Annotated in this window: 35 protein-coding genes; 18 read left to right on the top strand and 17 right to left on the bottom strand. The window is 70.0% G+C overall.

What is annotated here, in order from left to right; translation table 11 throughout:
• From ACFV6V_RS26380 to ACFV6V_RS26365, 4 genes are all read right to left on the bottom strand, one after another.
• The coding region (locus tag ACFV6V_RS26380) for an FG-GAP-like repeat-containing protein (protein WP_385569576.1) at nt 1-1645 on the bottom strand (1645 nt) is incomplete at its 3' end.
• An 804-nt stretch (nt 1646-2449) separates the two neighbouring features.
• Nucleotides 2450-2830: a hypothetical protein gene (locus ACFV6V_RS26375; protein ID WP_385569573.1), complete on the bottom strand. Its 381-nt coding sequence runs from the start codon at nt 2828-2830 to the stop codon at nt 2450-2452.
• Nucleotides 2831-2898: 68 nt separating this feature from the next.
• A complete protein-coding gene (locus ACFV6V_RS26370) occupies nt 2899-3333 on the bottom strand; it encodes a hypothetical protein (protein ID WP_385569571.1) in 435 nt (144 codons plus the stop codon).
• A gap of 314 nt (nt 3334-3647) precedes the next feature.
• Nucleotides 3648-3938 carry a DUF6415 family natural product biosynthesis protein gene (locus ACFV6V_RS26365; protein WP_385569568.1) on the bottom strand — a complete coding sequence of 97 codons (291 nt, stop codon included), beginning with the start codon at nt 3936-3938 and terminating at the stop codon, nt 3648-3650.
• 221 nt (nt 3939-4159) lie between these two features.
• Here ACFV6V_RS26365 and ACFV6V_RS26360 point away from each other — a divergent pair, with 221 nt between their 5' ends.
• Complete coding sequence (locus ACFV6V_RS26360; RefSeq protein ID WP_385569566.1) at nt 4160-5266, top strand: helix-turn-helix domain-containing protein; 1107 nt, start codon at nt 4160-4162, stop codon at nt 5264-5266.
• 13 nt (nt 5267-5279) lie between these two features.
• Nucleotides 5280-5864 carry an HD family hydrolase gene (locus ACFV6V_RS26355; protein WP_385569563.1) on the top strand — a complete coding sequence of 195 codons (585 nt, stop codon included), beginning with the start codon at nt 5280-5282 and terminating at the stop codon, nt 5862-5864.
• A gap of 402 nt (nt 5865-6266) precedes the next feature.
• Here ACFV6V_RS26355 and ACFV6V_RS26350 read toward each other — a convergent pair whose 3' ends face one another.
• The 3 genes from ACFV6V_RS26350 to ACFV6V_RS26340 all read right to left on the bottom strand — a co-directional run bounded on the left by ACFV6V_RS26350 (nt 6267) and on the right by ACFV6V_RS26340 (nt 11898).
• The gene (locus ACFV6V_RS26350) at nt 6267-8045 is read right to left on the bottom strand and encodes a lysyl oxidase family protein (protein WP_385569561.1); all 1779 of its coding nucleotides are present in this window, start codon (nt 8043-8045) and stop codon (nt 6267-6269) included.
• 511 nt (nt 8046-8556) lie between these two features.
• Nucleotides 8557-10995, bottom strand: a complete 2439-nt coding sequence (locus ACFV6V_RS26345) for a hypothetical protein (protein ID WP_385569558.1) — start codon at nt 10993-10995, stop codon at nt 8557-8559.
• Nucleotides 10996-11172: 177 nt separating this feature from the next.
• Nucleotides 11173-11898, bottom strand: coding sequence for a DUF6333 family protein (locus tag ACFV6V_RS26340; protein ID WP_385569556.1), 726 nt, complete (start codon nt 11896-11898; stop codon nt 11173-11175).
• Nucleotides 11899-11995: 97 nt separating this feature from the next.
• Between ACFV6V_RS26340 and ACFV6V_RS26335 the strand changes: the two genes are divergently transcribed.
• The 3 genes from ACFV6V_RS26335 (at nt 11996) to ACFV6V_RS26325 (ending at nt 14924) form a co-directional block, all read left to right on the top strand.
• Entirely contained in the window at nt 11996-12403 is a 408-nt protein-coding gene (locus ACFV6V_RS26335; protein ID WP_385569594.1) for a hypothetical protein, read from the top strand.
• 145 nt (nt 12404-12548) lie between these two features.
• Nucleotides 12549-12992 carry a hypothetical protein gene (locus tag ACFV6V_RS26330; RefSeq protein ID WP_385569554.1) on the top strand — a complete coding sequence of 148 codons (444 nt, stop codon included), beginning with the start codon at nt 12549-12551 and terminating at the stop codon, nt 12990-12992.
• 321 nt (nt 12993-13313) lie between these two features.
• A complete protein-coding gene (locus tag ACFV6V_RS26325) occupies nt 13314-14924 on the top strand; it encodes a serine/threonine-protein kinase (RefSeq protein ID WP_385569551.1) in 1611 nt (536 codons plus the stop codon).
• A 40-nt stretch (nt 14925-14964) separates the two neighbouring features.
• Here ACFV6V_RS26325 and ACFV6V_RS26320 read toward each other — a convergent pair whose 3' ends face one another.
• From ACFV6V_RS26320 to ACFV6V_RS26280, 9 genes are all read right to left on the bottom strand, one after another.
• Entirely contained in the window at nt 14965-15303 is a 339-nt protein-coding gene (locus ACFV6V_RS26320; protein WP_385569548.1) for a DUF6191 domain-containing protein, read from the bottom strand.
• A gap of 102 nt (nt 15304-15405) precedes the next feature.
• Nucleotides 15406-16386: a DNA-3-methyladenine glycosylase family protein gene (locus tag ACFV6V_RS26315; protein ID WP_385569546.1), complete on the bottom strand. Its 981-nt coding sequence runs from the start codon at nt 16384-16386 to the stop codon at nt 15406-15408.
• 1 nt (nt 16387) lies between these two features.
• Nucleotides 16388-17422 (bottom strand): helix-turn-helix transcriptional regulator, encoded by a 1035-nt coding sequence (locus tag ACFV6V_RS26310; RefSeq protein WP_385569543.1) that lies wholly within the window; start codon nt 17420-17422, stop codon nt 16388-16390.
• Complete coding sequence (locus ACFV6V_RS26305) at nt 17419-18153, bottom strand: SDR family NAD(P)-dependent oxidoreductase (protein WP_385569541.1); 735 nt, start codon at nt 18151-18153, stop codon at nt 17419-17421. Before ACFV6V_RS26305 ends, ACFV6V_RS26310 begins: the two co-directional genes overlap by 4 nt.
• Complete coding sequence (locus ACFV6V_RS26300) at nt 18150-18566, bottom strand: hypothetical protein (protein ID WP_385569539.1); 417 nt, start codon at nt 18564-18566, stop codon at nt 18150-18152. The genes ACFV6V_RS26305 and ACFV6V_RS26300 overlap by 4 nt, the downstream gene beginning before the upstream one ends.
• A 59-nt stretch (nt 18567-18625) precedes the next feature.
• The gene (locus ACFV6V_RS26295) at nt 18626-19633 is read right to left on the bottom strand and encodes an amino acid--tRNA ligase-related protein (protein ID WP_385569536.1); all 1008 of its coding nucleotides are present in this window, start codon (nt 19631-19633) and stop codon (nt 18626-18628) included.
• A complete protein-coding gene (locus ACFV6V_RS26290; protein ID WP_385569534.1) occupies nt 19630-20592 on the bottom strand; it encodes an LD-carboxypeptidase in 963 nt (320 codons plus the stop codon). The genes ACFV6V_RS26295 and ACFV6V_RS26290 overlap by 4 nt, the downstream gene beginning before the upstream one ends.
• Nucleotides 20593-20676: 84 nt before the next feature.
• Nucleotides 20677-22068: a B12-binding domain-containing radical SAM protein gene (locus tag ACFV6V_RS26285; RefSeq protein ID WP_385569531.1), complete on the bottom strand. Its 1392-nt coding sequence runs from the start codon at nt 22066-22068 to the stop codon at nt 20677-20679.
• Nucleotides 22065-23096 carry a radical SAM protein gene (locus ACFV6V_RS26280; RefSeq protein ID WP_385569529.1) on the bottom strand — a complete coding sequence of 344 codons (1032 nt, stop codon included), beginning with the start codon at nt 23094-23096 and terminating at the stop codon, nt 22065-22067. The genes ACFV6V_RS26285 and ACFV6V_RS26280 overlap by 4 nt, the downstream gene beginning before the upstream one ends.
• Nucleotides 23097-23422: 326 nt before the next feature.
• On the opposite strand from ACFV6V_RS26280, the gene ACFV6V_RS26275 reads away from it, so the two are divergent.
• The 3 genes from ACFV6V_RS26275 to ACFV6V_RS26265 all read left to right on the top strand — a co-directional run bounded on the left by ACFV6V_RS26275 (nt 23423) and on the right by ACFV6V_RS26265 (nt 27270).
• Nucleotides 23423-24307, top strand: a complete 885-nt coding sequence (locus tag ACFV6V_RS26275) for a GNAT family N-acetyltransferase (protein ID WP_385569528.1) — start codon at nt 23423-23425, stop codon at nt 24305-24307.
• Nucleotides 24308-24667: 360 nt separating this feature from the next.
• Nucleotides 24668-25615 carry a hypothetical protein gene (locus tag ACFV6V_RS26270; RefSeq protein WP_385569526.1) on the top strand — a complete coding sequence of 316 codons (948 nt, stop codon included), beginning with the start codon at nt 24668-24670 and terminating at the stop codon, nt 25613-25615.
• A 125-nt stretch (nt 25616-25740) separates the two neighbouring features.
• Entirely contained in the window at nt 25741-27270 is a 1530-nt protein-coding gene (locus tag ACFV6V_RS26265) for an amino acid permease (protein ID WP_385569524.1), read from the top strand.
• Between the two features lie 68 nt (nt 27271-27338).
• On the opposite strand, the gene ACFV6V_RS26260 is transcribed toward ACFV6V_RS26265, so the two are convergent.
• The gene (locus ACFV6V_RS26260; RefSeq protein ID WP_385569522.1) at nt 27339-28331 is read right to left on the bottom strand and encodes an AraC family transcriptional regulator; all 993 of its coding nucleotides are present in this window, start codon (nt 28329-28331) and stop codon (nt 27339-27341) included.
• A 120-nt stretch (nt 28332-28451) separates the two neighbouring features.
• Between ACFV6V_RS26260 and ACFV6V_RS26255 the strand changes: the two genes are divergently transcribed.
• The 10 genes from ACFV6V_RS26255 to trpC all read left to right on the top strand — a co-directional run.
• Complete coding sequence (locus ACFV6V_RS26255) at nt 28452-29723, top strand: FAD-dependent monooxygenase (RefSeq protein WP_385569519.1); 1272 nt, start codon at nt 28452-28454, stop codon at nt 29721-29723.
• Between the two features lie 96 nt (nt 29724-29819).
• The gene (locus ACFV6V_RS26250) at nt 29820-31319 is read left to right on the top strand and encodes a 4-hydroxyphenylacetate 3-hydroxylase family protein (protein WP_385569517.1); all 1500 of its coding nucleotides are present in this window, start codon (nt 29820-29822) and stop codon (nt 31317-31319) included.
• Complete coding sequence (locus ACFV6V_RS26245) at nt 31306-32745, top strand: MFS transporter (RefSeq protein ID WP_385569514.1); 1440 nt, start codon at nt 31306-31308, stop codon at nt 32743-32745. Before ACFV6V_RS26250 ends, ACFV6V_RS26245 begins: the two co-directional genes overlap by 14 nt.
• 129 nt (nt 32746-32874) lie before the next feature.
• Nucleotides 32875-33795 (top strand): SDR family oxidoreductase, encoded by a 921-nt coding sequence (locus tag ACFV6V_RS26240; RefSeq protein WP_385569512.1) that lies wholly within the window; start codon nt 32875-32877, stop codon nt 33793-33795.
• An 85-nt stretch (nt 33796-33880) separates the two neighbouring features.
• A complete protein-coding gene (locus ACFV6V_RS26235) occupies nt 33881-35317 on the top strand; it encodes a polyketide synthase (RefSeq protein WP_385569509.1) in 1437 nt (478 codons plus the stop codon).
• 215 nt (nt 35318-35532) lie between these two features.
• Nucleotides 35533-36663: a monodechloroaminopyrrolnitrin synthase PrnB family protein gene (locus ACFV6V_RS26230; RefSeq protein WP_385569508.1), complete on the top strand. Its 1131-nt coding sequence runs from the start codon at nt 35533-35535 to the stop codon at nt 36661-36663.
• The gene (locus tag ACFV6V_RS26225) at nt 36660-37943 is read left to right on the top strand and encodes a flavin-dependent oxidoreductase (protein ID WP_385569505.1); all 1284 of its coding nucleotides are present in this window, start codon (nt 36660-36662) and stop codon (nt 37941-37943) included. Before ACFV6V_RS26230 ends, ACFV6V_RS26225 begins: the two co-directional genes overlap by 4 nt.
• Nucleotides 37940-38596, top strand: a complete 657-nt coding sequence (locus ACFV6V_RS26220; protein ID WP_385569502.1) for a DsbA family protein — start codon at nt 37940-37942, stop codon at nt 38594-38596. The genes ACFV6V_RS26225 and ACFV6V_RS26220 overlap by 4 nt, the downstream gene beginning before the upstream one ends.
• Nucleotides 38593-40221, top strand: coding sequence for an FAD-binding oxidoreductase (locus ACFV6V_RS26215; RefSeq protein ID WP_385569499.1), 1629 nt, complete (start codon nt 38593-38595; stop codon nt 40219-40221). The genes ACFV6V_RS26220 and ACFV6V_RS26215 overlap by 4 nt, the downstream gene beginning before the upstream one ends.
• On the top strand, nt 40218-41003 hold a 786-nt coding region (gene trpC, locus ACFV6V_RS26210; RefSeq protein ID WP_385569496.1), incomplete at its 3' end, for an indole-3-glycerol phosphate synthase TrpC. The genes ACFV6V_RS26215 and trpC, both read left to right, overlap by 4 nt.

Here is a 41003-nt window from a genome sequence, read left to right as displayed (position 1 = left end):
CGTCGGTGCTGCGGCCGAATTGGTCGGTGGCTCGGGGCAGGACGGTGTGCGGCCCATCGCTCAGGGCGACAGCAGGGGCGCAGCTCCAGGTACCGTTCACGGCCACGACGGTGGAACACAACGTGGTGTTCCCTTCGAGCACGGCGACCGTGGTCCCGGGCTCACCCGTCCCGGTGAACGTCGGCGTGCTGTCGGTGAGCACGGCCCCGTTGGACGGATCGTCGATCACCGGGGCGGTGGGTGCGGTGGTGTCGATCGTGATCGTGATCGGTGTGCCGTCGGTGCTGTTGCCGATCCCGTTGGTGGCTCGGGGGAGGACCGTGTGCGGCCCGTCGCTCAGGGCGACAGCAGGGGCGCAGCTCCAGGTACCGTTCACGGCCACGACGGTGGAACACAACGTGGTGTTCCCTTCGAGCACGGCGACCGTGGTCCCGGGCTCACCGGTCCCGGTGAACGTCGGCGTGTCGTCGGTGAGGACGGCCCCGTCCGCCGGGCTGGTGATCACCGGAGCGGCGGGATTGGTGGTGTTCAGCAGCACCGACACCGTGGCTGCACCAAAGTTGGCGGTGCCCAGGTCCTGATCACCGTCGCCGTCCAGATCCGCCGCAGCCAACGCGATCGGATCGGTCCCGACGGGGAAGGGGACCGGGGGCGCGAAGACACCACTCCCGTTGTTCAGCAGCACCGAAACGGTGCTGGCTCCGTCGGCGGTGGCCAGGTCCTGGTCACCGTCATCGTCCAGATCCGCCGCCACCACCGCGGCCGGCGCGGTCCCGGTGGCGAAGGGGGTTGCCCCCGCGAAGAGCCCTCCCCCGGTGTTCAAGAGCACCGAGACCTGATCGTCGCCGGCGTCGGCGGTGATCAGATCCTGTCGGCCGTCACCGTTCAGATCCGCCGCAGTCACCGAGACCGGAAAGGTCCCGACGCCGTAGGACACTGCGGTGGCGAAGGTACCGTCCCCGTTGTTCAACAACACCGACACCGTATTGCCGATGGTGTCGGCGGTGGCCAGGTCCTGGTCGCCGTCACCGTTCAGATCGGCCGCGACCACGGAGAACGGTACGAGCCCGACACCGTAGGAGACTGCGGTGGCGAAGGTACCGTCCCCGTTGTTCAACAACACCGACACCGTGTTGGCGAGGGTGTCGGCGGTGGCCAGGTCCTGGTCGCCGTCACCGTTGAAATCCGCTACAGCAAGCGAGTTCGGGTTGGCCCCGACGCCGTAGGTGGAACCGGAGCCGAAGGTACCGTCCCCGTTGTTCAACAACACCGACACGTTGTTGTCGATGGAGTTGGCGACGGCCAGGTCCTGGTCGCCGTCGCCGTTCAGATCGCCCACCGCCACCGAGGCCGGCGCGGTCCCCACGCCGTAGGTGACCTGGGGAGCGAAGGTACCGCTTCCGGTGTTCAGCAACACCGACACATTGTTGTCACCGGAGTTGGCGACGGCCAGGTCCTGGTCGCCGTCACCGTTCAGATCCCCCGCAGCCACCGAGGCAGGCAACGTACCGACGCCGTAGTCGACTGCGGGAGCGAAGGTCACGGTGGCGGCCCAGGCCGTACCGGCAGTGGGGAACACCACCAGGGCCAGGGCCATCAGCAGAGCCGTCAGCACGGCTCGTGCGCGCCGTGGCGCTTTGGGCACCCCGGCGTCCTCATCACACGCTCTGGGCAATGCCTTCTCCCTTGTTCCGGCGGGCGGCAAGGCCCGGGGCGAGTGCTAGGCGACGTGTCGGACTCAGCCACGCCAAGGGAGGCTGTCCCGGCGGCGCCTATTCGCTGACCTGGGTAACCCACACTTCCGAGGAACGATGCCGCTCGCCCAAGCCCACTTCTGCTCAGTCGGCGTCATTCGCCCACGCGGAACCACACGCCCGGCACAGTCGCACCCAACCGGCACAGGACCAGCCCCATGGTGTCGAGACGAAGAACCGCATGCCGGGAACACCCTGCCCACGGCGCATTCCCACACCCACTCGACACTCCTCCACCCTGCACGGAGAACACCCGACAAGCCCAAGGAATGACGAGTAAGCCGATTTACCCACGACCTTGATCATCATGGAGATTCGTGGATGAAATTGCCTAGGCCGTGCTTCCGGCATCACGCGCAGCGAAACCCCGCACATCAAGGCGTTCAAGGCGCCCTCCTGGAAGGCAAAGATGCAGGTAGGAGCCGCTGGCTACAGCCCCCGTCGCTCCCCTGAAGCGGGTGTCGCAGGTTCGAATCCTGCCGGGGGCCACAGCCTGCGTAGCGGGTCGGAGAGTTGACGGACCTCGTTCTCTTCGGACAGGGACCGTCTTCGTGGTCGACTGCCGCATGGATGCCACATCCACGCAGCGGCACCCCGACCCCGTCACTTGATTGAGGGAGGATCCACTGCATCGAGTACGGCGGCAGTGATCCGAGCTCGGGCCTGCCGCTCCGGGGCGCTCACCGGGGCGGTTTCTATGCCAATAGTTCGAAGCGACCGGTGCGTAGGGTCTCGTGGTTGGCGAACAAGCCGTCGAGGTGGAAGGTCCGGTCCAATTCGGCTGACCATTCAGCGTCCGGCAGGTCCGTATAGGCGTCGCATCTCACCATGCGCGCCCGGGCGGCCTGGGTGAGGATCCACCGTGCCTGCTCCTGACTGTTCGACACCCGGCTCCACATGCTCCGGGCCAGACTCCACAGGTCGTCACCCCGAGCGGCGCCGGTGACGGCGATGATGGCGATGTCCCCGAGGCCGCGAGGGTCGCTGGACTGGGTGGTGTACGCGACAGTCAGCCCTTCGAGGGGGAAGAGGGTCACTCGGGTGCGTCCCTTGATCTGGTCGGGTTGTTGAGGCACCGCACGCTCCGTTCTTGTGGCGAGTGGGCGGGCCGCCTGGTCCTTGACGGCCCGCCCCGGTCGGGTGGTCAGCAGCAGGGGCCGTCGCCGCAGCACGTCGGCGGGTTGCACTCCGCGGCTGTGCCCCACAGGGATTCATCGACCACCAGGCCTGCCGCGCGGATCCGGCCGACGACGTCGCCCATCAGGCCCTGCGTGCGGGTCTTGCTGTTCGGCGCATGATGGAGGTAGTAGCCGAACTGCTCCTTGCACCACTGGGTGTACTCGGTGCTGTGGAGCATGAAGGTGTGCCACCCGGGATCCACCGTCGCGGACGGGGCCATGGTGTCCCCGGACCGGGTGGTGCCCATGACCCAGCACAGGGCGATGGCCTGGTCCTGGATCCGCTCGGCGACGCTCCGCTCCAGGCCGTACTCCTCAGCGCAGAAGTCGACGAGCCGGTCGAACAGGCCGGGTGCGACGAGGTCGCGTCCACGACGCAGTTCCACAGCTACAGCGGTCATGCGATGCTCCTTGGGTGTGTGCTCGGTACGAGGCCATTCCTCGCGCCGTCGTGCACATGCCGGGCTCTATGGGCCCGCTCCGTCTCGGTCGTCGTCCTGCCAGGGAGTTCCGGCCGGGACGGAGATCTACGGCCGCTCGCCGCCGCTCCCGCCGTCGGTGGGCAACGCGCGGGAATCTCAGCGGCGCGTTCGGTCAGGGCACACGCGAGGGAAGTGGACGACTCCGCCAGCGGCCGACGCGGTGTGGATGTCCCGCGTCTCGTGTGGCTGGTCCGGGCTGATCGTCTGATCGCACCTCGCGCAGATCACGACGATCACCGGTCCTGAAGGTTCTCGTAGTGGTCGCACAGCGACAGCACCGACAACGCGACCTTCCGCGCATGCCGACGAGCACCCTCCGGACCGAACCCCGGGGGCGTCGTCACCCGCAGGCATGCCCCGTCCACGGCGACCTGCGCCACCTTCGCCGACGAGTCACCGAGCGGGGCCCGGGAGATGAGCGCCTGCACCTCCGGCGCAAGCAGATCCACGAAACCGCGCATCGCGGGGACCACGTCCACCGCGGCCCCCTCGTCGGCGAGGACCTCGCGGGCGACGTCCCGCATCGTGGCGAGGTCAGGTGGCGCGGCTGCCGTAGCTCGCGGTGACGCCGACGGTGGGGGCAGCGCTGGCGTCGAACTCCGCACATTGGCCTTCACGATGGGGCTCCCTCAACTACGCTGAGTTGCTCACTGTCACTGATGATGAGCGTAGGAAGCGGTGCGCTGCGGAAGTAGTGACAGTGAGTACGGGATTCCTCCGCTGCTGAGGGCCAAGAGGTGCATCCATGGGCAGTAACAACCGGTCAACCCCGACCAACGGTCAGGGAACGGCCGCCCGCCACGGCGGCATCGTCTCCGGCTATGTACTACGACTGGTACGCGAGCAACTTGGCTACACCCAGGAGACCCTGGCTGAGCGCATGCGCGTAGCCGCCGACACCCTCGCCGGATGGGAATCCGGCCGCCGCCCCCTCACTGCCGTGCCGGTCGGACAGATGCTCGTTCATCGACATCGGCTACTTCAGCTCGGGGCTGCTCCCCCACTCCTGCTCGCCCTCGAACGAGCAATGGAGGCCGACGTGCTGCTGTCGAGTGCGCTGGGTGGGGAGAAACCAGCTGACCAAGACCCGCTCGGTGCGTGGGTCATGCAGCGCGATCTCGTGGAAGTGCTCACCTGGCCGCTGAACGGGGTGGCCCCCACCCCGCTACGAGACCTGCCTGCGCCAGCTCGCCCACGCCGGGGCCCAGTACCCAAAGGCCCAGAGCTCGCGGCGGCCGACCGACGACGGTTCTTCTCACGCATGCGGCGCATTGCCGAGAGCGCCCGAGGGGCCGAACACTTTCTGCTTCGCCGACAGGCCCTCTACCTGGCCGGGTACGACTCTGCCCCGGACACCGGCGACTGGCTCGCCCACCAGCAACGCACCGAACGTCCCGACGGCTGGCTGACCCATTGGCTCAACGCTCGCTCCGTTGCAGCTGTTGCGGCTCGGCAGGGCGACCGCGACCGCATGGCCCACTTCATCGCCGCTCTTGACGGGGATGACGCGAGCGAGGCCGCGAACCTCAACTACTGGGCATATTGGATCGGCGAGTCTCCACATGTGCAGCTGTCGGACAGCTTCATCGCCACTGAAGATCCGGGCGTCTGGGCCGGGGAGAAGCTGCTGCACCACCTCGTACGCGGGCTCAACCCCGAGCACGGATTTGTCGATCTCAACATCCACACCCTGTGGGCGCTGCTCGCGGCCCGGCCGAACCTCCTGTCCAGCGGTGCCAGCCGCGCCTTACGCGATCGACTCCCCGTGATGTTGGATAGCTGCGTGCCGTCGGCGCGAGCCCGCCGCGAGCTTGAGAACATTCGGTACGCGATCCGCCTTTCCCGGGCGTGAGAGGAGACCAGCTGTGGCTGACGACCTGACCGGAGTGGCGCACTTCCTGTACGAGGCGGGCACACTCAAGCAGACGCGCCGCACCGGCTGGTGGATGGCCGGGGTCCGCGACCCCGAGACCGTGGCTGAACACTCTTGGCGTACCTCCCTGATCGCCTCGATCATCGCGAACCTGGAAGGAGCCGATCCGGCCCGCGCTGCTTTCCTCGCCGTGTGGCACGACTCGCAGGAGACACGAACCGGCGACGTGAACCACCTCGGCAAGAAGTACTCCACGGCGGCTGACCCGCAGGCTGTGACCGCGGACCAGGTGGCCGGCATGCCGGAGCATCTGGCCGCGATGGTGCGCGATCTCGTCGCGGAGTACGAAGCCAAGGAGTCCCGGGAATCTATCTGTGCGCGGGACGCGGACAAGTTGGAGTGCATGCTCCAAGGCCTGGAGTACCGGTCGCAGGGCTACGAGAGCGCACAGCGGTGGATCGACAACAGCCGCGCCCGCATCGTCACGGAAACGGGCCAGCGGCTGGCAGACGAACTCTTGGCACAGGGGCCGTTGGACTGGCTGCGTGCCACCCTCGGCGAGTCGCCTGCGGGCTGAACAAGCGCGAAACCGCCCCCTGCCCGGCCCGCAGGCCAGACAGGGGCACGCGTCTGCGATGTCAGCCCCGCCGCTACGAGGCGAACGCCCGCGCCAGCGACCGGAGCGCCCTTCATGACTCCCCCGGCCGAGGGCAGGTGGATGCCCGCTCTCGTACAGCGGCAGAGCGGGAACGGGTGGCTCAGCGTCTCGCTGCGCCACCCGCTCTCTCAATGAAGGGCACGGCCTGCAACACGCTTCAGCGGGGAGCGGCTCATGTGCCATGCCCTTCAATCAACACGACGGTTGTGCCACAACCCTCGCGTCACTTCCTCTTCTGTCCAGGAGACCGAGGGAATCGGTCGTCCCTGGCCACATGGCGACCCAGAGACCCGCCGCCGCCGGGGTGCGCGGAGTGTGTGGTCAGTTCGCGTTCACAAGGTCGTGCGCGGGGACGGTCACGGTGCGCTTGCCGGGCTCGCCGCCGAGGACCACCTTCCGCAGGGCACTGTTGTTGTCGAGGTTGGTTTCCTTCAGCCGCTTGGCCGGGTTGGCCAGCACCTGGATGTAGTAGGTGCCGTTGGGCACGTCCGTGATGTCGAACGACTGTCCCGGCAGGTTCTGGGTGTAGGTGTCGCCGGAGCCGACGTCCAGCACCTCGCGGACGGAGATGGAGTTCTCCTGACCGCAGGCAGTGGACAAGTCGGTGTTGTACGGATGCCAGTTGGCGTTCTTCACCGTGTAGTCGACGGCGTCGGTGTTGGCCAGGCAGAAGGCTTCCTTGCCGCTGCGAACCGCTTCCTTCTTGTCGGCCTTCAGCAGCCGGTAGCTGGCGAAGTCGGTGAAGTGCCAGTGCACGTGGCCGGGACGCGGGTCCCACTCCATGGTGCCGGTCGGGGTGTAGCCGACCTGCTTGCCCTTGGCGTCGTAGAAGTACTGGAAGGCGTCCATCTTGGCCTTCCCGGGCGAGCGGAAGCCGTCCACCACGAGCTGAGCCGGGCCGGCGTTCCACACGTTGGCGCTGAAGGCCAGGTAGTCCTTGCCGGGGATGTTCTGGTCACCGTCGCTGATGGTGATGCCGTATGCCGGCAGCGACCGCAGGTCGGGCTTGGGGACGTCCGGGACGGAGGCCTTGCCGGTGGGCCGCTTGGAGAGCGGCGTGAGGGCGGGCGCCTTGCGCGAGCCGTCGGTCTGCCCGGCGGTGTCGCCGGCACGCATACCGGCGCGCGCGGCCTGCTGCTTCTTCAGCGCCCACGGCAGGGCCGGCGGCGCGGCCTTCAGCGGGCCGTGGCCCACGTTGTACGAGGGTCCCGCGCCGCTGGTCTCCGGTGCGCCGGCCTGGGCGGGCGTCGGAGCATGCCCCGGCCCGTGCCCGGCGTGACCGGCCGGAGTCTGGTGGGCAGCGCCGTGACCGGCCGGGGCCTGGTGGGCAGCGCCGTGACCGGCGTGCTCCCCAGCGGTGGCCGAACGGGCCGCCGGGGTGCCGGGGTCCTCCCAGCTGCGCTCCTCGACGGTGACGTTCACCGTCGCGGGCTTGTCGGCGATCCCGAAGAGGTCCCGGTACTTCTTGGCGACTCCGACCTTGGCCGTGTACGTGCCGGCGGCGAGCTTCACCGGCTGGGTGTAGGAACCGGCGTAGGTGTTGGCGGCCCAGCCCTTCTCGACACCCCACACGGAACCGAGGGTGAAGGCGTTGGTGGGGCAGCTCTCCGGATACTTCGATTTGGAGGGCGCATCGGGTCGGACCCGCCCGCTGGCGTTGTTCGGGCAGAAGCTCTCCGTCCGGCTGACGACCTTCTTGCCCGCCTTGTCGGTGATGGTGATCTCCGCAAAGCCGGGCAGCCCGGAGAAGTCCTTCACGGTGCCCTGGGGCAGAGTCTTGGCTCTGGCCTTGCCGCCCTCGTACACGGTCTGGGTGATGGTCACCGGGTCCTTGTAGGACTTCCGCGTCACCTTGAGCTCCAGCGGTCTTCCCTCCGCTGTCAGGTAGGTGCCCAGATCCAGGTAGACGCCCGGCTCCTCCTTCCAGGAGGTGAGCGTGACCGAGTTGGTGGCTGCGATGAGACTCAGCTTGGGCCCAGTCGCGGCCTCCGCCTTGTCCGGCGTGGCGGCCATGAAGCCGGCCGTCACGGCCATGGCGACGACGGCCGTGGTACCGGCGAGCAGCGGACGCCGCAGCCGGGTGGTGCGCGTAGTGGTCATCGTTCCCTCATCCTCCGGATGCTGTGAGAAGGAAGCGGACAGCGGGCCACGCGGCCCGACGGGACAGGACAACCGTCCGGCCGGCGCGTTGAGAGGCACTCGCTGCGCTCGTGCGGTGAGAGGAGGGGACTGGGAGCCCGGTTGTCCGGAGAGTCGAAAACGTCGGGATGTTGGCCGAATAGCGCCGCTGTGGTGGAAACACGCTGTTGCCGGCACCGGGGCACCCCCCGGGGGACGGAAGGTCGGGAGGACGTTTGACGCAGCCCGCCGCCCATCGGGCCGCTTTACGGTGATCCCGGTCCGGAATGGGCGCGGAAGCTGCCGGTCCGCGGCCACGGATCAGGCCCCGCTCTGGCTGGACGGCCGGACATGACGGCCTACGGCACACAAGACGTCCAGCGTCCCCGGCCGACTGACGCACACAACGGCGAGTGCCCCACCCCCCGTCCGGCGCATTACGACGGGGGGGTGGGGCACTTTCGGGTTCAGCGAGCGAATCGCCGCCGGCCGGCTAGCCGGTGGCGTCCTGCCGCCTGCGGCGCATCCACCACATCAGGGCCGCACCGGCGGCGGCGACCGCCGCTGCGATGCCGGAGATCAGCCCGACCGGGGTGTTGGAGCCGGTGTCGGCGAGGCCGCCGTTCGGATCCGGCCTGTTCGCCGGCGGGGTCGCCTTCCCGTCGTCGCCCGGGGTGGGCGGGTTCGACGGCGGATCGGTCGGCTTCGGGTCTTCCGTCGGGGTCGGAGTGGGGTCCGGGCCCGGGTCCTCGGCGCCGGACTCGATGTCGCCGCTGCCGCCGAGGTAGAGGGTGTCGGTGTCCCGGTAGGACACGTCATCCGACTGGAGAGAGGTCTTCGTCGTGGTGTCCAGGGTGCGGTGTTCGACGTTGAACCGGGTCTGGGTGATGTTCCGCTTCGGCTGCTTGGAGAAGTCCACACCCCCGACGCCCTGGTTGAAGACCTTGCCGCCGTACTCCAGCTCGAACCACTCGATGCCGTCGCGCAGCGACTTCATGTACCTCTGGTACACGTCTTCGCGGGTCCACTTGTCGTGTGGGGCACGCAGCGGCCACGCGGAGACGTCATCGGAGTTGATGATCTTGCGGAAGTCGGTCGGTGCCTTGGCATCCTGCTGGCGGATGTACTCGGCCGCGACACGCGAGGTGTAGACGGCGCGCAGATCGGCGTAGCGCTTGTCGTTGTTGACCCGCTCCTCCATGAGGGGAACGATGTTGGCGCGGACGCTCGCTTCCATCGACTTCTTCTGCGCGTCGGTCAGGCCCTTGCACTCGGTGCTGCCGGGCGCTTCCCACTCGATGTCGAGCCACTGGGTGGACACCTTCAGGGGCGCGTCCAGGATGTAGATTCCGCCGTCCTGCTCGCGGACCTGCGCGGTCTTGGGCTCCGCCCAGAACCGGACTCCGGGGAAGCACGGAAGGCCGTTCTGGCGGGGGGCGTTGTCCCAGTACCGCTTGCCCCCGGCGTGCTTCTTCGGGTTGAGGGCTTCGGCGAAGTCCTCCTTCATCAGGTAGTCGGCCTCGAGCAGGACCCGGCCGGCGTCGGTCTTGCCGAACTTGGCATCCATGATCTTGTCGGGCTGGTCCGGGTTGAGGTTGACCCAGAACTTCTCCGGAGTGAGCGCGAGCCAGGTGAACAGGGCGTCGGAGGAGAGCTGCATGCGCGCCTCGCCGCCGAAGCCGGGGTTCTCGTCGGGGTTGGGCATCTGGTCGGCACGCATGGAGTACTGCATGCCCTTGCCCTTGCCCAGGCCGCCGACGTACCGCAGTTCCAGGGTGGTGAAGTCGACGCCGCCCGGGCCGCCGCGCGGGAGGGTGCCCCGGGGGTCGAGCCGGCGGGCGTCGGCCTGGATCCTCCTGGCCTCTTCCAGGGTCTTCCCGGAGCCGTTGATGCGGTCGTTCAGCGGGCCGCGTGTGCCGCACGAGGACGCGGCAGCGAGCTGCATCCGGCCCTGGCCGCCCTGGCAGCCCGGGGCGAACCACCGCTGGTAGTCGGAGTATCCCCGGATGGGCTTGGTCTGCGGAACGGGGTTGTAGATCCGCTGGTTACCGCGGACCTGGTTCGTCTGACCGGGCCGTAGCCGGTTGACGTACCGGTTCAGGTTGTCGATCTTCTTGCGCTGGCCCTCGGTGAACGGCTTCGCGCCGGTGAACCGGAACTTGTGGTCCGGCATGAACCGGGCGATCTTCCGGTCCTTGCCGAGCTGCTTGTTCGTCAGCTCCGAGTTCGACTTGAACTCGTTGAACTCCTTGGTCTTCTGGTTGTAGGCGTCGTACCGGCGCGTTTCGACGACCTTGCCCTGTGCGTCGATGAGCTCGACGGTGACCTCGCAGAGCCAGTCCGGCCCGACCAGGCGGAAGTCACGGACAAGCTGGCGTTCGAACGCCGAGCCCTTGTGGTTGTTGGTCTGGTTGCGGATGAACCGGTGCTCGAACCAGTGGTCGAAGCTCAGGCCCTCCGTGTTGTGGAAGTACCGGGCGTAGATCTCGAACTTGCGGTCCTCCGGGTCACCGGACTTGTCCGCGGTCTTCTGCCACGCCTTGTAGTTCTTCTCGGTGTCGTTCGAGACCTTCGACAGGGCCTTGGTCTTCTCGGCAGCCGTCGGCGGCTTGACCCCGTCATAAGCCTTGCCGGGCAGGTCGTAGTTGAAGTTCTTCGGGTTGCCCTGCCAGGCGGAGAAGTTCGAGCCGGTGGGGTCGTTGGGGAACCCCGAGTTCGTCGGCGTGCTCTGGTACTGCTTGCCGAGGTTCTTCGTGTCGCAGCGCTTCGCGCCGGGCTTGATCCTGGCCGCGACGGCGCGCGGCGCGGCGGTGGCGCTGTCGATCTCGATGCCGGGCAGACCGGTCACGGTGACCGCCGAGGCGATCCCGAACACGGCTAGAACGCGGCCTGCCAGACGCCACCGCTCGGGTATGCGCAGTGCTCTGTTCAAGTGTGATCTTCCCTCACGTGTGGGGCCTTGAGGGGATACGGGGCGGCGCGCGAGGCCCCCGTGACATGTACGCGTCGCCCGCACCCACCCTAGACCGATCCGCCGACGGGCAAGAAGCGGATAAGGCCGCGTGTCGGCATGTCAATCCGGTTACACACAAGGAAAGTTGAAGTGCCGTCAGCCGTTGAAGTAGAGGGACTCCATGTGGCTGGTGGCGTGCTCGCTGTGCCGCACCCGCAGCAAGGAGGCCTCCAGATCGGCCCTCCCCCACGGGTCCGCGCCGGCGAGGCAGGCCGTGGCGAGGGCGCCCCAGTCGTTCTGGTTCGGTTCGTCGTCCAGGTCGAAGTACACGTCGAGGTCTTCGAGGACCTCCGTGGTGATTCCAATGGCGGACATCACCGCCTGCGGGTCGCCGGTCACGACGAACGGTTCGTCACCGGGCCAGCCGCAGGCATGGAACATGGTGCCGTCCGGCAGCCACACGAGGTCTTCGGTGTGCTCGGCTCCGCAGTGCACCTCGACCCGGCCCACGATCCGAGCGTCGGGGAAGCGCTCCCGCAGCCGAGTGGCCTCCGCCAGAAGCGGCATGCCGTTGCCGTCATCCGCGAACGCCGGATCGGAGACCGACACGAGGTTCCCCCACGCCCCGGCCCACACGAGGTCCAGATCGGCTCTCGTGGCGACCGTGATCGTGTCGCTCTGCTTACGAGGGCCGAGATCTTCGACCACGTCGTCGATCGCGTCCAGGGAGCGAGCGAACTCCGCAGCCCTTGCCGGGTTGTTGGGTGGAAGGTCCTCGATCTCGATGGTGAACGGCGGGTGCAGAACGGTCAGTTCGTAGCGGACACCGCTGCCATGGGTCATCCGGTCGGGCGAGGAGGTCCAGAAGTCGGAGTCAGACATGCCCGTCACCGTAACGGGGTTCCTTGTCCGGTGGGTGGGCGGCTGGTTCGTTCTTCGTCATGAGCGTGAGGCATGAGACCGTCTTGTCGTGGCGGAGATGACCAGTGGGTGGGAGAGGGCCTTGGCCGGGGCCTCGTCTCGTTCGTGGTCGGAACGCGTTCGCGCCGGACACGACCTCGCCTCCTTCGCTGAAGCTCCCGAGGCTTCGGCAGCGTTGGTGGAGCTCCTGCTGGACAGGGAGAACACGGCAGTGACCCGGCGGACGGCGGAAGCTCTGGTCCGGGTGGGGACGGTGGTCGCCATAAGACTCGTCGCCCTCGCGGTCGCCGGGGCCGACGACGACCAAGCCGACTGGATGCAGACCGGGGTGCATGACGCGCTCGCGGGAACAGACGGCGCGCCGGACGTCGCAGCGCTCTGCAGGCAGCTCGCCCGGGACCCGGAAGCAGCCGTCCGCCGGGGCGCATCGGAGATCTCGGCATGGGCGGAGGACGCGGGGGGCTGATGTGAGCCGAGCTGTCTACGGGCTCCTTCGTGCTGCGTTGGCCAGCAGGAACAAAGGTGGGCAGCCAGGCCGGGAAAACCGGTCGACGGCCCGGCGCTCCACGGGCGAGGATGCGGGGCTGTCGCTCACCCTGCCCGGAGGTTCCGTGGGATCCAGAGACGCCGACATCGACTTCGCTTTCACGTCCCCGACCTCCGTGTGCGCCGTTCTGGACGCTTTGGCCGGTGCGGGGTGGTCTGCGGCGACAGCGCCCGGGGGCATCTCGTACATGATCAACGACGCGGCTGACATGTACGAGTGGTACGACACCACGCCCGACGGCATCGGCGAGGCGCTGGCACTGCTGGACGAGCCGGGGAACCTGCCGTACACGGTGGCCGTCAACGTCTACCACCCGGAGGCGGGGACAGGCGGCATGCTCATGTTCCTGCCCGGCCGCACGGACGTCTCCTTCATGCCCACCATGGACCGTCGGCACATCCCAGCGGCCCCGGAATTCACCGACCTCGCCTGGTACCTGCACGCCCTCGTGCCCGCCCTTGTCACGGCCGGGCTCGAAGGGTACGAGGCCAAGGAGATCCGGTACTGACGGACCCGCACAGCCGTAAGCCCGGCAACAGATGCGGCGGCCTGCGGCGGATCCCGGACCTTGAGCGGGGAACGCCGCAGCACCGAGATCAACTCCCTTGCGCACACCGTCAGGGTGCGGTGCGGTTCCCTGTCACGCGTGAACGATCCGCCGGGGACGCGGATGCCCGGTTATGACGGGTGCTGCCGCCGAGCCGGTCCCTGTGGACAACCCCGAGCGCACCGGTTCGGTGTATTGAGGCAGAATCTGGGAGATCGAAGGCCTGACGGCAGGTACCAGACCCGGCATGGCCACGGAGCACAGCAGGCGTGGGGACGGGGAATGGCCGAACCGGAAGTCCGGGGCTTGGCCGCGGGCCGCTATCAGCTGAACGAGCTGATCGGACGCGGCGCCATGGGGGCGGTATGGGCGGCCCAGGACGTGAAGCTGCGCCGTGCGGTCGCGGTCAAGGAGATCTGGGCACGCGTCGATCTCGCCCCCGAGGAGTGGCGTCGGCGGGCGGAGCGCGCGCTGCGGGAGGCCAGGGCCGCGGCACTGGTCCAGCACCGGAACGTGGTGGAGATCCACGACGTCGTCATGGACGACGGCCGGCCGTGGATCATCATGGAGCTCGTGGCGGGACGTTCCCTCGCGGAGGAACTGGCCGTCGGTCGCGTGACGGTCGGCGACGCCGCGCGCATCGCCCGCGAGGCACTGGAAGGGCTGATCGCGGCCCATGCGAACGGCGTGGTGCACCGCGATGTGAAGCCGTCCAATCTTCTGCTGGCCCGGTCCGACGGGCGTACCGTCCTGACCGACTTCGGCATCGCCGCGGTGACCGGCGCAGACACCCTGACCGTGCCGGGCGCGATGATCGGCACACTCGACTACCTGTCGCCCGAACGCGTCCAGGGTCTGAGAGCCGTACCGGCGTGTGATCTGTGGTCCCTGGGAGCGACCCTCTACGAAATGGTCGAAGGACGTTCTCCGTTCCGCCGCAACAGCGAGTTCGCCACGCTCCAGGCCGTGCTCGACGGCACGTACGACCCACCCCGGAACGCCGGTCGCCTCGGCGAGGTCATCGAAGGCCTGCTCATCAAGGACCCGGCGCAACGGATCACGGCCTCGGTGGCCCGGTCCCTGCTGATCGCCGCCGAGCACCCCGAAGCACCGGCCGAGGCCGCCGCATCCGCTCGTGTCCCCGGCGACCGGCGGCGATCCGGGTCCGGAACCGGCATGGCCTCCGAGGAACGCCGGACCGTCGCGCGGGCAGACCGGCACAGACCCGTCCGGCCCGAAGACCCAGACCCGGCGCAGGTTCCCGGCCGCGCCTCCCGCCGCTGGATCGCCCGTGCGCTCATCGGCTCGGCGGTCATCGCCCTGGTCGCCGCAGGTATCTATGCCGTGCCTCCCCTGCTGGCCCGGAAGTCTCCGGCTCCCTCCAGCAGCCAATCCGCAGCGCCGGTTTCACCCGCAGCCGCCCGCCCTGGATTCCGCGCGATCAGCGATCCGGCCGGATTCACCATGGAGATCGGCAAGGACTGGACCGGGCCATACGCCGACAAGAGCCGCATTTTCTACTACTCGGCGAGCAAGGCCTACGGGCTCGGGGTCCATCTGAATCCGGCTGACGGAAAAGGGGACCCCTATGCCGAGCTCTCGGCACAGGACAACGGCGGCACCGGCACCTCGGCGGTCGGCGACTACCCGAAATACCGGCGGGTTCGCCTGGAGCGGCTCGAGCACAACGGTGCATCCGCCGCCATCTGGGAGTTCACCTGGTACGACGCCGCGTCCGGCGCTCGCCGTCGCTCGATCGATCTGCGGTACACGGAGAACGGGCGGACTTACGACTTCTGGGTCGCCGGACCCGACAGCGAGGTCCCCGGCATCCGGAGGTACTTCGACGTGGCTCGGGAGAGTTTCTCCCCCACGCGGACAGAACACGGATAGACATCGGGGCGCCACGCGTGGAACGCGGAGCGCCCGGTGTTCACCGCGCCGACAGCCCGGGGACCGCGCCGGGTGGCATCCGGACAACCGCGGTCCCGCCGTCGAGATCCACCGTCGTCCGGTTCGGTGGCGCCCCGTCCTCCTCGTCGTCGCGCATCAGAAGGGCGGACTGGCGCTCCTTCAGCTCGGTCTGCTTGCCCGGCGAAAGGCTCGCGTGCAGTTGCTCGAAGCCGGTCGCCGAGATCTGGCCCTGCCGGGCCGCGTTCCGCCACGGCAGAAGGCCGGACCTGCCCGCACGCAACAAAAGCTGGTCGACGAAGGCCAGCAAGGTCAGCAGGATGACCAGTCCGGGCAAGGTCATGAAGACGAGGAACGCCATGCCCCCAGTATCCCGGTGCACCCGAGAACCATCCGGTTCCCCGGTGCACCAGCAGCTGCACCGGGCAGTACGACGCCGGCACCGGGACCCGTGCTCGGCAGGTCAGGGCTCAGCGTGCTCCAGTGCGTGGTTCCACGCCTCGACGGAATCGGGGGCCAGCAGTGGCGCGACCGGAGCCTGGAGGAATTCGTTCTCCACGAGGTAGAGACCCGCGGTGCCGGCGTGGCCGGGGAAGAGGGTGTGGAGGCGGGTCATCACGGTGTCCGGGGCGGCGTCGTCGGTGTCGAGGAGGCGGCGGGCGAGGATCTTGCGGTTCCAGACGTCGATGCCGAAGGCGGCGGGGTCGCGGGAGGCGTGGGAGGCGATCACGGCGGCGGTGTAGGGGCCGACGCCCTTGATCTCCTGGACGGCCGCCATGAGGTCGTCGGAGGCCCGGAGTTCCTCGGTGCTGTGGTCGCGGAAGAACGCCGCGTAGTGCGGGAGGCTCTTGGCGCGGAATCCGAGCCGGTCCCGTTCCTTGAGGGTCTCGGGCGGGACCTGGGCGATCTCGTCCGGGGTGAACCAGGCGCGCAGCGTGATGCCGTCGAAGTGGACGAGCCGGCCGTAGTGCACCAGCAGGTTGCGGGTCATCTGGGTGGTGCGGGCGATGGTGACGTTCTGCAGCAGCAGTGCGATCACGGCGATCTCGAAGTGGTCCTCGGGGCAGGACTGCCGCATCCCGCCCAGGACGGTGAGCGCCTCGCGCATGGCGGGTACGCGGGCGGCGAGCTCGGTGAACGCCGCCTGGTCCTCGTCCAGGCCGTAGGAGGCGACGATCCGGCGCCTGAGGTGCTCGCGGTGGGCGGGTTTGTAGTCGCCGTCGGTGTGGACGTCGGCGATGACCGTACGGTCTTCGGCACGCAGCCGTACGCCGGTCACGAGGTCGCCGACCCGGAAGGTGCGCCAACTGCGCTGCTCTGTGTGGGCTTCGAGCCCCGTGGCGTAGTGGGACGGCTTCCAGAACGTGTGCAACGCGTCGAACGGACCGTCGCCGGTGACGGGGAGTTCGAGGGTGTCGGTGTGGTCGAGGGTGCGGGGGGTCACGTCATGCTCCTGGGTGGCGGCCATGGGTCGAGCGGAGGCGGGAGTCGTCCTGGGGCAGTCCGGGGGTGGGGACGGCGCCCGGGGGTTCGGTGGGGGCGTAGCGGGCGAGGGTACGGCGCAGTTGGTCGACGAGGGCGGTGCGGAGCGCGGCGGGTTCGGTGACTTCCACGTCGGGGCCGTAGCTGGTGACCAGGGGGATGAGCCACTCCCAGCGGTCGACGAACAGCACGATGGTCAGCGACCCGTCGTCGTGTTCGTGGACCCGCGAGGTCGACTTCAGGCTCAGGCGCAGGAGTTCGTCCCGGGCTGCGGGGCTGACACGCAGGGTGACGCGGAGATCGCCCTTGCCGTAGTCCTCCATGGCCCGTGCCCACCATTCGCGCACGGAGAAGTCCTCGGGGTAGGCGAAGGTGAGGTCGGTGGGCTGGAGCCGGTCGACCAGGTTGAGCCGGAAGCGAGTGGGGCCGCCGGTGGTGCGGGCGGCGACCATGTACCACTCGCCGGCCTTCCAGACCGCTCCGTACGGTTTGATCAGCCCGGTCTCCTGGCGGCCGTCCTTGGTGCGCCAGGTGGCCTCCAGCGCTGTCGCGGTGAGCATGGCGGTACGCAGCACGGGGAGGTGGCCCGAGCCTTCGTCGCGCCAGTACCAGTCCGCGGTGTCGAAGTGGATGCGCTGGGCCAGGCGCCGGATGACGTCCTGGACGGTGTCGCTCACCCCTGCGGCGCGGGCCCGTTCCTCCACGGGCTCGGCGGGGTCGGGTGGATCGAGGAAGCCGAGGACGTACAGCCGCAGGGCATGGTCGGAGTCGATGGTGAGCGGGTCGAGGGCGGTCTCGGCGGCGAGCCGGTAGCCCCCGACCCTGCCCGGGCAGGCCTGGATGGGGATTCCGTGCGCGGTCAGGGTGGTGACATCGCGGTAGATGGTCCGCTCGGTCACGCCGAACCGGTCGGCGAGCTCCCTCGCGGGCACGTTGGTGCGGCTGCGGAGCATGTGGACGATGCCCAGCTGCCGGGCCCGGGCCGGGTCGACCGTCACCGGACCGCTTGGAGGGGATAGACCTGGCCGCTGGCATACGACCAGTGCGCTGCGGTGGCCAGCTCGACGCAGACGGCGGCGACTTCGTCCAGCGCCAGTGCGCGGCCCCAGGGCAGCTGGGCGGCGTAGGCCTCGGGGTCGGTGACGCCCTTGAGGGCCATGACGTGCCGGGCGAGCGGTGAGTCGATCAGCGACGGGGCGATCAGGTTGACGCGGACGCCGTGCCGCTCCTCTTCCTTGGCGAGGGTCACGACGAGGGATTCGAGTGCGGCCTTGGCCGCGGTGTAGGGGCCGTTGTTCGGGCGGGCGGCCCGTCCGGCGTCGGAGCCGACGGCCACGATCGATGTGCCGTCGCGCCGGGCCCGATCGGCCAGGGCATGCCAGGTGCGGACGAGGCTGAGGACGTTGGCCTGATGGACGCTTTCGAACTCGCTGACGGGGGTCTCGGCGACCGGGCGTTTGCCGGAGGGCGCGCCTGCGCATGCGAACACCGCTCGCAGAGGTCCGGTGTGGGTGTCGACTGCCTGTCGCAGGGCGGAGGTGGAGGTGTCGTCGGCGGAGTCGAAGTGCACCCAGGTGGTGCGCTGGTCGGAGAGGGACGGGCGGGTGTTGTAGGTGGCGACCACACGCCAGCCGTTCCCCGTGAGCCTGCCGTGGATCGCGTTGCCAAGAGCCCCGCTGGCGCCGGTGACGACGGCCAGCGGGGCACGGTCGGATCGGGGTGTGGTCACCGGCCGCTGGCCTCCGGCTCGGCGCGCGCGTCGGGGTGGTCGGTGTCCCACATCTCGGCGAACCGCAGCTGGCCCGCCGGGATGCCGAACAGCGCCCCCACCGCCCGGGCGCGGGCGATGGCCTCGGTGTCGCCGCGCGGGATCTCGACCACGGTGCGCGGGAACGCCACCAGCATCCGCTCCTCGTCCAGCAGGTGCGCGTAGTACAGCCGTGGCTTGAGCGCGGCGGCGAGCTCCAGCGCCAGCCCCGGGGCCCGCTCGGACGGCACGGTCAGCTCGATGATCTCGACCGGGGTCCGCTCGTCCATCAGATGCGGATAGCGGCGGTCCTCCATGCCGGAGAACGTCTCGGGCAGCGAACCGCCGACGAGACTTTCGGTGATCACCACGGCGCGCAGGGTGGGGCTGGACACGTCGGCCGGCTCCTCTCGGTCAGCGATGGTCGGTGGTGGTCGGCGACAGTCGGCGATGCTCAGTGGAACGGGAAGGTGAGCGTCTCGAACACGGTCCGGCCCGTGCACAGCGCGACCAGACGCTCGATCCCGAGGCCGAAGGTGAACACATCGGCCGGGTCGCAGTCGATGTCCGCGAGGAAGTCCAGCGGCCCCTCGTCGGCCGGTACGTCGTGCAGCCGGGTGCGCAGCGCGATGTTGGTCTCCACCATCGGCCGGTAGTCGTCGGCCGCGCGCAGCTTCAGCCCGCCGTCGCAGATCTCCACCCCGTCGGCTATCAGCGAGAACCGCTGCGCCCGCCCGGAGCGGCCGTCGATACGGGAGTTGTGGCGCAGCTCGTACGGGAAGCCGTGGAGCACCACCGGTGTGGTGACCGCCGCCTCCACCGCGTGCTTGACGAAGTCCTCCATCACGGCCCAGTCGGACTCGCCCGCGGGCAGCCGGTGCTCACGCAGCCAGGACCGCGCGGCGGTGACGAGCTCGGCGCCCGCCGGTGCCCGCGTCCGGTGCAGTGCCTCGGCGATCGCGTCGTCGACGGTGCGCGTGGCGATGGTGGAGAAGTCGGTGCCGCCGGGGGTCCTGAGCGTGCCGAAAGCCGTCTGGATGGTGTACTGGACGAGTTCGGTGACCAGGGTGACGCCGTCGGCCAGGGTGACGTCCCGGGCGGCGGTCTGGAGCATCGTGAACTCGATCGCATGGCTGTCGTCCGCCCGCTCCGCCCGGATCGCCTTGCCCAGGTCGTAGACGCGGTCGACGCTCACCACCAGCCGCCGCAGATGCTCCTCCGCCGAGTGCTTCAGATGGAAGGACTCACCGGTGACCGGGTGGCTGGTGGAGAACTGCGGGATGGGCGCGCTCTCGCGGGATGCGCACAGGATCGGCGTGGCCGCCTCCGTGTAGCCGGTTCTGTGCAGCCAGTCGCGTACGGCGCGTAGCAGATCGGCCTTGGTCAGAAGCAGGTCGCGCTCGTCGGGGTGCTGCTTGAGCAGCGTGCCGTACAGCCGCCGCTGCTGGGGCGGGATGGTCATCCCCGTTCGCCTCCCCGAGTCGTCCACGGCGAGGTGATGGTCACGGCGTGCCCGGCGGCATCGGCATCGAGCAGGACCTCGGCGCCGATGGGCAGCGTGTGCTTGAGCGGGGTGTGGCCGAAGGGAAGGCCGAAGGCCACGGGGAAGTCGTACTCGGCGCACAGGTCCTCGACCATCTCGCGGGCACCCAGGCCTCCGGACGGCTCGCAGCCCAGCAGTTCGCCGACGACCATGCCCGAGATCCGGCCGAGTACGCCCAGGTCGCGGAAGTGGGTCAGGGTCTGGTCCAGCAGCTCGACCGGCTTGAAGGCGTCCTCCCACGCCAGCACCGCCCCGTTCCACTCCGGTTCCCACGCGGTGCCCAGCAGGCAGCGAAGCGAGGACAGGCAGCCCGCGACCAGGTGGCCCCGGGCCCTGCCGGTACGTGCCCATGACAGCGGCGCGCTGATCCGCGCGGCGGCGGCATCGCCCGCGAGGACCGCCGCGAAGTGCTCTCCGGTGGCCACGGGGGCGTCGTCGGAGCCGAAGTCCCAGAGCACGGCGGGGCCGTGGAAGGTCGGCATGCCGGTGCGCGCGGTGATGGCGTTCAGGAGCAGGCTGGGGTCGCTGACCCCGACGATCGGCTTGGGATGCGCCGCGATCAGCCCGTAGTCCAGGCCGCGCAGCAGCCGGTTGGCGTTCTTGCCGCCGCCCGCGCACACCACGGCGTCGACGTCCGGGTCGGCGATGAACGTGTGGAAGTCCGCCAGGAGTTCCTCCTCGCGCCCGGCCCGGTACCCGTGGCGGGCCACGGCATGGGGAGCGACCACGGGCTCGTACCCGTGGGCGCGCAGCCGCTCGAGGCCGCGCTCGAAGACATCCGGATGTGCGGCGGGCTCGGGCGCGGACACGGTGACGATGCCGACGTGACCGCCCTTGCTGAGGGGCGCGGGCAGAAGGTGGGCGGTGCCGGTACTCAACAGGGGTCTCCTTACAAGAGGATCGACCGGAACCCACGGCACAAGCGGTGAGGCGCCGGGTGCACAGGGTGACCGTACGGGGTGTCAGCGGGCGGGGGCCAGCCGCATACGGGTCTGCTCCCTCGCCCGGGCGACGGTCGCCTCGTCGGTCCAGGGGGTCAGGGAGGTGTAGTAGTCGAACGACGACCACTCCTCCAGTGATGCGGGAGCGGTGAACCCGTGGTCAAGAGCCTCCTCCCACAACGGGGTTCCGGGGTAGGGGGCGAACAGGTGGACCCGTGTCTCGGGCTGTGGGTCGAACTGCCTCAGCTCATCGATCAGGGAGTACGTGTCCTCCATCTCCGCCTCGCTCTCGCCGGGGAAGCCGACGATGAACGTGTAGGAGCCGAGGATGCCGTGGGCCGCGATGTCCTCCGCCACGTCGAGGATCCGCGCGCGGGTGATCTCCTTGTGCACCACATCGGCCAGCACCCGGTCGTTGCCCGATTCCACGCCCATCAGCAGTCGCGAGCAGCCGCTCTCCGCGATCCGTTCCAGGAGCGGGAGTCCGGACCGGCGGGCTTTGAGGATGTCGTTGGGGTTGATGCTGGCGGCCCACCGGAGGCCGAGGCCGCGTTCGACCAGTCCGTCGCAGAACCCGATCGCCCGGCGCAGGTTGACGAACCAGTCCGCGTCGTAGAACTTCACGCCGTTGATGCCGTACGAGGCCTTCAGCGCGGCGACGTCGTCGAGCAGGTCCTGGGCCGCCATCGCCGAGTACTTGCGCTGGTACGTCAGCTCGAAGCAGAACCGGCACCGGTAGACACAGCCCTGGCTGGAGACGTAGTTCAGGGTGCGGTCGGCCACCGTCGGGTCGTCGCGGACGTACTTCGCCACGTCCAGCAGCGACCACGGGTACGCACCGAGGTTCCCGGCCCGGGGCGGGTTCACGGCCCCGCTGCTCACGCACCGCCCGTCGTCCGTCCGCAGGCCCGGAACGAGGCGGCGCGGCACCCGGCCGAGCAGCGACGCCACGTACTCGGGCATCGAGTGCTGGCCGGGGCCCTGGAGCACGGCGTCCACGAGGGGGTGGGCGGCGGTCTGTTCGGGCTGGACGTTCACATGCGGGCCGCCGAAGACGACGGGCGGGCAGAAGGGGCGCTTCCTGGCCGCGCGCACCATGTCCAGCGCGTGGCCGATCTGACCGCCACCGGTCATGATGCTCACCCCGACGCACACCGTGCGCTCGATGTGCTCGTCCAGCAGCCGCTCCCAGGCGGTGGCGTCCTCCTGGTTGCCGTCGAACAGCACCACGTCGACCAGTCCGCCCGCAAGGAGCGGCTTGGCGATCGTGAGCAGCGAGAACGGCATCCAGTGGTAGACGTAGTCCTTCTCATGGTCGATCTTGGGGTAGGCCAGGATGACGGTCGGCCGCCCCGCTGCTTCCGGTCCGGGTGCGGGGGCGCGGACGCCGGGGAGCCCCATGAACACGCTCATCGGGCGGCCTCCGCCAGGTGCATCGGGGTGGTGTCCCCGGGTCTGAAGGATGCGGCGGCGTACATCTCGAAGGCCGCCTCCACCTGAGCGGCCAGGCCCTCTCCGTCGCCCTTCTCCAGGAGCGGCGCCAGGTCCACGGTGACGTCCTCGCGCAGCAGGCAGAACTGGAGGCGGGCGTCGGCCGTCAGCCGCAGGGCCATCAGGGCGTCATGGCAGGGGAACAGCGCACAGCCCCGGCACACCGATCCGTACCAGGCACCGGCGTTGGAGTCCTTGATGACGACCTTCGTGCCCGACGGCATCGTGAACACGGTCATGGGATGCCCGAGACCGCCCTGCTGGACGACCTCCTCACCGACCGCCCGGGCCCGTATGCCGTCCGCCAGCTCACCCAGCGGCACATAGAGGTCCGGCAGCCGCAACCTGCGCTTGATCTCCAGGCGCCGTGCGAAGCTCTCGCCGCTCTCACCGAGGTCCTTGATGATGTCGAGCAGCTTCACGCTGTGGACACCCGCCGCCTCACAGAACTCGATCAGCCGCCCGACCTCCGGGGTGTTGATCCCCGACATCACCACGACGTTGACCTTGACCGGTACCCCGGTGGCCACGCACGCCCCGATCGCCGCCAGTACGCCGGCGTGGTCGTCCACCCCGCAGATCTCCCGGTGGAGCCGCTCGTCCAGGGTGTCCAGGGACACGTTGAACAGGGTCACTCCGGCCGCGGCCAGCGCAGGCGCCAGTTCACCGATCCGCGGGTGCCGGGATATCACCTCGACCTCGCGCATCCCGGCTTCCTGCCGCAGCCGCCGCACCACTTCCACGAGCGGTCCGTACAGCGCGGGGTCGCCGCCGGTCAGCTTGATCCCGTCGACGCCCCGGGCCCGTACGGCGGTGGCCACTGCGATCAGCCGGTCCGGGTCGAGGTCGGTGCCCGACTCGGTGGCCACCGCTTCCCCGGAGGGGCGGCAGTAGTAACAGCTTCGCTTGCAGCGGGAGTTCACCGTCACCCGCACCTGAGGTAAGCGCATGTCACCCATCCCTCGGAACGTTCGGACATCGCTGACATTCACGGGCACAGCCTTTCGGTCCCTCACCATGGTGGGCAATACGGTGAAGAGGTTCCGATGTCAGGGTTTCCGGCGTCTGAGGTCAATCACTGACATTGCCGGTATACGAAGGGCCAAGGGCCCGGGCTTCGGCAGGGGTTCGGCGGGCGTGATTCGCGGGAGGGGCCCAGTCGCCGGAGGAGCCTGGGACACCAGGCGCCCAGCGGCTTCGCCGAAAACCCTTCGACGCGCGCTCCTGAACGCGCTTTCCTACGGGGAAATCCGGCCCTGGAGAAGGAGCGCGAGGCATGAGCCCTGACGGCTGGCACACGACCGAGGACCTCGACGGCTTTCTCGCCCGCGCGGGTGACTTCCTGCGCTCGCGCCCCGCCCCGCACACCGTCCCGCTGACGGTGACCGAAGGGCTGCGCACGCGGGGGGCGGGCGCATACGGCGCCGGGACACCCGTCTTCGGCTGGCTGGAAAGGGAGGGTTCGGTTCACGGGGCCTACCTCCGGACTCCGCCGCACCCCATGCTGCTCACCCCTCTTGCCCCCGGAGAGGTGGATTCCCTCGCGGCTCACCTGGCCGGGCTTGGCCACGTTCTGCCCGGCGTCACCGCCGACCGCGAGACCGCGGCCGCCTTCGCCGACGCCTGGCATCGGCATACGGGCGCGGCACCGACGCTTCACGAGCGCCAGCGCCTGTACCGGCTCGGCAGGCTCACACCACCGGATCCACTGCCGGACGGCCGGGCCCGCGTCGCGGTCGAGCGGGACCGCGAACTGCTCATGGTCTGGTACGAGGAGTTCGCCGACGCCGTCGGCGAAGCCGCGTCCACGGACCCCGGCTCCTGGGCCGACGCGCGTATCGCTTCCGGGGGTGTCACCCTCTGGGAATCCCCGGACGGCATCCCCGTGTCGATGGCGGGCCTGACCCCGATGGTCGCGGGCCAGATCCGGGTGGCCCCTGTCTACACCCCGGCCCGGCTGCGCGGCCGGGGTTACGCGGCTGCCGCGACGACCGAGGTGAGTCGGGCCGCACTGGCGGCGGGTGCGGACGAGGTGCTGCTGTTCACCGACCTGGCCAATCCCACCAGCAACGCCCTCTACCAGCGGATCGGATACCGGTCGGTGAGCGATTTCGCGGTGTGGGACTTCCCCGCGGTGCAGGCGCGCGGGCTACGCGGATGACCTGGGCCGCACGGTTCACGTGGGTTGCGCAAGCAAAAGGTAGTTGACCGCGTAACGACGCCAACCTCCCCGTCTGGGCCCCGGACCGGCGGCCCGCAGCCCGCGCGCATGTAACCAACATCACTCCGGTGATTCGCTTGTGGCAGGTGTGAACCGAGAGTTTTTCCACCAGTCTGGTGACTCCCGCGACACGCTCCGTTAGCCGCGGGTCCGCAAGTGTCACATGTGCCGTTTGTTTCGTTTGTGTCGATGAACTCATCCACGGAGTCAAGGTGTCCTCGGCCCCATCTGCACGGCTGGCACAACCCCTGAGCCGCACGGCGGGTACGTCGATCGCCGCCGCGCAGGAGCGGGGCCGCCATGAGTAGCCGCGGAAAGGCGGCTCTCGACCGGCATCCGGCCCGTGATGACGCCCGGCTGCGGGCTGTGGTGGAGGACGCGACGATGGGGCGCTGGGAAGGCGCCCGGGAGCTGCTGGCCGCCACGGGTGCGGACTGGGACCGGCGCATCTTCCGCCTCCAGGTGCTCGCCCGCGTCGGTGCCCGGCTGACGTTCGCGGACACCTGGGCCCAGGCGGAGCCGCGGTCCGGACACGCCCTGGCGCTGCTGGCCAACGTACGCACCCTGCGGTCCATGGCCGACGGCCGGGGGCGCGGACGCGGCGAGGCCCTGGAGGAGGCGTGGGCCACCTGTGACGCCGCCGCGGAAGCGATGCCGCACGACCCGGCGCCGTATGTCGTCATGCTCGCGCTGGCGCGGTTCCACTCACCGCCCCGGGACCGCGAGTGGCGGGCGACGGTGCGGCAGTTGTGGACGCAGGTGAAGCAGCGCGACCCGTGGAACCGGGAAGCGCACCACGAGCTCCTCACCTACCTGTTCCCGTCCTGGCACGGCACGGGCGGCGACATGTTCCACTGGGTGCAGGAGGAGTGCACCAAGGCACCTGCCGGACTGCCGTTGCACGTCCTGCCGCTGGTCGCCTTGGCGGAGTCGCACCGTCAGCGGCTGGAAACGGAAGAGAACCGCTACGGGCTCGCCGTGCATCCCTGGACGGACAACCCGTCGACCTGGCACGCCTGGGAGAACTGGTGGGCCCGCCGGGCCCCGCACCGTCCGCACGCCGCCTTCCACGAAGACGCCAACTACCTCGCACACGCCCTGTCGTTCGCCAGCCGGCGCCACGAGGCCGCCGAGGTCTTCGACGCCATCGGCCCGTACGCCACCGATGTGCCGTGGAGCTACTGCGGGGACGCCGTCACGCTGTTCCACCGCCACCGCGGCTGGGCCGCGGAAGCCGCCACTCCGTAACCGCATCCGGCCACGGAGCCCCACCCGCCCCGCTCCTCCGCCCATCCGCACCCTTCTCCCCGCACGGCCCGCTCGAGTTGTTGCCCACCGTCCCCACCGCTCACCTTGATGAAGAGGTCATTCGAATGCCCTTGGACATACCGAGCGTCACATCCTCGGAAGAAGAACGCCTCGCTCAACTCGGCATCACCCAGACCCTGGACCGCTCCATGTCGGGGCGCCAGAACTTCGCCGTCTCGTTCACCATCATCAGCATCCTGTCCGGCTGCCTGACCATGTACGGCTTCGGCATGAACTCCGGCGGCCCTGCGCTGATCATGTGGGGCTGGGTCATCGTCGGCCTGATGACCCTGTTCGTCGGGCTGGCCATGGCGGAGGTGTGCTCCAGCTACCCGACGAGCGCCGGACTCTACTTCTGGGCCCACAAGCTCGCTCCCGGCAAGTCGGCCCCGGCGTGGGCCTGGTTCACCGGCTGGTTCAACACCCTCGGGCAGGTCGCGGTCACCGCGGGCATCGACTTCGGAGCGGCCTCGTTCCTGAACGCCTACCTGAACCTGCAGTTCGGGTACGCCGCGACGCCGGAGCACACCATCCTGCTCTTCGGCATCATCCTGGTGCTGCACGCCCTGGTGAACACGTTCCGCGTGCGGATCGTGGGCTTCTTCAACACGGTGAGCGTCTGGTGGCACCTGATCGGCGTGGTCGTGATCGTCGGCGCGCTGCTGCTCATTCCGGACCACCACCAGTCCCCGTCCTTTGTGTTCACCGAGTTCGTCAACAACACCGGCTGGGGTTCGGCCGTCTACGTCGCCCTGATCGGCCTGCTCATGGCCCAGTACACCTTCACCGGCTATGACGCGTCCGCCCATATGACCGAGGAGACGAAGAACGCGTCCGTGGAAGGGCCGAAGGGGATCGTCCGCTCCATCGTCGTCTCCTGGGTGGCCGGGTTCGTCCTGCTGTTCGGGCTGACCTTCGCCATCCAGTCCTACAGCGGCGCCCTCGGGTCCGCGACCGGGGTACCGCCCGCCCAGATCTTCATGGACGCCCTCGGCGCGAGCACCGGCAAGCTGATGCTGCTCATCGTGATCGGTGCCCAGCTGTTCTGCGGGATGGCCTCGGTGACCGCCAACAGCCGGATGATCTACGCCTTCTCCCGTGACGGCGCGCTGCCCTTCTCACAGGTGTGGCACAAGCTGCACCCGGGGACCCGCACCCCGACCAACGCGGTGTGGCTCGCCGCCGGTGGTGCCTTCGTCCTGGGCCTGCCCTATCTGGTCAACATCACCGCGTACGCCGCCGTGACGTCCATCGCGACGATCGGTCTCTACATCGCCTACGTCATCCCGACGCTGCTGCGACTGCGCCAGGGCGACTCCTTCCATCGCGGCCCCTGGCACCTGGGCCGCTGGTCCAGGCCCGTGGGTGTGATCGCGGTGGCCTGGGTCGCGTTCATCACCGTGCTGTTCATGCTGCCCCAGGTGGGCCCGGTGACCGCCGAGACCTTCAACTACGCGCCCGTCGCGGTCGGTGTGGTGCTCGCGTTCTCCGGCACATGGTGGCTCGTCTCCGCCAGGCGGTGGTTCCTGAACCCGGACCACCCGAAGCACGGCACCCCTGCGGCGCCGCCCGTGTCGCGGGAAGCAGTGCGTTAGCAGGGCCTGCAGGGACGCGAACTCCCGCAAGTCCCCCCGGTCCCGCGGCTAGCAGCCGGACCGTGTCGTCATCGCCCTTGCCGCCCTGGTCGTCCACCCGGGGCGGCAAGGCCGTGCGACCCCCGCCCGTCACGGGAGCCCCCTTGAGTCCGGTACTCGCCGGGAGTCATGTCGAACTGCTTGCGGAACGCGAGATGGAAACCCACCTGGCTGCGATAGCCGACGCGCTGGGCGATGTCCTGCTGCGCCACGGCGGTGTCCGCCAGGAGCCGTTTGCCCTCCAGGAGCCTGCGCATCGTCAGGTATCGCATCGGCGTCTCACCCACCAGTTCCCGGAACATCTGCGAGAAGACCGACCGGGACATCCCCGCTTTGCGGGACAGCGATTCGACCGTCCAGTGTTCGGCATAGGAGCCGTGAATCGCCATCAGGGCCTTGCTGATACCCGGGTGGTACAGCGCACGCAGCGCGGGAGACTCCTCCGCCAGCTGCTCCATCGCGATACGCAGGGACAGAACGAACACGGTCTCGAACGCCCGCAGGGTCACCAGCCGCGCTCCGGGAGCGGTACGCCCCATCTCGAAGGGCAGCGAATCGAGCGTACGCAGCAACAGCGGTTCGCCATGGAGCATATGGCGCCGGAGCACGATGATCCGGGGCAGCGCGCTGTAGAGGCCTGGTTCGCCGATGGCGCTGTAACGCAGGCTCGCACAGAGCATCCGCGTGCGGTAGGGCTGCGTACCGACCCTGACGATGCCGGACTCGCCCGGTCGCAGGTGGGGCACCAGGGCGGACAGAGGCGTCGTCTGCACGCCGTGCGCCGCCGCGAAGCTGTGAGCGGTGCCGTGCGGAAAGACCGCCAGGTCGCCCTCGCGCAGCTCCACCGGTGTGGAGTCGCCGTCGAAGCTGATCACGCAGCCGCCCTCGATCATGTAGTGGACGATCGCGCAGCTGTCGTCGTGGCCCCTGACGCCCCAAGTGCCCCCTGCCTGCCACATGCTGTGGTAGACGTCAGTCAGCCGCAGCGGGCGCAGTAGCTCACTCAGCACGTCTTCACTCACGGACGATCCTTAAATCACTTCGGCTCATGATTAATTGATCGTAGCCAGCGCTCCCAGAACGATGAGAGGTGAAGCCGGGCTGTTTGTCCGGTCTACGGGGTGAGTTCGGGGGAACCGTCCATGAAGATCGTCATTGCCGGTGCCGGCATCGGTGGGCTGACCGCCGCGCTGAGCCTCCATAGCGTCGGACTGCGCGACATCCAGGTCCTTGAGGCGGTGCCGGAGATCCGGCCCCTGGGCGCCGGTGTGAACCTGCTGCCGAACGCGGTGCGCGAACTGGACGCTCTGGGGCTGGCCGAAGGCCTCGAGGAGCTGGGCGCCGACGTGACCGGGCTCGGCTACTTCAACCATCTCGGACAGCGGATCTGGCGCGAGCCCCGTGGCCGGGCGAGCGGCAGCCGATGGCCCCAGCTGGCAGTGCATCGCGGCGCCCTTCAGACGGCCCTCGCCCACAGCGTCCGCGACCGCCTGGGAAGCACCGCGATCACCACCGACGCGCGCGTCACCGGATTCGTCCCGCTACCGGGCGGCGGAGTCGAGGTGGGCCTCGGCCATCGCGTCGGCGACCGGCCCTCCAGCCGGTTACGGGCGGACGTGCTGATCGGCGCCGACGGGCTGCGGTCCGCCGTACGGCAGACCCTGTACCCGCAGGAAGGAGCGCCGCGGTCCCACGGGGCCGCCGTATGGCGCGGTGTGACCCGCAGCGCGCCCTTTCACGGCGGTCGTTCGATGGTCGTCATGGGGAACGGCCGTTGGAAGGCGGTGGTCTACCCGCTCGCCGCACACCCGGGTTCGGACGGCCTGGTCCCGGTGAACTGGGCGGTCTCACGCACCACGCCCGAGGACCCGGAGGCCACCGACGCCGGCTCCGGCGACGGCTTCCCCACGGCGGTGTCCGGCTGGCGGTGCGGCGACCTGCGGTTGGACACCCTTACGGCGGAGGCGGACGCGGTCGCGCCCTTCCCGATGCTCGACCGGGATCCGCTGCCCCGCTGGTCGTTCGGCGCCGTGACCCTCCTCGGGGACGCGGCGCACGCCATGGCCCCGATGGGATCGAACGCGACGACGCAGGCGGTGCTGGACGCCCGCAGCCTCGCCCACTCCCTGGCCACCCACGACGATCCGGTCATCGCGCTCGCGGCGTACGACCGGGAGCGCCGCCCCCGGATGAACCGGCTTCAGCTGCTCAACCGCGCCAACGGACCCGAGGTCGTGATCGATCTGGTCCACAAGCGGGCGCCGGAGGGCTTCGGACGGATAGCGGACGTGATACCCGCCACCCGTCTGGCGCAGGTCGCCCAGAGCTACGCCCGCGCCGCCGGATTCGATGCCGCGTCCGTCAACGAGCCTTCTCCCTACGGGCAGCCACGTCTGCCGCACCCCGCGGCGTAGCGGCCGCTGCGACCGCCCCACGGGTCCGCCCGGAGCGGCTGGTCGCCCCGAAAGCTTCTCGTCACCCACTCAACGCACCCCGTGTACAGGAGAGACATGACCCGCAGCGGCCACGAATACCTCGAATCACTGCGCGACGGCCGTGCCGTGTGGCTCGACGGTGAGCAGGTCAAGGACGTCACGGAGCACCCCGCCTTCCGCAACACCGCCCGTTCCATAGCCCATCTCTACGACATGGCACGGGACCCGGAGCTGCGGGATGTCCTCACGGTGCGCCACGAAGGGCAGGACCGGTCGGTACTGCGCGCCTACCACGTGCCCCGCACCCAGTCCGAACTCGTCGAGCGGCGCAAGGCGTTCAAGACGTGGTCCGAAGCCAGCTTCGGCTTCCTGGGCCGCTCACCCGACTACATGGCCGCGGGCATCGCGGGCTTCGTCTCGACGCCGGAGATCTTCAAGGGGGAGGGCTTCGACGGACGGGACAACCTCGCCGCCTACCACCGGCGCATGGTGGAGGGCGACCTGTACCAGTCGTTCACCATCACCAACCCGCAGATCGACCGCACCAAGGCGGCCAGCGAGCAGGAGGAGGACGACCTGTACGTGCGGGTCGTCAAGGAGCGCGACGACGGCATCGTGGTGCGCGGCGCGAAGATGATCGGCACCGGGGCGGTGTTCGGCGACGAGATCATCGTCGGCACCATCGAGCCGCTGGCACCGCAGGATGCCCAGTACGCGCTGTGCTTCTCCATCCCCCTCAGCACACCGGGGCTGAAGTTCATCTCCCGGACCTCCTACGAGGCCCAGGCCCGCAGCGTCTTCGACAACCCGCTGTCCGCCCGTTTCGACGAGAACGACGCCCTGCTGGTGTGCGACGACGTCTTCGTGCCCTGGGAGCGGGTGCTGACGTACCGGGACGTCGACACCACCTTCCGGATGTGGTGGTTCACTCCGGCCTACAACAACTTCGTCCACCAGGCCGCCACCCGTTTCTGGACCAAGCTCGAATTCCTCACCGGTCTCGCGATCCTCATCACCCGGGCCAACAACACCTACGGTCTGCCACCCGTGCAGATGCAGATCGGCCGGCTCATCGGGTGGCTCAACATCGCCAAGTCGATGGTGCTGGCGGCCGAGACGACCTGCGAGCGGGTGGCCGGTGAGGGCAGCGCCGTACACATCAACCGGCAGATCGCCTCGGCGCACCGAGCCATGGCCGGCGACCTGTATCCGAAGGTGCTCGCCGAGATCAAGATGCTCGCCGGCGGCGGACTCATCCAGCTTCCCGCGTCCGGCTACGACCTGAGGCATCCCGAACTCGGTCCGCTGGTGGCCAAGTACGTGCGCTCCCCCGGCACCCCGGCAGAACAGCGGATCAAGCTGCTGAAGCTCGCCTGGGACGCCCTGGGTTCGGAGTTCGCCGCACGGCACGAGCAGTACGAGCGCTTCTACCACGGCGCTCCGCACGTCTACCTGCCCGGCATCGTGCGGGACGGTGACCCGGATCTGCTGGCCGCCTTCACCCAGTCGTGCCTGGACGGCTACGAGCTGGACGAGTTCCCGGACCTCGGGGCGGGTACCGATGACGGTCGCTGACCGCCGGCGGGCCCTGGCGCTGCTGGCCAGTACTCAGTTCGTGCTGATCCTGGACACGTCCATCATCAATGTGGCCGCACCCTCCATCGGCAGCAGCCTGGACATCCCACCGGCAGCGCTGTCCTGGGTGGCCAACGCCTATCTCGTCTCCTTCGGGGGGCTGCTGCTGCTCAGCGGTCGCGCCGCCGATCTGCTCGGACAGCGCAGGGTGTTCACGGCCGGTCTCGTGGTTCTCGCGGCAGCCTCGCTGCTGGGCGCGGTCGCCGGGGACGCCAGCCTGCTGATCACCGCCCGGGCCGTGCAGGGGGTGGGCGCCGCCATGGCCGCCGCGGCGGCGTTCTCCCTGGTGCTCACGCTGTTTCCGGACGGTCCCGAACGGCACCGGGCGCTGGGGGTGTTCGCCGCGATGGCCGGTGCGGGAGGTGCGGCGGGCACGGTACTGGGCGGGGTGCTCACCAGCTGGCTGGGGTGGGAGTCGACCTTCGCCCTGAACGTGGTCGCCGGAGTCGCGCTGATCCTGCCCGTGCCGCGGCTGCTGCCGGCCGGTGCCTCCGGCGGGGGCGGGCGAGGTTTCGACGTGCCCGGCGCGGTGGCGGCGACCGCCGGCCTCGCCTTGCTGGCGTATGCGGTGGTCAACGCCGGCGAGGCCGGCTGGAGCTCCACGCCGACGCTGGTCACGGGGTGTTCGGCCGTGGTTCTGCTCGCTGTGTTCGTCCTGGTCGAACGCCGGGTGGCGCACCCACTGGTGCCGCTCGCCGTGCTCAGACGGCCGGCGCTGCGTCTGGCCAACATCCTCGCGGTGCTGTGGCAGATGTCGCTGTTCCCGATGTTCTTCCTGGTGAGTCTGTACTTGCAGGCGGTGCTCGGCTACGAACCCGTGCTGGGCGGCCTCGCGCTGCTGCCGCTGTGCCTGGTCGTGATCACGGTCGCTTCCCTGGCGCCCCGGTTCATCGGCCGCTTCGGCCTGCGCGCGGTGATGTGCGCCGGATTCGTGCTGGTGGCCGCCGGCATGGCATGGCAGTCCCTGCTGTCGGTGGACGGCTCCTTCGCGTGGGATGTGCTGCCACCGAGTCTGCTCCTGGGAGTCGCCCTGCCTCTGGTCGCCATCACCACCAACATCGCGGCCACCGCCGACGCCCGCGAGGAGGATGCCGGACTCGCCTCCGGTCTGGTCAACACCAGTCTCCAGTTCGGTTCCGTCCTCGGTCTCGCCGTCCTGTCGGGGATAGCCGCTGCCTGCACCGGCGCCTCGTCCGCGGCGCACGACACGGCACTCACCGAGGGCTTCAGCACGGCTCTGCTGGCCGGCGCGGTACCCGCACTGCTGGCCCTGCCGCTCGTCCTCCGGCTGCGGCTGCCCGCGCCGGGCGTCGGGACTCCGCCACCGGCGGACACCGCCGTCGAGCACCGTCGCACGGTGCCCTGATCACGACCGGCCGTCCCGCACCCGTGTCCGTACGGCCCCGGGCCGGCCCGCACCACTCGCCCGTGCCCGCACCACTCCGGATCGGGCCGCGCGAGCCCGCTGATCCGAACCACCCAAGAAAGGCATGACATGACACCACAGTCCGGCAAGCGCGTCCTCGTGACCGGTGCCAACGGTTTCCAGGGCGGAGCGGTGGCCCGGCTGCTGGCCGCCCAGGGGCACGACGTGCGTGGTCTCGTCCGGGACGAGGCGAAGGCCGCGTCCGCCCTGCCCGCCGGAGTCATCCCGGTACGCGGCGACCTGGGGCGCGTCGACGAGCTGCGCGCCGCCTTCCAGGGGGTCACGCACGCCGTGGTCGTGATGCCGCTGGAGTACGACCCCGACACGGTGGCGGGCTACGCCCGCAACATCGCGGAGGCGGCCCACGAGGCGGGCGTGCAGCGGCTGGTCTACAACACCAACACTCCGGTCCCGGACGAGACGACCCCGTACGCCGGGTTCGAGACCCGTCGCCGGGCGGAGGAGCTGCTGCGGGGCGGCCCGGTCCCCGTGGTCGTCATCAGGCCGCCGGTCTACCTGGAGAACCTCTTCAGCCCGTGGAACGGCCCCGCGATCGTCAACGACGGGGTGCTGGCCTACCCGCTGCCCGCCGAGCAGCGGGTGGCCTGGATGTGCCACGACGATCTCGCACGCGTCGCGGTCCGGGCCCTGGACGACGACGTGCCGGCCGGGCAGGTGCTCCACGTCGGCGGTGCCGACGTGCTCACCGGCCCGGAACTGGCCGCCGTGTTCGGCCAGGCCCTGGGACTCGATGTCGGCTACGTCCCGCTGGACGTCCCGCAGTTCGAGCAGGGACTCACCCAGGTGCTGGGCGCGAAGGCCGCGGCAGGCGTGGCGGGGATCTACCACTACGCCGGCTCGGGCCGTGCGGGCGACCTGCTCGCCCCGTCCCCGGACACCGTGGAGAGCGCACTCGGCGTACGGCTCACTCCGGTGATCGAGTGGGTCAAGGCACAGCCCTGGGAGCACTGGGCCCGGCCCACCGGGTGACCCACGGCCGGCTGCCCACGCACGCACGCCTGTGCGCACGCGTTCCGGCAGCCGGCCATCAGCCGAGCCACAAACGGGGGAAACAATGCACCACCACAGCGATCCGCTCGATCCCGGGCGGATACCCGCGGCTGTCGCCGTGATCGGCATGGGATGCCGCCTGCCGGGCGCCCACGGCCCGGGACAGTTATGGGACCTACTCGAGTCCGGCCGGGACGCGACCCGTTCAGCGCCCCTGGACCGGTTCCCGCCAGGCACGCTCCCGCCCCCGGGCGGCAGACGCGGCGGATTCGTGGACGGCGCCGACGCGTTCGACGCCGGGTTCTTCGGCATCCCGGACCACGAGGCCGCCGTGATGGATCCGCAGCAGCGTCTGCTGCTGCTCACGGCGTGGGAGGCCCTGGAGGACGCGGGCGGGGACCCGCGGCGGCTGGCGGGCAGCCGTACCGCGGTGTTCGTCGGGCAGTCCCACGCCGACCACTGGGAGCGGCTGCGCGCCGTCCGGGGCGGAGCCTTCGATCTGGACTGCCTGGTCGGCGGCCAGCAGCGGGCGATGCTCGCCGGGCGGCTCTCCTTCCATCTCGGGCTGCACGGAGCCAGCGTCACCGTGGACTGCGCACAGGCCTCCTCGCTGGCCGCGGTGCATCTGGCCTGCCTCAGCCTGCGCGCGGGCGAGTCCGAACTCGCTCTGGCAGGCGGTGCGAACCTGCTGTTCGACACCGCGGCCACCCGCGTCTTCGACGACGCCGGAGTGCTGTCCGGTGATGGGCACTGCCGCTTCGGTGACGCCGACGCGGACGGATTCGTCCGGTCCGACGGCGTCGGTGTCGTCGTGCTCAAGACCCTCGACAGGGCCGTCGCGGACGGCGACCGGATCCATGCGGTGATCCTGGGCAGCGCCATGAGCCATGACGGCGCCGCCGAGAAGCGCATCACCGACCCTTCCACCACCGGCCAGACACTGGCGATGCGCTGGGCCTACCAGGACGCCGGGACCGTGCCGGGCGACGTCGGATACGTCGAGGCGCACGGCACCGGAACACGTATCGACGCGGTCGAACTCAGCGCCCTCACCGAGGTGCTGGCCGAGGGACGACCGCCCGGACGACCGTGCCTGGTCGGCTCCGTCAAGAGCAACATCGGGCACTGCGAGGCCGCCGCCGGCGTGGCGGGGCTCATCAAGGCCGTGCTGTGTCTGGAGCACGGGCAGGTGCCGCCCAGCCTGCACCACGACAACCCCTCGCCGCTCGTCGACTGGGACCGGCTGCCCCTGGTGGTGCCGACGTCCCCGCAGCCGCTGCCCGCCGCCCCCGACCGGCCCGCGATCGCGGCCGTCAACGGGCAGGGCATGTCCGGGACGAACGTGCACATGGTCCTCGCCCAGTGGCCCCTCCGCGCCGCCCAGCCACGCCGGGACGGGCCGGAGAGCCCCCGGGGCGGACCGGTGACGCCCCCGCCCCACCGGTGGCAACTGCGCCCCTACCCCCCGGCGATGGCCGCACCGGACCGGCACCAGGTCTGACCGGGCTCAGCCGGCTCCGCCCCAGGGCGGGACCCGGTCCGGCCCACCGGTCCGTCCACCGGCCCCCCGGCACGTTCGCATCCGTCGTTCCGCCACGTCCCTTCACCCGCCGCAGCGCCGGTGCCACCGCCGTCACCGAGCGGGATCCGGCGCGCCCTGCCACAGCAGGGCGCGGCGGCCGACGTCCACGACTGACACCTGTCTGGAGACACACCTTGAACAGCACCAGCACGCTCGGCATCGATCTCGGAAGTTCCCTGCGCACGGCGGCGATCCGGGAGCTGGACCCGCTCGCCGCGGACCGGCTCTGCTTCGAGCTGCGCAGCCACAACGAGCGCGCCGACGTCCCCGCGCTCGTGTCCGCGCTGCGCGACCTCGTGCCCGGCCCCGACGCCGTCGCCGCGTACTCCGCGGAGGCCTGCGTGGCGGCGATGCGGGACCTCGGCATGTTCCTGGGATCGATCAAGCGCCACGGCCCCGAGCCGATCCCGCTGGTGCCGGAAGTGGTGCCCGTCCTGCTGGAACTGGGCCGTCGCACCGACATGGTCCCCCGGGACACCGTGCACCACTACACCACCTGGAACCCCACGGGCGGACGCCAGCGCATGTACACCGGGGACATCCAGGAGGCCTACCTCCAGGAGTCCGTGCGGATGGTCTTCCCGCATCTGCGCGAGGGCCTGGAACTGGCCGAACAGCTCAGCCACGCGGACGTCGACGACCCCAAGTTCGCCGTGCTCACCGATGAGCTGACCACCCATATGGAGACCATGGTCTCGTCCATCGACATGGTCGTGGCCAACGTCAGCCCCGAGTTCTTCGCCCGGGGTCTGCGGGCCTACTTCGAGGAGATCACCGTCGACGGGCGCGTGCTGCTCGGACCGGCGGCGGCACAGGTTCCGCTGTGGCTCATCGACCAGGCGATATGGGCCGCGGACAACAGCGCGCCCGAGTACGAGGAGTTCCTGCGCGACTCGGTGCCCTACAGCCTGCCGCGCTGGCGGGAGCTGTACGACGGCTGGACGGGCATCCCGTCCGTGGTGACGCGGCTGGTGGACACCTTCGGCGACGACCCGGACGGCGCCGAGCGCCGTATGCCGGGCCTGCGCCCGTCCGCCGAAGCACTCGCCCGTCTGCTGCGGGTGATCATCGTCTTCCGCGGCCGCCACCTGGGCATCGCACGCAAGGCCTACGACGCCGACCTGCGCCTGTACCCGGTGGGCAGCGGCGGCGCGAGCGTCGACCTGCTGCGCCAGATCATCGACCTCACCCGGGCCACGTCCCAGCTCACCCAGCGCCCGTCCGCGCCCGCCGCGGCGGGTCGCGCGGAGCGGAGGTCCGCATGAGCATCGTGATCGCAGGCGGCGGCATAGGCGGCCTGACCACGGCACTGAGCCTGCACGCCGCGGGTGTCGGCGGCGTACGCGTCCTGGAGGCGGTGCCGGAGATCAAGCCGCTCGGTGTGGGGCTGAACATCCTGCCCAACGCCGTCCGGGAACTGGCCGAGCTGGATCTCCTGGACGAGTTGCTGGAGGTCTCTCTCCCCACCGGGAGCCTCGGTTTCCACAACCGCCATGGACAGCTCATCTGGCGGGAGCCCCGGGGGGAGGCAGCCGGGTACCGCTGGCCGCAGCTGTCCATCCACCGCGGCAGGCTTCAGGCCGTGCTGGCCGACGCGGTGCGCCGCCGGCTGGGGCCGGACGTCATCGTCACCGACGCCCGGGTCGAGGGGTTCACCCCGCGCGAGGACGGCGGGGTCGATGTGCGGGTGCGCCACCCGGCCTCCGGGCGGCACAGCGAGGTGGCGGCGGACGCGCTCATCGGGGCGGACGGCATCCACTCGAAGGTCCGTGCGTGTCTGTATCCCGAGGAGGGGCCGCCGCCGTGGAACGGGCTGGTGGTGTGGCGCGGCACGGCCATGGCCCCGCCCTTCCTGGACGGCAGGTCGATGATCATCGCCGGGGACGACCGGAGGCGTGCCGTCGTGTACCCGATGTCCGCCGCTGAGGAGCCGGGTGGCCCGGTGCTGATGAACTGGGCCGTGGCTCGGACGGCCGAGGCGGACACGGTGTTCGAGGAGGCGGACTGGAACCGGGCCGTGGCACCCGAAACGTTCCTGCATCACTTCGCCGACCTCGCCTTCGACTGGCTCGACGTGCCCGCTCTGATCCGCACGGCCCGCGACGCGTACGTGTACCCCATGGTCGACCGCGACCCGCTGCCCCGCTGGACGCACGGACCGGTCACCCTGCTCGGGGACGCCGCCCATGCCATGTATCCGATGGGTTCCAACGGTGCCACCCAGTCGATCGTCGACGCCCGGGTGCTGGCCCGTGAGCTGGCCTGCCGGGAAAGCCCCGCGGCGGCTCTGGCCTCCTACGAGGCCGAGCGCCTTCCGGTGCTGACCGGTATCCAGGCCAGCGCCAGGCGCCGCGGCCCGGAAGTGGTCATCGACCTGGCCCATGAGCGCGCGCCGGGCGGCTTCGGGGACGTGGCGGAAATCTTCGGCGACGGTGAACTGGAGTCCATCTCGGCGGAGTTCGCCCGCCTGGGCGGTTTCGACCCGGAGACGGTCAACACCCGTCCGTCACTGGCCGCCACGACCGGCGCGGGAGGCGTGCGATGAGGATCGACATCTGGTCCGACGTGTCCTGCCCCTGGTGCTACATCACCAAGCGGACCTTCGACTTGGCGCTGTCGGCGTCCGGACGGGACGACACCCACGTGGTGCTGCACCCCTACCAGATCGACGGCGAACAGCCCGCCGAACCCGTCCCCATGCTCGAATGGCTGGCAGGAAAGTACGGCTCCGAACGCGCCGCACGGATGAACGACGAGGTCACCGCGGCGGGCCCGCGCCACGGCATCGCCTTCCGCAACGCCACGGGCTTCGCGGTCAACACCCTGGACGCGCACCGACTGCTGTGGTGGGCGGAGCGCGCACGGGGCCGGTCCGTGCAGAGCCGGCTCGAAGAGCTGCTGTTCGCGGCGTACTTCACCCAGAGCGCCGATCTGTCCGACCGCGGCGTACTGCTGACCTGCGCCGAAGGCGCCGGCCTCGACCGCGACCGGGCCGCCCGGCTGCTGGCCTCGGACGAGGCGGTGGCCGAGGTGCGCGCGGAGGTCCACCGCGCCCGTGAGCAGGGCATCACCGTCGTCCCCCGCTTCGTCTTCGCCGGCAGCCATGTGGTCGAGGGGCCACAGGAGGACCCCGAGGTCTTCCTGAAGGCCCTGACCACCGGCAGCGCCGCCTCCCAGAACCCTGGAGTACACCAGTGAGCAGCCTCACCCGCCGCGGATTCGTCGGGGCCACGGCCCTGGCCGGCGCGGCCGCCGTGACCCACCCCGCCGCCGCGGCAGCGGCCACCGCACCGGCACGCGCAGGGACGGCGGAGACCGCGACCGCCGTCCGCCCCGGCGGTCCCCAGTACGCCGACCTCGCCAGGGGCGTCAACCAGCGCTGGGTCGGCACCCCGGACCTGATCGCCCTGCCGCGCACCACGGAACAGGTCGTGGACGCTGTCCAGCGCGCCCTCGACTCGGGCAAGCGGATCGCCGTCAGGGGCGGCGGCCACTGCTTCGAGAACTTCGTCGGCAGCGAGGACATCCGTGTGGTGATCGACCTCTCGGCCATGAACGCCATCACCTACGACACCCGGCGCCGGGCCGTCTCGGTGGGAGCGGGAGCCCGCCTCGGCGATGTCAACGAGCAGTTGTTCAAGCGGTGGGGTGTGGCCCTGCCGGGAGGTTCCTGCCCCACGGTCGGAGTGGGCGGCCATGTCAGCGGAGGCGGCTACGGACCGCTGAACCGGACTCTTGGCCTCACCGTGGACCACCTGTACGCGGTGGAGGTGGTCGTCGTCGACACCTCCGGCACCGCGCACGCCGTGGTGGCGTCGCGGGACGACAAGGGGGCGCTGCGCGAGCTGTGGTGGGCTCACACCGGTGGTGGCGGCGGCACCTTCGGGGTGGTCACACGGTTCTTCTTCCGCAGCTCCGGCGCGGAGGGCGTCTCGCCGGAACGCGCCCTGCCCGCCCCGCCGTCCGAACTGCTCGTCGGCACGGTCGTATGGCCGTGGCAGGACCTGGACCAGGGCTCCTTCGTCCGCCTGCTGAAGAACTACAGCTCCTGGCACGTCGCCCACAACACACCGGGCGATCCGGAGGCCGATCTCTACAGTCACCTGGCGGTCTTCCACCGCTCCGGCGGGGCAGTGGCGCTCAACGTCCAGCTCTCCGCATGGGCCGGAGACCCGGAGCGACGGCTGGACGCCTTCCTCGCCGCCATGGGCCGCGGTGTCGGTGCCCAGGCGCGAACCACCGACCGCCAGCGGCTGCCCTGGCTGATGGCGACCCAGTGGTCCGGCTTCGCGGACCGCCCCACCGGCAAGCGGATCAAGGGCAAGTCCGCCTACCACCGCACCGCCTTCGACGACGCACAGGCCGCGGCCCTGCACCGGCACCTGACCCGGTCGGACTACGAACACTCCGGCAGCGGGCTGCTGATCGCCCCGTACGGCGGGCAGGTGAACGCCGTCGCCCCGGACGCGACGGCTCTGGCCCACCGGGACAGCGCCCTGATGCTGATGTACGTGAGCGAGTGGACCGCCGCGGCCGACGACAGCCGTCGCACCGGGTTCCTGCGTGAGCTCTACGAGGACGTCTACGCGGCCACCGGGGGCGCCCCGGCCCCCGGCCGCAGTACGGCGGGCGCCTACGTCAACTACGCCGACACCGACCTCAAGGACCCCCGTCGCAACCGCTCGGGGGTCTCCTGGCAGGAGCTGTACTTCGGCTCCAACTACGCCAGGCTGTCGGGGGTGAAGGGGCATTGGGACCCGCGCGACGTGTTCCGGCACGCCCTGTCGGTCGAACCGGCGAAGCCGCGGCGGAGCCCGCGATGACGGTGCTCGACGGAATCCTCGAGGGCGTACGCGAGGACCTCGCCAGGCGACGCGGCGCACTCCCGGTGGACGAGGTGCGGGCGCGGGCCCTGTCCGCGGGCCCCGCCCCGGACGCGGTGCCGATGCTGCGTTCCGCGTCCGGACTGCGGGTGATCGCCGAGGTCAAGCGGTCCAGCCCGGCACACGGCCCGCTCGCGGGGATCGAAGACCCGGGTGCGCTGGCCGCCTCCTACGCGGCGGGGGGCGCCGCGGCGATCAGTGTGCTGACGGAGGGCCGCCGGTTCGCCGGCTCGCTCAGCGACCTGGACGGCGTGCGTTCGGCGGTGCGACTGCCCGTGCTGCGCAAGGACTTCGTCGTCGACCCCTATCAGGTGTGGGAGGCCAGGGCGCACGGAGCGGACCTGGTGCTGCTGATCGTGGCCGCCCTCGACGATCCCCAGCTCGCCGACCTGCTGGCCGTGGTCCGGGAGGCGGGACTCACCGCGCTGGTCGAGGTGCACGACGAGCCGGAGACGGAGCGGGCCGTCGCCGCCGGGGCGCGCGTGATCGGCGTCAACGCCCGGGATCTGCGCACGCTGCGGGTCGATCCCGAGGTGTTCGGGCGGCTCGCCCACCGCATTCCCGACGGTGTGGTGCGGATCGCCGAATCGGGCGTGCGCGGCCCGCGGGATGCGGCCCGCTACGCCGCGCTCGGCGCCGACGCGATCCTGGTCGGCACCTCCCTGGTCACCGGCGGCGATCCGGGCGCGGCGGTCGCCGCGCTGGTCGACGCCGGCCGGCGC

It is taken from the genome of Streptomyces sp. NPDC059828, from assembly GCF_042731955.1.
Taxonomy (GTDB): Bacteria; Actinomycetota; Actinomycetes; order Streptomycetales; family Streptomycetaceae; genus Streptomyces.
Note: the sequence above shows the minus strand (reverse complement) of the source record. Positions and strands in the feature narration are given on the sequence as shown.

Coding starts and splice junctions, on each gene's coding strand:
- ACFV6V_RS26370 (WP_385569571.1), bottom strand. CDS start 3,333: ATGACCGCTGTAGCTGTGGAACTGCGTCGTGGACGCGACCTCGTCGCA.
- ACFV6V_RS26365 (WP_385569568.1), bottom strand. CDS start 3,938: ATGCGGGACGTCGCCCGCGAGGTCCTCGCCGACGAGGGGGCCGCGGTG.
- ACFV6V_RS26360 (WP_385569566.1), top strand. CDS start 4,160: ATGGGCAGTAACAACCGGTCAACCCCGACCAACGGTCAGGGAACGGCC.
- ACFV6V_RS26350 (WP_385569561.1), bottom strand. CDS start 8,045: ATGACCACTACGCGCACCACCCGGCTGCGGCGTCCGCTGCTCGCCGGT.
- ACFV6V_RS26340 (WP_385569556.1), bottom strand. CDS start 11,898: ATGTCTGACTCCGACTTCTGGACCTCCTCGCCCGACCGGATGACCCAT.
- ACFV6V_RS26335 (WP_385569594.1), top strand. CDS start 11,996: ATGACCAGTGGGTGGGAGAGGGCCTTGGCCGGGGCCTCGTCTCGTTCG.
- ACFV6V_RS26325 (WP_385569551.1), top strand. CDS start 13,314: ATGGCCGAACCGGAAGTCCGGGGCTTGGCCGCGGGCCGCTATCAGCTG.
- ACFV6V_RS26320 (WP_385569548.1), bottom strand. CDS start 15,303: ATGGCGTTCCTCGTCTTCATGACCTTGCCCGGACTGGTCATCCTGCTG.
- ACFV6V_RS26295 (WP_385569536.1), bottom strand. CDS start 19,633: ATGACCATCCCGCCCCAGCAGCGGCGGCTGTACGGCACGCTGCTCAAG.
- ACFV6V_RS26285 (WP_385569531.1), bottom strand. CDS start 22,068: ATGAGCGTGTTCATGGGGCTCCCCGGCGTCCGCGCCCCCGCACCCGGA.
- ACFV6V_RS26280 (WP_385569529.1), bottom strand. CDS start 23,096: ATGCGCTTACCTCAGGTGCGGGTGACGGTGAACTCCCGCTGCAAGCGA.
- ACFV6V_RS26275 (WP_385569528.1), top strand. CDS start 23,423: ATGAGCCCTGACGGCTGGCACACGACCGAGGACCTCGACGGCTTTCTC.
- ACFV6V_RS26270 (WP_385569526.1), top strand. CDS start 24,668: ATGAGTAGCCGCGGAAAGGCGGCTCTCGACCGGCATCCGGCCCGTGAT.
- ACFV6V_RS26265 (WP_385569524.1), top strand. CDS start 25,741: ATGCCCTTGGACATACCGAGCGTCACATCCTCGGAAGAAGAACGCCTC.
- ACFV6V_RS26255 (WP_385569519.1), top strand. CDS start 28,452: ATGAAGATCGTCATTGCCGGTGCCGGCATCGGTGGGCTGACCGCCGCG.
- ACFV6V_RS26250 (WP_385569517.1), top strand. CDS start 29,820: ATGACCCGCAGCGGCCACGAATACCTCGAATCACTGCGCGACGGCCGT.
- ACFV6V_RS26245 (WP_385569514.1), top strand. CDS start 31,306: ATGACGGTCGCTGACCGCCGGCGGGCCCTGGCGCTGCTGGCCAGTACT.
- ACFV6V_RS26240 (WP_385569512.1), top strand. CDS start 32,875: ATGACACCACAGTCCGGCAAGCGCGTCCTCGTGACCGGTGCCAACGGT.
- ACFV6V_RS26235 (WP_385569509.1), top strand. CDS start 33,881: ATGCACCACCACAGCGATCCGCTCGATCCCGGGCGGATACCCGCGGCT.
- ACFV6V_RS26225 (WP_385569505.1), top strand. CDS start 36,660: ATGAGCATCGTGATCGCAGGCGGCGGCATAGGCGGCCTGACCACGGCA.
- ACFV6V_RS26220 (WP_385569502.1), top strand. CDS start 37,940: ATGAGGATCGACATCTGGTCCGACGTGTCCTGCCCCTGGTGCTACATC.